This is a genomic window from Roseburia sp. OM03-7AC (assembly GCF_003462625.1).
Lineage (GTDB): Bacteria > Bacillota > Clostridia > Lachnospirales > Lachnospiraceae > Roseburia_C > Roseburia_C amylophila.
This window is the reverse complement of the sequence record NZ_QTZJ01000007.1, coordinates 1-56,653: the sequence shown is the minus strand read 5'-3', so window position 1 is coordinate 56,653 and position 56,653 is coordinate 1. Positions and strand designations below refer to the sequence as shown.

Annotated in this window: 58 protein-coding genes, 1 tRNA gene, 1 other RNA gene and 1 pseudogene (1 of these 61 cut by a window edge); 42 read left to right on the top strand and 19 right to left on the bottom strand. The window is 42.8% G+C overall.

The features are described from left to right. Positions 1-837: the 5' portion of a hypothetical protein gene (locus DXB39_RS12235; RefSeq protein ID WP_117842112.1), read on the bottom strand. It extends 51 nt beyond the left edge of the window; 837 of the gene's 888 nt are visible here — the first part of the coding sequence; it begins with the start codon at positions 835-837; its stop codon lies off the left edge, out of view. Between the two features lie 686 nt (positions 838-1,523). Here DXB39_RS12235 and DXB39_RS12230 point away from each other — a divergent pair. The 4 genes from DXB39_RS12230 to DXB39_RS12215 all read left to right on the top strand — a co-directional run bounded on the left by DXB39_RS12230 (position 1,524) and on the right by DXB39_RS12215 (position 5,458). Then, positions 1,524-2,357, top strand: coding sequence for an HAD family hydrolase (locus tag DXB39_RS12230; RefSeq protein ID WP_117842111.1), 834 nt, complete (start codon positions 1,524-1,526; stop codon positions 2,355-2,357). Continuing rightward, entirely contained in the window at positions 2,354-3,235 is an 882-nt protein-coding gene (locus tag DXB39_RS12225; RefSeq protein ID WP_117842110.1) for a hypothetical protein, read from the top strand. The genes DXB39_RS12230 and DXB39_RS12225 overlap by 4 nt, the downstream gene beginning before the upstream one ends. A 120-nt stretch (positions 3,236-3,355) precedes the next feature. Then, entirely contained in the window at positions 3,356-4,987 is a 1,632-nt protein-coding gene (locus DXB39_RS12220; RefSeq protein WP_117842109.1) for a glycoside hydrolase family 13 protein, read from the top strand. A 138-nt stretch (positions 4,988-5,125) separates the two neighbouring features. Then, complete coding sequence (locus DXB39_RS12215) at positions 5,126-5,458, top strand: cupin domain-containing protein (RefSeq protein WP_117842108.1); 333 nt, start codon at positions 5,126-5,128, stop codon at positions 5,456-5,458. Positions 5,459-5,592: 134 nt separating this feature from the next. Here the strand turns inward: DXB39_RS12215 and DXB39_RS12210 are convergent, their stop codons facing one another. The 3 genes from DXB39_RS12210 to DXB39_RS12200 all read right to left on the bottom strand — a co-directional run bounded on the left by DXB39_RS12210 (position 5,593) and on the right by DXB39_RS12200 (position 7,986). Then, on the bottom strand, positions 5,593-5,844 hold the full coding sequence (locus tag DXB39_RS12210; protein WP_022242724.1) for a zinc-ribbon domain-containing protein: 252 nt from the start codon (positions 5,842-5,844) through the stop codon (positions 5,593-5,595). Then, complete coding sequence (locus DXB39_RS12205; RefSeq protein ID WP_117842107.1) at positions 5,838-6,779, bottom strand: DUF6709 family protein; 942 nt, start codon at positions 6,777-6,779, stop codon at positions 5,838-5,840. The genes DXB39_RS12210 and DXB39_RS12205 overlap by 7 nt, the downstream gene beginning before the upstream one ends. Before the next feature lie 82 nt (positions 6,780-6,861). Next, positions 6,862-7,986 (bottom strand): acyltransferase family protein, encoded by a 1,125-nt coding sequence (locus tag DXB39_RS12200; protein WP_158561577.1) that lies wholly within the window; start codon positions 7,984-7,986, stop codon positions 6,862-6,864. Between the two features lie 193 nt (positions 7,987-8,179). On the opposite strand from DXB39_RS12200, the gene DXB39_RS12195 reads away from it, so the two are divergent. The 3 genes from DXB39_RS12195 to DXB39_RS12185 are packed head-to-tail and all read left to right on the top strand — an operon-like array spanning position 8,180 to position 10,321. Next, on the top strand, positions 8,180-8,596 hold the full coding sequence (locus DXB39_RS12195) for an SseB family protein (protein ID WP_117842105.1): 417 nt from the start codon (positions 8,180-8,182) through the stop codon (positions 8,594-8,596). Between the two features lie 55 nt (positions 8,597-8,651). Beyond that, positions 8,652-9,674, top strand: coding sequence for an alpha-hydroxy-acid oxidizing protein (locus tag DXB39_RS12190; RefSeq protein WP_117842138.1), 1,023 nt, complete (start codon positions 8,652-8,654; stop codon positions 9,672-9,674). A gap of 8 nt (positions 9,675-9,682) precedes the next feature. Continuing rightward, positions 9,683-10,321, top strand: a complete 639-nt coding sequence (locus tag DXB39_RS12185) for a methylated-DNA--[protein]-cysteine S-methyltransferase (protein ID WP_117842137.1) — start codon at positions 9,683-9,685, stop codon at positions 10,319-10,321. A gap of 12 nt (positions 10,322-10,333) precedes the next feature. On the opposite strand, the gene pyrB is transcribed toward DXB39_RS12185, so the two are convergent. The 4 genes from pyrB to DXB39_RS12165 are packed head-to-tail and all read right to left on the bottom strand — an operon-like array spanning position 10,334 to position 14,734. Further along, positions 10,334-11,275 (bottom strand): aspartate carbamoyltransferase, encoded by a 942-nt coding sequence (gene pyrB, locus DXB39_RS12180; RefSeq protein WP_330416544.1) that lies wholly within the window; start codon positions 11,273-11,275, stop codon positions 10,334-10,336. After that, on the bottom strand, positions 11,272-12,573 hold the full coding sequence (locus DXB39_RS12175; protein WP_117842103.1) for an adenylosuccinate synthase: 1,302 nt from the start codon (positions 12,571-12,573) through the stop codon (positions 11,272-11,274). Before DXB39_RS12175 ends, pyrB begins: the two co-directional genes overlap by 4 nt. Positions 12,574-12,633: 60 nt before the next feature. Next, the gene (locus tag DXB39_RS12170) at positions 12,634-13,989 is read right to left on the bottom strand and encodes a threonine/serine ThrE exporter family protein (RefSeq protein ID WP_117842102.1); all 1,356 of its coding nucleotides are present in this window, start codon (positions 13,987-13,989) and stop codon (positions 12,634-12,636) included. Next, the gene (locus DXB39_RS12165; protein WP_117842101.1) at positions 13,982-14,734 is read right to left on the bottom strand and encodes a DUF4866 domain-containing protein; all 753 of its coding nucleotides are present in this window, start codon (positions 14,732-14,734) and stop codon (positions 13,982-13,984) included. Before DXB39_RS12165 ends, DXB39_RS12170 begins: the two co-directional genes overlap by 8 nt. A gap of 193 nt (positions 14,735-14,927) precedes the next feature. Here DXB39_RS12165 and DXB39_RS12160 point away from each other — a divergent pair, with 193 nt between their 5' ends. From DXB39_RS12160 to DXB39_RS12135, 6 genes are all read left to right on the top strand, one after another. Then, positions 14,928-15,818, top strand: a complete 891-nt coding sequence (locus DXB39_RS12160) for a LysR family transcriptional regulator (protein WP_117842100.1) — start codon at positions 14,928-14,930, stop codon at positions 15,816-15,818. A 4-nt stretch (positions 15,819-15,822) separates the two neighbouring features. Continuing rightward, on the top strand, positions 15,823-16,737 hold the full coding sequence (locus DXB39_RS12155) for a LysR family transcriptional regulator (protein WP_117697876.1): 915 nt from the start codon (positions 15,823-15,825) through the stop codon (positions 16,735-16,737). A 145-nt stretch (positions 16,738-16,882) separates the two neighbouring features. Then, positions 16,883-18,001, top strand: a complete 1,119-nt coding sequence (locus tag DXB39_RS12150; RefSeq protein ID WP_117842136.1) for a 5-methyltetrahydropteroyltriglutamate--homocysteine S-methyltransferase — start codon at positions 16,883-16,885, stop codon at positions 17,999-18,001. Between the two features lie 88 nt (positions 18,002-18,089). Then, positions 18,090-19,916 carry a DUF4368 domain-containing protein gene (locus DXB39_RS12145; protein WP_117842099.1) on the top strand — a complete coding sequence of 609 codons (1,827 nt, stop codon included), beginning with the start codon at positions 18,090-18,092 and terminating at the stop codon, positions 19,914-19,916. An 80-nt stretch (positions 19,917-19,996) separates the two neighbouring features. Next, complete coding sequence (locus DXB39_RS12140; protein ID WP_117842098.1) at positions 19,997-20,350, top strand: TnpV protein; 354 nt, start codon at positions 19,997-19,999, stop codon at positions 20,348-20,350. A 16-nt stretch (positions 20,351-20,366) separates the two neighbouring features. Next, positions 20,367-20,666 carry a hypothetical protein gene (locus DXB39_RS12135; RefSeq protein WP_117842097.1) on the top strand — a complete coding sequence of 100 codons (300 nt, stop codon included), beginning with the start codon at positions 20,367-20,369 and terminating at the stop codon, positions 20,664-20,666. 27 nt (positions 20,667-20,693) lie between these two features. Here DXB39_RS12135 and DXB39_RS12130 read toward each other — a convergent pair whose 3' ends face one another. Further along, the gene (locus tag DXB39_RS12130; protein WP_117842096.1) at positions 20,694-21,062 is read right to left on the bottom strand and encodes a helix-turn-helix transcriptional regulator; all 369 of its coding nucleotides are present in this window, start codon (positions 21,060-21,062) and stop codon (positions 20,694-20,696) included. Positions 21,063-21,266: 204 nt separating this feature from the next. On the opposite strand from DXB39_RS12130, the gene DXB39_RS12125 reads away from it, so the two are divergent. The 4 genes from DXB39_RS12125 (at position 21,267) to tnpA (ending at position 24,730) form a co-directional block, all read left to right on the top strand. After that, a complete protein-coding gene (locus DXB39_RS12125; protein WP_117842095.1) occupies positions 21,267-21,932 on the top strand; it encodes a response regulator transcription factor in 666 nt (221 codons plus the stop codon). After that, positions 21,916-23,367, top strand: a complete 1,452-nt coding sequence (locus DXB39_RS12120; RefSeq protein WP_117842094.1) for a sensor histidine kinase — start codon at positions 21,916-21,918, stop codon at positions 23,365-23,367. The genes DXB39_RS12125 and DXB39_RS12120 overlap by 17 nt, the downstream gene beginning before the upstream one ends. A 97-nt stretch (positions 23,368-23,464) precedes the next feature. Further along, positions 23,465-24,004: a hypothetical protein gene (locus DXB39_RS12115; RefSeq protein ID WP_117842093.1), complete on the top strand. Its 540-nt coding sequence runs from the start codon at positions 23,465-23,467 to the stop codon at positions 24,002-24,004. Positions 24,005-24,259: 255 nt separating this feature from the next. Beyond that, a complete protein-coding gene (gene tnpA / locus DXB39_RS12110; protein WP_117842092.1) occupies positions 24,260-24,730 on the top strand; it encodes an IS200/IS605 family transposase in 471 nt (156 codons plus the stop codon). Positions 24,731-24,904: 174 nt separating this feature from the next. On the opposite strand, the gene DXB39_RS12105 is transcribed toward tnpA, so the two are convergent. Both DXB39_RS12105 and DXB39_RS12100 read right to left on the bottom strand, forming a co-directional pair. Then, positions 24,905-25,669 carry a sulfite exporter TauE/SafE family protein gene (locus DXB39_RS12105; RefSeq protein ID WP_117842091.1) on the bottom strand — a complete coding sequence of 255 codons (765 nt, stop codon included), beginning with the start codon at positions 25,667-25,669 and terminating at the stop codon, positions 24,905-24,907. Position 25,670: 1 nt separating this feature from the next. After that, entirely contained in the window at positions 25,671-26,105 is a 435-nt protein-coding gene (locus tag DXB39_RS12100) for a MarR family winged helix-turn-helix transcriptional regulator (protein WP_117842090.1), read from the bottom strand. Between the two features lie 254 nt (positions 26,106-26,359). On the opposite strand from DXB39_RS12100, the gene DXB39_RS12095 reads away from it, so the two are divergent. Next, complete coding sequence (locus tag DXB39_RS12095; RefSeq protein ID WP_117842089.1) at positions 26,360-26,848, top strand: prolyl-tRNA synthetase associated domain-containing protein; 489 nt, start codon at positions 26,360-26,362, stop codon at positions 26,846-26,848. Positions 26,849-27,005: 157 nt separating this feature from the next. Here the strand turns inward: DXB39_RS12095 and DXB39_RS12090 are convergent, their stop codons facing one another. Continuing rightward, the gene (locus tag DXB39_RS12090) at positions 27,006-27,548 is read right to left on the bottom strand and encodes an NADH peroxidase (protein WP_022244330.1); all 543 of its coding nucleotides are present in this window, start codon (positions 27,546-27,548) and stop codon (positions 27,006-27,008) included. Between the two features lie 189 nt (positions 27,549-27,737). Further along, a pseudogene (locus tag DXB39_RS12085) lies at positions 27,738-28,109 on the bottom strand (Fur family transcriptional regulator); the annotation flags it as partial. Between the two features lie 184 nt (positions 28,110-28,293). Between DXB39_RS12085 and DXB39_RS12080 the strand changes: the two are divergent. Continuing rightward, positions 28,294-29,169 (top strand): DUF6128 domain-containing protein, encoded by an 876-nt coding sequence (locus DXB39_RS12080; protein WP_117842087.1) that lies wholly within the window; start codon positions 28,294-28,296, stop codon positions 29,167-29,169. On the opposite strand, the gene DXB39_RS12075 is transcribed toward DXB39_RS12080, so the two are convergent. Next, a complete protein-coding gene (locus tag DXB39_RS12075; protein ID WP_117842086.1) occupies positions 29,078-29,701 on the bottom strand; it encodes a GNAT family N-acetyltransferase in 624 nt (207 codons plus the stop codon). The two genes, DXB39_RS12080 and DXB39_RS12075, sit on opposite strands and share 92 nt — an antisense overlap. A gap of 97 nt (positions 29,702-29,798) precedes the next feature. Here DXB39_RS12075 and tadA point away from each other — a divergent pair, with 97 nt between their 5' ends. The 3 genes from tadA (at position 29,799) to DXB39_RS12060 (ending at position 31,618) form a co-directional block, all read left to right on the top strand. Continuing rightward, positions 29,799-30,284, top strand: coding sequence for a tRNA adenosine(34) deaminase TadA (gene tadA / locus DXB39_RS12070; protein WP_022244326.1), 486 nt, complete (start codon positions 29,799-29,801; stop codon positions 30,282-30,284). 33 nt (positions 30,285-30,317) lie between these two features. After that, positions 30,318-30,579: signal recognition particle sRNA large type (ffs, locus tag DXB39_RS12065), an RNA gene on the top strand. Positions 30,580-30,679: 100 nt separating this feature from the next. Continuing rightward, a complete protein-coding gene (locus DXB39_RS12060; RefSeq protein ID WP_117697869.1) occupies positions 30,680-31,618 on the top strand; it encodes an ROK family glucokinase in 939 nt (312 codons plus the stop codon). A gap of 250 nt (positions 31,619-31,868) precedes the next feature. Here DXB39_RS12060 and DXB39_RS12055 read toward each other — a convergent pair whose 3' ends face one another. Continuing rightward, complete coding sequence (locus DXB39_RS12055; RefSeq protein WP_243006040.1) at positions 31,869-32,591, bottom strand: N-acetylglucosamine-6-phosphate deacetylase; 723 nt, start codon at positions 32,589-32,591, stop codon at positions 31,869-31,871. A gap of 427 nt (positions 32,592-33,018) precedes the next feature. Here DXB39_RS12055 and DXB39_RS12050 point away from each other — a divergent pair, with 427 nt between their 5' ends. The 5 genes from DXB39_RS12050 to DXB39_RS12030 are packed head-to-tail and all read left to right on the top strand — an operon-like array spanning position 33,019 to position 38,092. Then, positions 33,019-34,650, top strand: coding sequence for an N-acetylmuramoyl-L-alanine amidase (locus DXB39_RS12050; protein ID WP_243006039.1), 1,632 nt, complete (start codon positions 33,019-33,021; stop codon positions 34,648-34,650). Between the two features lie 24 nt (positions 34,651-34,674). After that, on the top strand, positions 34,675-35,109 hold the full coding sequence (locus DXB39_RS12045) for an SdpI family protein (protein WP_117842084.1): 435 nt from the start codon (positions 34,675-34,677) through the stop codon (positions 35,107-35,109). After that, a complete protein-coding gene (locus DXB39_RS12040) occupies positions 35,085-36,848 on the top strand; it encodes a sensor domain-containing diguanylate cyclase (RefSeq protein ID WP_117842083.1) in 1,764 nt (587 codons plus the stop codon). The genes DXB39_RS12045 and DXB39_RS12040 overlap by 25 nt, the downstream gene beginning before the upstream one ends. Positions 36,849-36,885: 37 nt before the next feature. Next, positions 36,886-37,245 carry a hypothetical protein gene (locus tag DXB39_RS12035; RefSeq protein WP_242988784.1) on the top strand — a complete coding sequence of 120 codons (360 nt, stop codon included), beginning with the start codon at positions 36,886-36,888 and terminating at the stop codon, positions 37,243-37,245. 13 nt (positions 37,246-37,258) lie between these two features. Continuing rightward, entirely contained in the window at positions 37,259-38,092 is an 834-nt protein-coding gene (locus DXB39_RS12030) for a DUF4300 family protein (protein WP_117842133.1), read from the top strand. A gap of 156 nt (positions 38,093-38,248) precedes the next feature. On the opposite strand, the gene DXB39_RS12025 is transcribed toward DXB39_RS12030, so the two are convergent. Genes DXB39_RS12025 through DXB39_RS15275 form a run of 3 tightly spaced genes read right to left on the bottom strand, consistent with a single transcriptional unit; the run spans position 38,249 to position 40,242 of the window. Beyond that, on the bottom strand, positions 38,249-39,157 hold the full coding sequence (locus DXB39_RS12025) for a TlpA disulfide reductase family protein (protein ID WP_117842082.1): 909 nt from the start codon (positions 39,155-39,157) through the stop codon (positions 38,249-38,251). A 34-nt stretch (positions 39,158-39,191) separates the two neighbouring features. Then, the gene (locus DXB39_RS12020) at positions 39,192-40,106 is read right to left on the bottom strand and encodes a 4Fe-4S binding protein (protein WP_117842081.1); all 915 of its coding nucleotides are present in this window, start codon (positions 40,104-40,106) and stop codon (positions 39,192-39,194) included. Next, complete coding sequence (locus DXB39_RS15275; RefSeq protein ID WP_117842132.1) at positions 40,099-40,242, bottom strand: CD1871A family CXXC motif-containing protein; 144 nt, start codon at positions 40,240-40,242, stop codon at positions 40,099-40,101. The genes DXB39_RS12020 and DXB39_RS15275 overlap by 8 nt, the downstream gene beginning before the upstream one ends. A 98-nt stretch (positions 40,243-40,340) precedes the next feature. Between DXB39_RS15275 and DXB39_RS12010 the strand changes: the two genes are divergently transcribed. The 3 genes from DXB39_RS12010 to DXB39_RS12000 are packed head-to-tail and all read left to right on the top strand — an operon-like array spanning position 40,341 to position 43,173. Further along, the gene (locus DXB39_RS12010) at positions 40,341-41,021 is read left to right on the top strand and encodes a response regulator transcription factor (RefSeq protein WP_022244316.1); all 681 of its coding nucleotides are present in this window, start codon (positions 40,341-40,343) and stop codon (positions 41,019-41,021) included. Beyond that, on the top strand, positions 41,018-42,160 hold the full coding sequence (locus DXB39_RS12005; RefSeq protein ID WP_117842080.1) for a sensor histidine kinase: 1,143 nt from the start codon (positions 41,018-41,020) through the stop codon (positions 42,158-42,160). Before DXB39_RS12010 ends, DXB39_RS12005 begins: the two co-directional genes overlap by 4 nt. A 53-nt stretch (positions 42,161-42,213) precedes the next feature. Continuing rightward, positions 42,214-43,173 carry a cation diffusion facilitator family transporter gene (locus DXB39_RS12000; protein WP_158565996.1) on the top strand — a complete coding sequence of 320 codons (960 nt, stop codon included), beginning with the start codon at positions 42,214-42,216 and terminating at the stop codon, positions 43,171-43,173. A 75-nt stretch (positions 43,174-43,248) separates the two neighbouring features. Here DXB39_RS12000 and DXB39_RS11995 read toward each other — a convergent pair. Then, positions 43,249-43,334 (bottom strand) — tRNA-Ser (locus DXB39_RS11995). Positions 43,335-43,515: 181 nt separating this feature from the next. On the opposite strand from DXB39_RS11995, the gene DXB39_RS11990 reads away from it, so the two are divergent. The 12 genes from DXB39_RS11990 to DXB39_RS11935 all read left to right on the top strand — a co-directional run bounded on the left by DXB39_RS11990 (position 43,516) and on the right by DXB39_RS11935 (position 56,363). Further along, positions 43,516-45,429 (top strand): OPT family oligopeptide transporter, encoded by a 1,914-nt coding sequence (locus tag DXB39_RS11990; RefSeq protein WP_022244313.1) that lies wholly within the window; start codon positions 43,516-43,518, stop codon positions 45,427-45,429. Between the two features lie 87 nt (positions 45,430-45,516). Further along, on the top strand, positions 45,517-45,879 hold the full coding sequence (locus tag DXB39_RS11985; protein ID WP_117842078.1) for a PqqD family protein: 363 nt from the start codon (positions 45,517-45,519) through the stop codon (positions 45,877-45,879). Beyond that, the gene (locus DXB39_RS11980; RefSeq protein ID WP_117842077.1) at positions 45,879-47,321 is read left to right on the top strand and encodes an aminoacyl-histidine dipeptidase; all 1,443 of its coding nucleotides are present in this window, start codon (positions 45,879-45,881) and stop codon (positions 47,319-47,321) included. Before DXB39_RS11985 ends, DXB39_RS11980 begins: the two co-directional genes overlap by 1 nt. 108 nt (positions 47,322-47,429) lie before the next feature. Beyond that, positions 47,430-48,503 carry a 6-phosphofructokinase gene (locus tag DXB39_RS11975; RefSeq protein WP_117697946.1) on the top strand — a complete coding sequence of 358 codons (1,074 nt, stop codon included), beginning with the start codon at positions 47,430-47,432 and terminating at the stop codon, positions 48,501-48,503. A gap of 20 nt (positions 48,504-48,523) precedes the next feature. Further along, positions 48,524-50,086, top strand: a complete 1,563-nt coding sequence (gene dnaX, locus DXB39_RS11970) for a DNA polymerase III subunit gamma/tau (protein ID WP_117697858.1) — start codon at positions 48,524-48,526, stop codon at positions 50,084-50,086. A 21-nt stretch (positions 50,087-50,107) separates the two neighbouring features. Further along, the gene (locus tag DXB39_RS11965; RefSeq protein ID WP_022244308.1) at positions 50,108-50,464 is read left to right on the top strand and encodes a YbaB/EbfC family nucleoid-associated protein; all 357 of its coding nucleotides are present in this window, start codon (positions 50,108-50,110) and stop codon (positions 50,462-50,464) included. Positions 50,465-50,490: 26 nt separating this feature from the next. Next, the gene (gene recR, locus DXB39_RS11960; protein WP_022244307.1) at positions 50,491-51,087 is read left to right on the top strand and encodes a recombination mediator RecR; all 597 of its coding nucleotides are present in this window, start codon (positions 50,491-50,493) and stop codon (positions 51,085-51,087) included. Positions 51,088-51,127: 40 nt separating this feature from the next. Then, a complete protein-coding gene (locus tag DXB39_RS11955; RefSeq protein ID WP_117842076.1) occupies positions 51,128-51,964 on the top strand; it encodes a transketolase in 837 nt (278 codons plus the stop codon). Beyond that, the gene (locus DXB39_RS11950) at positions 51,952-52,899 is read left to right on the top strand and encodes a transketolase family protein (RefSeq protein WP_117697856.1); all 948 of its coding nucleotides are present in this window, start codon (positions 51,952-51,954) and stop codon (positions 52,897-52,899) included. The genes DXB39_RS11955 and DXB39_RS11950 overlap by 13 nt, the downstream gene beginning before the upstream one ends. Positions 52,900-53,052: 153 nt before the next feature. Then, positions 53,053-54,357, top strand: coding sequence for a LysM peptidoglycan-binding domain-containing protein (locus DXB39_RS11945; RefSeq protein WP_117842075.1), 1,305 nt, complete (start codon positions 53,053-53,055; stop codon positions 54,355-54,357). An 81-nt stretch (positions 54,358-54,438) separates the two neighbouring features. Continuing rightward, complete coding sequence (locus tag DXB39_RS11940; protein ID WP_117842074.1) at positions 54,439-55,650, top strand: DUF5711 family protein; 1,212 nt, start codon at positions 54,439-54,441, stop codon at positions 55,648-55,650. Continuing rightward, complete coding sequence (locus DXB39_RS11935) at positions 55,647-56,363, top strand: CvpA family protein (protein ID WP_117842073.1); 717 nt, start codon at positions 55,647-55,649, stop codon at positions 56,361-56,363. The genes DXB39_RS11940 and DXB39_RS11935 overlap by 4 nt, the downstream gene beginning before the upstream one ends. Positions 56,364-56,653 lie beyond the last annotated feature (290 nt).

The following is a 56,653-nucleotide window of genomic DNA, read 5'->3' as shown; positions in this document are numbered from 1 at the left end:
CAGAGGGTTCATATATTTTGTCCACTGAAGTTTCGTCTCGTCAATGTACATATTTTCCTCATCACCAATGCCATAGTTTGGAATGCCGTTATTAGTGCCCTCTAAGAAGTCTTTAAAAGTATCTACATCAAGGTCACCGTTCAGATAATCCATCCAGAAATTGTCATGGGCTGCAAATAAAAGCTTGTCCATTCGTGGAGAAGCCCAGCCTAAGAAATCACAGGCAGCCTCATACTGGGAATCGTCTTCAAATTCAATTTTCCATTCGTAAGTATCAGACCCATTTTTGATGCAGCGGATACCTTTTTCATCCATGGCAACCATATAAAATACATCTTCCGCATCTTCATCAGATTCATTTGTGGCATCTGTCGGAAACGTAACCTTAAGGGTATCGGATAAAAGCATATCGATAAGAGGCTGGGCTGGTGTATCATTTACAATGCTTTTCTTTGCTGTCTCTGCCATTTCCTTATCCTTAACTTCTTCTTCCTCTTCAATAGCTTCCTGTAAAGCTTCTTCCGCTTTATCAAAGGAGTCTAACAGCTTGTCCCATTCCTTCATGCTGAAAGACTGACCACCGATTTGAAAGCTCTCTTCGGTTTCACCATTTTTCATTTTGTTATAAATATTTTCTTTCCATTTTGCAATTTCTTCAGCCGGATTTACCGTAGCTGCAGAATCCTCATCTTCATTCATTTCAGAAAGCTTTTCCTGCACAAGCTGTTGAAAATGAGTCAGCCATTCGTTATCCTCAGTATTGTTATCCGGGTCAGTGGACAGAAAACCGAGGTAGTCCATTGGGGAGTTGTTGTTCCATATTGAGTTAATTGCCATAAGAGCTCCTTTCAGAAGTTGTTGTCTGGTGATTGCAAAAGCATATTTGTAAAAATAATCAGGATATTCGAAGTGCATATTGCTTTCGCTATAAAATACCGTAGTTCTAAGATGCATGTTTTTCTTTTGTTTATTAAGCCGGTCTTTCCAATGTTTGACAAATCACAGGACTGTTCGTCGAAGTGCGGATGCATCTTAAGGACTGTTAGGGGCACTTGGAATTTCGTCTGACAACAGGCAACGCCGGCACAGGGACGTGCCGGCGAGGCGCATATGAACACGGATGTGAATTTGCGCCGGTTGCCAGATGAAAGATTATCCTGCCGAAATTCTTAGTGCCCCTTGCAGGCTTTATCCGCATCCGTACCCGACGAACAGTCCTGCGATTGTGTCAAAGCAACGGAAAGACAGTCTGACAGCAAGAAAAACATGCATCTAAGAACTGCTGGCATTTTACATCAGATAAAGTAATATGCACTTCGAAATCCTGATAAATTTACAATCCATACATTTTTGCAATCATCAGAAAAAAATAAAGACACTTTATCTCAATCAATCCCTTGAAATAAAATGCCATCCATGTAATAACTTTATCGACCAATTGATTTAAATACATTAGAAGAAAATGTTGATTTCTTCAAAAAATACAGGTAGGATAGAAGAAAAGGAGTAGGAGGACGGGCAGTATGGGAAAAATCATTTTTCTGGATGTTGACGGAACCTTGGTGGATTATGAAAATCATTTGCCGGAATCAGCAGTTCTTGCGGTGCGGAAGGCAAGAGAAAACGGACACAGAGTGTATATCTGCACAGGAAGAAGTAAAGCAGAAGTCTATGAGAATATCTGGAAAATCGGACTGGATGGAATGATAGGCGGAAACGGAAGTTATGTGGAAGATCATGGACATGTGGTTATGCACCAGATGATTACGCCGGAGCAGTGCCGCCATATTGTGGACTGGTTAAAGGAGCGCGGACTGGAATTTTATCTGGAAAGTAATGCAGGACTGTTTGCAAGTGCCGGATTTGAAGAGGCTGTAGAACCTGTGATTCAGGAATATTCCAGGCGGAAAGGCAAAGAGGGCGCAGATAAAATAAAGGTACGGGATGCATTTCCGGAAATGATTTTTGATGGAGAGCTGTACCGGGATGATGTAAATAAAGTAAGCTTTATCTTAAATCAGTATCAGGATTATAAAGATGCCGTGACCGAATTTTCGGATTTGCAGGCTGGAACCTGGGGCGGAGCCGGCGAAATTGCATTATTTGGAGATTTGGGTGTAAAAAATATCACCAAGGGCAATGCCATTGCGCATCTGTTAGAATATCTTCATGCAGATGTGGCAGATACCATAGCTTTTGGGGATGCCAAAGTGGATATTCCTATGTTAGAATACTGTGGCTATGGTGTTGCCATGGGAAGCGGTGGAGACGAGATAAAGGCTATGGCAGATTATGTCACCGGGGATGTGGATCAGAATGGATTGTATGATGCATTTGAAAAATTGGGGCTGCTATGAAGAAAAATATTGGTATATTTTTAGTGATGTGTATCATGTTGACTGCATGTAAAAATGATAAGTTTCCTTATGATGATGAACTGGATGATTCGGAAAAGAATGAAATAAGTACAGAGTATGACTCGTTAATTGACAGAAAAATTGCCAATACAAAAGATGAAAAAATAAATATCGGCTATGATGAAGCACTTTCTGAGTATGAAGGGTATCTTGATAATGTAAAATTATTTGAGGAAGGCTATAAAAATCAGGATTACGATGGAGATGGAAAAACAGATCGTATTTTCCAGTATTTCAGAAATGATAATAAGAAAGTATATACGATTTGCTTTGGAAATGGTGACCACCTTGAATTGGGAGTATTTGATGATACATTTCTCGGTCTTGAAGTATGGGGAGCGGATATTACCGGAGACGGGAAAAATGAGATCGTCTTTTGTGGAGAGCATACAGGAAATACATGGATACAGAGTGGAAGTGAAATTGCAATCTGGAGAAAAGATGGCAGTGAGTACACAAGAATGAATCTGCCGGGAAAACAAACCGGAATACAATATTCTGCAGGATATGATATTTATATTGAAAAGACAGAACAGGAAGATATAATTTTAGTTACCTGTCCTGAATTGGGCTTGGAAGAGGAATATGTTCTGCCTGAAAATCAAAGAGAAGAATTTGATAGTTGTTATAAAGACTTAAAAGTTGGAGAAAGGATATTGAGTTCTTCAAAAGCATGGAAAATAGCAGTGGATGGAGATGATATATTTTTATATGAAGCGTTTTTAGACAGACAGACTGCAGCAGTTAAGATAAAAATGCAATGGAAAGAAAATAAATTTGAAGTAATGAATACGGAAATTTTAGAAGAGTATTTATAATGCATAAACAATGGCTGAAATGCAATCGCACAGGGTTGTTTTCTCCTTGGTGTTTTTAGTTGCCCGCATTAGGGAAGCAGCAAGCAGATAAAATAAGTAAAGAAAGTTTAGGAGGACAAAATGAGTAATAACGTAACAGAAAAGAAATGGTGGCAAAGTGCAGTAGTATATCAGATTTACCCAAAAAGTTTTCAGGACAGTAATGGAGATGGAGTCGGTGATTTAAGAGGAATTATGGAGCGGCTGGAGTACCTTGGAAAGCTTGGTATTGATGCAATCTGGTTATCACCGGTCTGCAAATCCCCGCAGGCGGACAATGGCTATGACATTTCTGATTATCAGGATATTGACCCGATGTTCGGCAGTGTGGAAGATATGGAAGCTTTAATTAAAGAAGCAAAGAAATACAACATCCGCATCATTATGGATCTGGTTTTAAATCATACCTCCAATAAACACAGATGGTTTGAGGAAGCAAAGAAGAGTAAGGACAACCCATATCATGATTACTATGTGTGGAGAGATGGGGAAGAAGGCGTAGAGCCAAACGATATGAAAGCCGTTTTCGGTGGAAGTGCATGGGAATGGGTACCGGAAATAAAGCAGTATTATTTCCATCAGTTTTTGCCGGAACAGCCGGATTTGAACTGGGAAAATCCGCAGGTGCGAAAAGAAATATATGACATGATTTTATGGTGGATGGAAAAAGGTGTTGGCGGCTTCCGTCTGGATGTAATCGACCAGATTGCAAAAGAGCCGGATAAGAAAATTACCATAAACGGCCCGAGACTTCATGAGTATTTCCGTGAAATGAGCAAAGAAACTTTCCAGAAGGGAGATTTAATTACCGTAGGAGAAGCCTGGGGTGCAGACCCGGAGCGGGCAAAGCTTTACAGCAATCCGGATGGAAGTGAATTTTCCATGGTATTCCAGTTTGAGCACATCGGACTGGATCAGCAGGAAGGCAAGGATAAATGGGATTTGGCACCGCTGCCATTCTTAAAGTTGAAACAGATTATGAACCGCTGGCAGACAGAGCTTTATAACTGCGGCTGGAACAGCCTTTTCTGGGATAATCACGATTTGCCGCGTATCGTTTCCCGCTGGGGGAATGATAAGGAGTACCGGGTAGAATCTGCAAAAATGCTTGCAATTTTATTACATGGAATGCAGGGAACTCCATACATTTTCGAGGGCGAAGAGCTGGGTATGACAAATGTCCGCTACAATATCGAGGATTACCGGGATGTTGAAATCCAGAATGTATACAAGGAGCGTATCGCAGCAGGCTATGATAAGGAAGATGTTATGAATTCCATTTATGCCAAGGGACGCGATAATGCCAGAACGCCAATGCAGTGGGATGATACGGAAAATGCCGGATTTACAACAGGCACACCTTGGATAAAAGTAAATGATAACTATAAAACCATCAATGCCAAGAGCCAGATAGATGACCCGGATTCCATTTTCAACTGCTACCGGAAGCTGGTAAGCTTTAGAAAAGAGTATCCTGTTTTGGTGGACGGCAGCTTCAAATTACTGTTAGCCGAGGATGAAAATATCTTTGCATATGAGCGTAAAAATGCGGATGAGACACTGCTTGTTGTCTGCAATTTCTACGGCAATACCGTTAAAATGCCTTTGACGGAAGAGACAGAGGATATGGAGCTTCTTATTTCCAACTATAAAGAGACAGAGGATTCTTCCGTGCTTCGTCCGTATGAAGCAAGAATGTACTATAAAAAATAAGAGATTTCCTATTGAAATAAATTCTTTGCATAAATGTTGGAAATCCAACAGTCAGTCACTCCGTTATCTGCTACAATATGGATAAACCCACCGAAAAGGTTTATACAAATCAGATAAAGAAAAGATAAGGAGCACAAAATGGCAGATTTATTAAAAAATATTTCCAAGAAAGAAGTTTTAAATTTAAAAGAAGAAGTAGCATATCAGGATGGACAGATTGTAAGTAAGACACTGGCACAGAATGATGCAGTAAGCATAACCTTATTTTCCTTTGCAAAGGGCGAGGAAATCAGCACACACGCTTCCGGCGGAGATGCCTTTGTAACCTGTCTGGATGGAGTTGGAGAAGTAACCATTGATGGTGAGAAATTCCAACTGACGGAAGGACAGTCCATCGTAATGCCGGCAGGACATCCACATGCCGTATATGGAAAAGAGCAGTTTAAAATGCTTTTAGTCGTAGTATTCTAAGAAGAACTAAGTATTAAAATACCGCCACATACATAAGACAAAGCCATCATCAGATGTGCGTATTGCCTGTGTATGTGGCGGTTTTGTGTTGCCAGATATCCGCAAGAGCTGACGTTATATCGATAAGACATTGTTTAATAATACATCTTTGCAGCCTGTTTCCGTTCCCGGTATTCCTGTGCACTGACCGGTGTAATCATACCGCAGCTTTCGCACATAATGCCACGCTGTTTCTGGTGGCTGAAAATCGGAATATAGAAAAGGGTTGCCTGATTTAACTGTCTGCAAAGGGTATGCATGACATTATGCCGGCAGTTTGGGCAGACAGAAGTGCCAACCGGGCCTTCCCGTTTAAAAACTGTTCTTGTACCGTAGATAATTACCATGTCATAACACCTCCCTGATGAATATTTGCTTTTAACTGATTAAGAACCTGATCAAAATCTTTGCTTTTTCCACTGTGAGCGGCAACCAGAGTACGTTTACCATCTGCAGTTTCCAGTGCAATATAGCTGGTTGTTGTCGGGTCACCATTTAACATGTTACATTTGAAAACGTTCGTAATATCGTCTAAAGGAGTGACATAGAAGCCTTCCTTTGTATTGTTGTAATCCAATATGAAATGATTGGAAACAGCAACGCCAAGCTTTGGTGAAAAAATGCGTGGGCTGTTGGCAAAATCAGAGTAAATCCGCTGCAGACCGCCATTCTGTTCCAAGAGAGCAATCTTTTTCTTAACGGCCTTTTTCTTGTTGCCGCCTGCTGAAAAAATAATAATACCAAGAACTGTAAATACGGCAGCAATCACATAGAGTACAATGCTGTTTTCAACGGCTGTGTGTGTGGTATCCAGATAATGGTCACCAAAGTACTCGTCATAGTTGTAAGTAGTAATGTCCAGTCCGGTATCAGAAAGATAATCCACCAGATAATGAGCTGCCTGAGGAGGCATGCTGGTGCTTTTTCCCCGGATCGTGTGAGCAGGTAAGCTGTCGAGAACAGTGTCATCTACGTCTACACCATAGACCGGAAGGGAAGTTTCTCCCTTGGTAGCAATGATACTCCAGTAACCTTCAGAATCCTCTGCAATATAGAATTCTGTGTGATCTTTTCCATCAGAAGTAAGCTCCGCAAATGGCCCCATTACATAAGTAACTTCCATTGTTGCGTAACCATCGGTCTGTGCGTCAAACGGATCATAAGCAGTAATCCACATCAGAAGACCGAAGGCAAGGAAAACGCCACCTAATACAAAGAAAATAATCAGTGCAGCGATGTTTTTCCCACAGACTTTCAATAAATCCTTTTTAAATTCTTCCATTTTCTTTTTTCTCCCGTGTATTTTTTTAAACCAATTCTATCATGACATAAGAGGAAGAATTGTGCAACAGATATAAGGAAGATTATTCTTTCATCACTAACCATCTGCATTTACTGAGGGCTTTTCCGAGACACAGGTAAATAATATAGAAAAGGATGCCGATGAGGAAAGTGGCAGCTGCCCAGCGCAGATGCTTAAACAGGTAAATATATGGATGCTCATAGAGCAGGGTAATCCAGTCCTGTGTATTCCAGAGACTGTAAGCAAAAGCATTATCATGTAAAAGATAAACCATAAAAGTGGAAGCTCCCACAAAATTAATCATGCGGCTGCATGGAATATGGATGCGCCGGAAGATTTCAAACAGAGAAAGTCCCACAAGAATCGGAATAATGCTATAGTCTGAAAAGGAAGGAATCTTCTGGATAAAAATGTCTTTGCTTTCATTTAAAAAGTAAGTCTGAATATTGGTCTGTGTTACATTATAAGCAGAAATGTAAATAAACAGGAAGGAAACTGCAATAATCAGATAGAGGCAATAAGTTCTGATTTTTCCAAATGGATTGTAAAGGTGGATAAAACCGCCCAAGGCATATAAGAAAATACCGGTCAGCAGTGTCCGGAGTCCGTTAGCCAGGGAATTTGCCATACTTCCGGTCCAGCGGAACTGGATAAATGCAAATAAGACAATCAGAAAGGTAAAATATTTCTGCTTGTCCAGTTTTGCCAGAAACTTGTTTAAAAAGAGGTAAGCGATTACCATAATGAAGAAATAGTAGCCCACAAACCAGGACATACTGTTAAATTTATTGATGTTGACCAGTTTTAAAAAGACACCGTCAGTCATACGGTACCAGAAGGAAGATACCAGTGTCAGGGAAACTGCGGCAAAACCAAGCTGTAACAGCAATTTCTTGGAAATTTTGGCAAGATTAATTCCATTTCCCTTTGAAACCATAAAGTATCCGGAAATCGTAATGAAAATAACATTTCCGATTTTTCCCATTGGAGCAAAGGTGGAAAGAAGCAGGAGCTTCTTATAAAAAACAGGTTCACAGAACAGTCCGTTATTCATACGCAGCATGGAAGCAGTGTCTGTTAACTGTACCTTCACGCAGTGGTCAGAAATATGAAAAATAATAATCATAAACATAGCCAGAATACGCAATAATTCAATGTTGGAACTTCTGGTTTTAGCTGGTGTCATGTTGTCTAATCTCCTAATCCTAAAATGAAATACCATGCCATTATAATACAGATAGCTTTAAGATGCCACTATTTCCAGCAAAAGTGTGTTATAATGAGCAGTGCCAGTCAGGGAAAATCTTTGATTTTCGAGAGGGCACTGCTGGAAATGTGCTAAGCAGTAAAAAATAGCCCCGGCAGAAAGGAATACACATATGGCAAAGGAAAAGATAGATGAGGGACTGATAGGAAATGAAAAAATCGAACAGGCGATTGCCGGCTTGCAGCAGGAGGCAACACCGGAGCAGTTAGCCCATACACTGACGGTAATCCGCCGGCGAATGCAGGAAGGCGGTCAGGTGATTGTGGCAGTGGAACCACCGAAGGGTGGAAGCCAGATGCTGCTACAGGCGATTGAGACAGATGGTAAGACCTGGTGGGCAGCCTTCAGCAGCTTTGAAGAAGAATTAAAAGGCGGCGGAAGTGTGAAATCCACATTTTTAGCGGATATAGAAAAGCTTTTTCAAGGAACATTGCAGGCAGAGGGAATCGAAGGGGTCATTTTAAATCCGTGGAACCGTACCATAATGCTGGATAAGAATCTGATACAGATTGTGCTTGGCAGCAGATAGATATGTGGATAAGGAAACGTCAGAGAAGAAAAAGAGTGGAAAGAAGGAAAGAAAAATGAATTATGCAGAATGTATCGAACAGGCAAGAGGGAGGATTGGAAATTATTGTAAGGCATGTGTAGAATGCAACGGACGCGCCTGCCGGAATCAGATGCCGGGACCCGGTGCAAAGGGAATTGGCGATACTGCCATGCGTAATTATGATAAATGGAAAGAGATTCGTGTGCAGATGGATACCATTGTGGAAAATGCTCCAGTGGATACTTCGCTGAAATTATTTGGAAAAGAGTTTAAATATCCGTTCTTTGCAGGCCCGGTAGGAGCGGTGAATCTGCATTACGGAGACTGTCTCAATGACATTTCCTATAATGATATTCTGGTATCGTCCTGTGTGGAATGCGGCATTGCAGCCTTTACCGGGGATGGTACAGACAGTAATGTCATGGTGGCAGCTACAAAGGCAATTGCCAAAGAACAGGGACTTGGAATCCCAACGGTAAAGCCGTGGAACCTTGAAATCATCAAAGAAAAAATGGCACTGGTGCACGAAGCGAAAGCCTTTGCAGTAGCCATGGATGTAGATGCAGCAGGCTTGCCGTTTCTTAAGAATTTAGAGCCGCCGGCAGGCAGTAAGACCGTGGAAGAACTGCGGGAAGTGGCAGAGCTTGCTGGAGTTCCGTTTATTGTAAAAGGAATTATGACGGTAAAAGGAGCTTTAAAAGCAAAAGAAGCCGGGGCTGCCGGAATTGTGGTATCGAACCACGGTGGCAGGGTATTAGACCAGTGCCCGGCAACAGCAGAAGTCTTAGGCGGGATTGCGGATGCAGTGAAAGGCTCCATGAAAATTCTCGTAGACGGCGGAATCCGCTGTGGAACGGATGTATTTAAGGCAATTGCCTTAGGTGCAGATGCGGTAATTATCGCAAGACCGTTTGTGACAGCGGTTTACGGTGGCGGCAGGGAAGGCGTAGCGTCTTATGTTGCCAGGATAGGAACCGAATTAGAAGATACCATGAAAATGTGTGGCGTACACAGCCTGGCAGAGATTACAAGGGATTGCATATGGACAAAAGCATAGAGTGGAGCATGAAAACAAGAGAAGAAATATTAGCATACGGACTGTCTTTCCCGGACACTTATCAGGAGGCACCGTTCCATGACCAGAACTGGCAGCTGGTGCGCGTAAGGGAAAGCAAAAAGGCATTTCTCTGGACTTATATGCGGGATGGATTCCTCAATCTGAATGTAAAAGCAGACCCACAGTGGAGAGACTTCTGGCGGAGTGCCTATCCTACAGTCATTCCGGGGTATCATCAGAATAAGGAGCACTGGAATACCATAATCGTGGATGGCACAATCCCGGATAAAGATATCTGCCGCATGATAGCAGAAAGTTATGAACTGGTAACGGACAGCCCGACCAGGCGGATTTATGAAGCAGTAAAGAAAATTCCAAAAGGGCAGGTGGCAACCTATGGGCAGGTAGCGGAGCTTGCCGGAAACAAGCGGATGTCAAGAGCTGTAGGAAATGCACTGCATAAGAATAAAGACCCGGAAAACATACCATGTTACCGGGTGGTAAATGCAAAAGGCGGGCTTTCCGGAGCCTTTGCCTTTGGCGGCGAGAATGAACAGGCACGCCGCCTGATGGCAGACGGTATAGAAGTAGTGGACGGAAAAGTAGATTTAAAACGTTTCGGAATGAAAATAGAGAAAACGGATTAAATTACTGGAACATTAGAGAACTTTTTCTCCGGTTAGCGGGTCCGTGATTTCTAACAGGGCTAAAATCAGTGCCATACGGACATATTTTCCGTTCTGTACCTGTTGGAAATAAGCGGCGCGCGGGTCGGAATCCACATCAACAGAGATTTCATCGACTCGTGGAAGCGGATGTAAAACCGGCATATCAGAAGGAGCCAGTTCTAATTTTTCTTTATTTAAAATGTAGGTATCTTTTAACCGGATATAGTCTTCCTCGTTGAAGAAACGCTCTTTTTGGACACGGGTCATATAGAGAATATCCAGCTTTGGAAGTGTTTCCTCTAAGTCAGAGACTTCCCGATAGGTGCTGTGGGAAGGCTTTAAGGTTCTTTCAATCATATAGTCCGGAATGCGGAGTTCTTCCGGAGAAATGAAATAGAATTCGTTACCCGGATAGCGTACCAGACTGTTTACCAGGGAATGAACGGTTCTTCCGAATTTTAAATCACCACAGAAGCCTACCGTCAGGTGGTCAAGCCGTCCCTTGCGCTGGCGTATGGTTAATAAGTCAATCAGGGTCTGGGTTGGGTGATAGTGTCCGCCGTCACCGGCATTAATGACCGGAATGGTTGCATACATAGAGGCGCAGAGCGGTGCTCCTTCTTTTGGATGACGCATGGCAATAATATCTGCGTAGCAGCTTACTACCCGGACGGTATCGGCAACGGTTTCTCCTTTGGTAGCACTGGACTGTTCCGCACCGGCAAATCCCAGTGTCTGACCACCAAGACTTAGCATGGCGGATTCAAAGGACAGTCGGGTTCTGGTGCTTGGCTCATAAAAGAGTGTAGCAAGCTGTTTCCCTTCTGCAAGGTGGGCATAAGCCTCTTTGTGGGTACCAATCCGGTCTGCAAGATCCAGAATACGGGTTGTTTCTTCTTCCGTAAGGTCCAGTGGACTGATTAGGTGTCTCAAAGCCATTCCCCCTTTATCATGTATTCATTTCGTTCTGCACCAGTGGAAATAAACTGGATATCGCAGTCTAAAAGGCGTTCTAATGTTTCAATGTATAATCTGGCATTTTCCGGTAAATCTTCATATTTGCGGCAGGCAGAAATATCCTGTTTCCAGCCCGGAAGCATTGTTACAACCGGAGAGAAGCTATCGATATTTTCGGTAGGGTCGAAGACGGTTGTGGTCTTATGATTTCTTTCATAAGCAGTAATGACAGGGATTTCTGTCAGAGAGCTTAAAACATCAAGCTTCGTTAAGGCAATTTTATCTGCATGCTGGCATTTCAATCCATAGCGGCTGGCAACGGCATCAAAAGGTCCGACTCTACGTGGACGGCCGGTGGCAGCACCGTATTCATTTCCAAATTTACGAAGGATGTTGCACCAGTTTTCGGACATGGCTCTTTCTGCTACGAAAGGTCCGGCTCCCACACAGGTGGAATATGCTTTTAGGACACCCACAACATGGTCTAGGGATTCACCCGGGATACCGGCTCCAATCGGACCATAGGCGGAAATGGTGGAGGAACTTGAAGTGTAAGGGAAAATACCATAATCGATATCACGCATGGCTCCAAGCTGGGCTTCCAAAACCACCTTTTTATGGCTGGCAAGAGCATTTTCCAAGAAGCTTCCGGTATCGCAGATATAAGGTGCAAAAAGGGAAGCCTGTTTTTCACACCAGGACAGCAATGCCGGATAAGACATCGGCTCCTGATGATAACTGCCTGCCAGTTCCAGATTTTTGGATTCCAACATGGTTTTTATCCGAACCTGGACATTTTCTTCTTTTAAATGAAGCAAATCACCAAGACGCAGTGTTTTCTTCCGGTATTTATCGCTGTATGCGTAAGCAATGCCGCGGCGGGTGGAGCCGAAGGCAGCACCGGATTTCTCAAGACGTGTTTCTTCCAGTTCATCCTGAATCCTGTGCCATGGCATGGAGATGGTGGCACGTTTGGAAAGTTTTAAATGTTCTGGGGTAATAGAAATACCGCGGCTTTCGATATCTTCAATTTCATGGGTGAGGTGCTCTAAATCAATGACCATTCCATCCCCTAGTACGCATACCACATTGGGATGCAGAATGCCGGACGGCAGAAGATTTAAGACAAATTTTTCCTGTTTGGTTACAACGGTATGACCGGCATTGTTGCCACCCTGATAACGGACAACGACATCTGCATGTTCTGCAAGCAGATCAATGACACGTCCTTTTCCTTCGTCTCCCCAGTTAATTCCTGTTACGGCTGTAAGCATATCGATTCTTCCTTTCTGTAATCATGTATAAAATAAATAATTTTAAGCGTATAAAATTTATCAGGTGCAGTACCGGAAAGTCCGGTCGGTAAGTATTCTTGCAAAAATAAGTCCCAGCGGCAGGGCGATAATAATCATTATGGCAATGGAGAACCAGGAAACCGCTTCCGTTAAGGACATAATGCCAAAGTTATAGAAGGAGCGGTAAAGATATAGTCCCGGAACCATAATTACAATGGAAGGTACGGTTAAAGAGATTCGCGGATATCCATTGTTTTTCTTAATAAAGGATGCCAGCAGACCGGCGGTCAGTGAACCGATAAAGGCAGCAGCAACGGCTGGAATTCCGGTAAAGTCAACCAGTTCCAGACGTAAGGTATTGGCAACGGAGCCAATCAGTGCAGCAGTAGCTGCCATGGGAATGGAACTGTTAAACATAATAGAGAATCCAAATACGCCGCAGAAGCTTGCAATTAACCGCAGAACCAGCCGTGAAACATCACTGAGATTTACAGAGGTAAAGTCCTGAGGCTGAAGTCTAAGCAGCATTGCCATAATCCAGGCAAACATGGTAGCCACAAGAACAATGATGATGGAATAGGTCAGCCGCTCCAGTCCGGAACGAAGATCCAGTTTCGCAAGGTCAATGCCGCTTGTGATAAATGGAAAGCCTGGGATAATAAACAACATGGAGCAGATGTATCCGGCTTCATGGACTGCCGGAACATGGAAAAAAATTTCGGCAGCCTTTAAGCAGATGGCATACATAAGGCAGGCGGCGGAAATAGAGACCGCAATATTTAAAAACAGCGTAAAATGATGTTTGATTAATTTGGTTCGGATGACATTTCCGATACCGGCTGCAATAAATGCCAGAATCATTTCCACAGGGCCTCCACCCAGAAGAAAAGTAAATGCGCAGCAGGCTAAGGCTGCCGCAAGTCCCAGTTTGGTGGGAGAATAAAGGGCGTGGATTTTTTCGATTTCATCCAGCCGCTTATGGATTTCCTCGCCGGTTAAATGGGCTTCTTCCTTTGGAAAGCTTTCTACGAATTTTTCCATGCGGTAAAGTTTGGAGGTGTTGACGCCGGTATTGGCGATGCTTAAGGACTGGGAGACACAGTCCTTTCCATCAAAGCAGTTAAATTCGATGGACATAAGACCTACATCTACTGTACAGGTAACTCCCAGTTCCTTTGACAGCTTATTCATGGAAGTACGGACACGCCAGGCTCCGGTTCCACAGGATAACATGATTAATCCCACACGTCCGATGACCGAGGCTTTTTCAATCAGTCCCGCCTGGGCAATCAGTACGTTGCTGTCATCACTGGCATAATCATGCCAGGGTATTTCCATATGATTTTTTTCCATAATATCAATATATGAAGTAGTGGAAGATGCACTCTTATTCATAAATAATCGCCTCAGCTTTGGCAATATGCCGTTCCAGATTCTTTAAAAAAATGGAATTTGGAAGGAAAATGCCGATTTCATCATATTTTTCATCATGTTCCATAAGAGAATCCTGTCCGTAGAAGACAAATGCCATTGGAAGCTCTTTCTCTAATTTCAGTACAAGGTCGAAGATTGCAGAGTAGGCTTCCGCTTCAGTCTCCTTCTGCTTTATGGTATCCGGAAGCTCCCGGATGAGAAGCACCCCATGGCTGCGTTCTAAGACAAGCTGTCCAATGGTATCTTCACCGGTATAAGCGTGGCTGTACCGGTATGCCTGGGAAAAATACATATTCTTTGGTTCCCCTAAATCGCGGTAGCTCTCAAGAAAATGCTGATAATCCTTATTGTGAATATCGCCACAATACTTTGGCAGAAGTCTGCCGGTATCATCGGTCATAATTATCGGATTTTCTTTTCCATCTGCGTTGAAACGGTAGGGAATCAGATAGGAATTCCTCAGTAAATCGAATAGGGTATTCTGGCAGATAGCCATAAGAAATGCCGATAAATCTTTATTTTGATAAGCATCAAAAAGAGCTTCTGAAAAATCCTGTGAAGAAAGAGAAGAATCAAATTCATCATTACAGAATAAATAATTGCAAAAAGTTTCCTGAAGCTTTTCGCAGGCCCATGGGTCATGCAAAATCTTTTCAAATAAAACGTCTGCTCTTTCTTCACGAGGGAAAAATGTTGAATTTTTCATAGAAAATATGCGCTTCCTTTCTGCTTTATAGCATTCGTAAAGAGCTGCCGGTGGCAGCTCCTTGTAGGGTTTGGGTGGAGAAATGTAAAGGGGTTGTTTCCCTTAATTTCGGCTTGATTATACTATTGCATTGGGAATAAGTAAAAGCTATAATTGATATAGCAGAAATAATAAATTGATATGGTGAAAATGTATGGATATAAATTTTGAATATTATAAGATTTTTTATTATGTGGCAAAATACAGTAATTTTACCAGGGCTGCCAATGCCCTTGGCAACAGTCAGCCTAATATCACAAGGGCAATGAACGGACTGGAGCAGCAGCTTCACTGTACGCTTTTTGTCAGGACGAACCGTGGGGTACAGCTGACACCGGAAGGGGAGAAGCTGTATACCCATGTGTCGGCAGCCATGTCGCATCTTTGGGCGGCAGAAGAGGAACTGGCAGACAGCAGTGGACTTGCCCATGGAAGCATTTCTATTGGAGCCAGCGAGACTGCCATTAACATATTTCTTTTGGATAAGCTGAAAGATTTCCATATGAAATATCCGGGAATCCGGTTGAAAATTTATAATCATTCAACACCTCAGGCAATTGAGGCAGTAAAGAGCGGACAGATAGATTTTGCAGTAGTGTCTGCACCGGCAGAAGTAGAGCAGCCACTAAAAAAAGTTAATCTGCGGACATTCCGGGAGGTACTGGTGGGTGGAACAACATTTACCGCACTGGGCAGTCAGGAGCTTTCCCTAAAGGATTTAAAGGATTATCCGTTAATCTGTCTGGGAAAAGAAACCATGACATTTCAGTTTTATAATAAGCTGTTTTTGTCTTATGGGCTGGCACTGGAGCCTGATACAGAGACAGCAACCACAGATCAGATACTGCCACTGGTAAAGAGTGAGCTTGGTCTGGCTTTCATCCCGGAACCGATGGCAAGAGAGGCCATTGAAAAACATGAAATCGTACAGATTTCTCTTTCGGAGACGATTCCAAAAAGAAATATCTGTATGGTATACGACAGTCAGCATCCTTTAAATGAGGCGGCGCGTCAGTTAAGAAAAGTCATTTTAGAAAGCAGGTGAGCATATGACACTTCAGCAGTTACGCTATATTACAACCGTGGCAGATACCGGAACCATCACGGAGGCGGCGAAGAAATTATACATTTCCCAGCCCAGCCTTACCAACGCCATCCATGAGCTGGAAAAGGAGATGGGCATTACCATTTTTAATCGGACGAATAAGGGAATCTTTATTTCCAGGGAAGGGGAAGAATTCTTAGGATATGCAAGGCAGGTATTGGAGCAGACCACCATCTTAGAGGATAAATATAAGAAAAACGGTGGCGGAAAAAAGCAGTTTTGCGTATCAACCCAGCATTACTCTTTTGCGGTAAATGCCTTTGTGGAGCTGGTAAAAAAATACGGGCAGGAGGAATATGATTTCAGCCTGCGGGAGACCCAGACCTATAAGTTAATCGAAGATGTAGCGCAAATGAGAAGTGAAATCGGAATCCTTTTCTTAAATGATTTCAATGAAAAAGTGATTATGAAAATATTGAAATCCTCCGATTTGGAATTTCATCTGTTATTTGTGGCAGAACCCCATGTTTTCATCAGCAGGCATCATCCGCTGGCAAAGAAGAAAATCATAACCAATGAAGAACTGGCAGAGTATCCGTATCTTTCCTATGAGCAGGGGGAACACAATTCCTTTTATTTCTCGGAAGAAATTTTCTCCTCTTTTGAGCGGAAGAAAAATATCCGCGTCAGTGACCGGGCAACCTTATTTAATCTTCTGATTGGTTTAAATGGTTATACGGTGTGCAGCGGAATCATTGACCAGAAATTAAATGGCGAAGATATTATCGCAGTGCCGCTGGCAGATGAAGGTGATATGAGAATCGGATATGTGACCCACCGGAAGGGAATGATAAGCCGGCTGGGGGAAACATACCTTGAGGCATTAAAGAAATATATTACAGGAGAACAAAGAATATGAGCCAAAGAAAGTAATTTTCCAATCAAAAATAAGGGCTTACCATAGTTTGAAACTATGGACAACATTTATTTTTATATATTTTTCAGAATGAGGAACTCCAATTATAATGAGGGAAATCAATTCACAGGAAATGGAGAAAATCAGAATGAAGAATTTAACAACACCGTTCCGATACGATTATGTAGGAAGTTTTTTACGTCCGGAAAAATTAAAGAAAGCCCGTGCGGACTTTGAAGCAGGGAAAATTACCAGAGAGCAGTTAAAAGAGGTAGAGGATGCCTGTATTTTAGAACTGGTCGCAAAGATAAAGGAGCTTGGATATCATGTGATTACCGATGGAGAGTTCCGCAGAGCTACCTGGCATCTGGACTTTATGTGGGGATTCGATGGAATCGAGCATAAGAAGACCGTAGATGGAAATACAACCTTTGACGGCGAAGCAGCTATGATAGATGACACTTTCATGGTGGGAAAGATTTCCGTAAAGAATCATCCATTCGTTGATCATTTCAAATTTGTAAAGGCACTGGAAGATGAGAATACCATAGCAAAGCAGACCGTTCCATCTCCAGCCCAGTTCTATGCCTATTTCACCGGCGCAGAGCTTTTAGATACAACCCTTGAAATTTATGGAACAGAAGAAGCTTTTGCAGAGGATGTCATCAGGGCATATGGAGAATTTATCGAGGAAATCTATGCAGCAGGCTGCAGAAATCTTCAGTTCGATGACTGTGTATGGGGTGGACTGGTAAATCCGAAGCTTGCCGTTGCACTGACCGGAAGAAGAGGCGAAGCATTGGAAGAATATAAGAAGGTTATCCTTGCATTAAATAATAAGGTAGTAGAAGAGGCACCGGCTGACCTGACCATCAACACCCATGTATGCCGTGGAAATTATCATTCTACTTTCTTCAGCTCCGGCGCATATGACGGAGTAGCAGATTTGTTATTCAGAGAGGAGAATGTCAATGCTTATTATCTGGAATATGATGATGAGCGTTCCGGTGGTTTCGCACCGCTGGCAAAAATAACCGGCAATAAGAAGGTGGTATTAGGACTTGTTACCACCAAGACACCGAAGCTTGAAGACAAGCAGTCAGTCATTGTAAGAATAAAAGAAGCGTCCAAATATGTTCCGTTGGAAAATCTCTATTTAAGTCCACAGTGTGGATTTGCCTCCTGCGAAATCGGTAACAAGCTTACGGAGGAAGAACAGTGGGCGAAACTGAAGCTTGTTAAGGAAATCGCAGAAGAGGTCTGGTGATATATGCTCTAAGTGACTTCTTAATCATGATTTTGTCATGGTTAGTGAAGCAGTCACTTAGAGCATTTTCATTTCAGGAGGTACAGCCATGAGAAACGAAAAAATCACCCCACTGTACGAGCGTTTGAGCCGCGACGATGAGTTACAGGGCGAGAGCAATTCCATATCCAACCAAAAGCAGATGTTAGAGGATTTTGCCCGCCGGAACGGGCTGCCCAACCCTACGCACTTTACCGATGATGGTATCTCAGGCACCCGTTTTGACCGCCCCGGATTTTTGGCGATGATGGAGGAAGTGGAGGCAGGGCGTGTAGAGGCAATCGTCATCAAGGACATGAGCCGGTTGGGGCGCGACTATCTAAAGGTCGGTCAGGTCATGGAGGTTTTGCGGCAGCGCGGAGTTCGGCTGATTGCGATCAATGACGGTGTGGACAGTCTGAAAGGCGATGACGATTTTACCCCGTTCCGCAACATTATGAATGAATTTTACGCCCGTGATACCAGCCGGAAAATCCGCTCTATGTTTAAGTCAAAAGGCATGAGTGGCAAGCACCTGACCGGCACTGTGATTTACGGCTACTTATGGGACGAAAAACGGGAGCATTGGCTGGTAGATGAGGAAGCTGCCGAAGTGGTACGCCGTATATTCTCCCTCACGCTGGAGGGATATGGGCCTTACCAGATCGCCTGCAAATTATCCACAGACCGGATTGAAATTCCTGTCGTACAGCTTGCCCGCTTCAACGAGGGTGTGAACCGTTCAAAGCCGGTCAAAGACCCCTATGGATGGGGATCATCTACCATCGTGAACATTTTGAAAAAACGAGAGTATTTGGGGCATACCATCAATTTCAAGACCCGCAAGCACTTTAAGGACAAGAAAAGCCACTATGTTTCTGAGGACGAATGGACGATCTTTGAGAATACCCATGAAGCCATTATCGACCAGCAGACCTTTGATCTGGTGCAAAAAATCCGCAGCAATGTACGGCGTTATCCAAACGGCTGGGGCGAAGCGGCTCCCCTCACAGGTTTGCTCTATTGTGCCGATTGCGGCGGCAAGATGTATGTCCACCGCACCAACAATGGCAGGCGGATTTCTCAATATACCTGTTCCAATTATACCAAAGTTCCGTGTGGGACACTATGCCCTACACAACACCGTATCAATGAGAGTGCTGTCCTGACATTGGTTTCTGACACGCTCCGGGCTATCGCTGAATATTCCAGAAATGACCGGACGGAATTTATCCACACCGTTCAGGAAATGCAGGTTGCTCAACAGAGTGCCGATATATCGAAAAAGCGCAGGCGTCTGGCTGCTGCTCAAAAGAGAGCCGGAGAACTGGAAAAACTGATTTGCAAAATCTATGAGGACAACGCCCTCGGCAAGCTGCCGGATGCACGATATAAGGCGCTTGATACACAGTATGCCAAAGAGCAGGATGCACTTGAGATTGAAATTGCAGAGCTGGAAAAGGCTGTTACCGGCTACGAGCAAAGCCAGAAATCAGCGGAGAAATTTATAGCCCTGATTGATAAATACGAGAATTTTGACACGCTGACAAACACCATGCTCAACGAGTTTGTAGAGAAAATCCTTGTCCACGAACGCGCACGAAAAGGCAGTCAGGACACCACGCAGGAAATTGAAATCTACTTCAATTTTTTAGGACGCTATATCCCACCATCCTTACAGCCGGTTCCTTTAACCCCGGAGGAACAGGAAGAATTGCGAAAAAAAGAAGAACGCAAGGACAGGCTCCATCAGAACTATTTGAAACGAAAAGCCAGCGGCGCACAGAAACGGTATGAGGACAAAATCAAGGCGCAGAAAAAAGCGGAAATGGACGCTAAGAAAGCCCTGATCCGGGCTGAGGATATGAAAAAAGGTGTTTTTTCTACTATCGGTTAGCTGCCGAAAGAAGAACCGCGCAAAGGCAGCATAGCAGCCAGCGCAGCAGTCTAATCATCACGAAGCAAAGGAGAATGAAAATGAGTAAGTTGACTTACATTCGTTGTGGAGATTATGATATACCCAACCTAAAACTTTCTGAACAGCCGGAAACTTCTATCGGCAAGTACGGCAGGATGAGAAAATCCTACCTAAAGAAACATCGCCCCATTCTCTACAACCAACTGCTGATGAGCGAGAAGCTGTATCCACACCTGTTAGAGATTGACCGGACAGCGCAGGAGCGCGTGGACACCATGTTGCCTCACATGATGGAAGTTGCGGGTGTCACGGAGGAACTGAAAGCCTGTGACCCTATGCGCTGGGTGGGGCTGATGAACACATTAACGGCACAGATTGAGGAAATTTTAATCAGGGAACTGATTTGCAGATGAATGGGAGGTGCGGGAAATGCTGACCTTTGAAAAGATTTTGAAAGTGTTTCAGGCATATCTGGATGATGATCCACTGTATGAGGTGGTTCAGACCAGCCACGGTTATACATTGATGGCATGGGAACCCCACCGGAATGACTGGTACAGCGCTGAAATACAGAAAACCCCGGAGGATTTACGGAACGCTTTGTTGGGTACATACGCTAACTTTCTGGAAGATAAGATTACCGGAAATGACCGTGACCTGACTGCGACAGAAACCGCAGAAATCCAGCAGAGGTGCCGGGAACTTTGGGAAAAGTGCCGGGAAACTTGATATAGAAACGCCAGAAGGAGGCCGCGATTATGCGTCCTCCTTCTGCTTCGCAGTCTGTTCCATTTTGAGCGCCCCGTCTATGGCACCTTCGATAATCGGCAGGTATTCTTCAGGGCAAAGCTTCAGCTTGTGGCTGACCCGTTGCCGCTGTTCGCTTTCTTCTCGCATGATCTCCGGATTAAAATACCGTTCCACGGGAAGTCCGCAGACCTTAATCAACTGGATCATCACAGGCAGGCTCGGAATCGCACCTTGATTCTCAATGTTGGCAAGATACCGCCATTCAATCCCAACCATTTCTGCCAATGTTTTTCGTGCCAGATGCTTTGCCTCTCGTGCGGCTTTGACATCTGCGCCGAAGGTTTCAAAACCGGGACAATCTTCAACTTTCGCCATATAACATCACCCGGTTACATTGTATAATTCATACTTCGCCCGTGAAATGTTGCTATATGCAGGTTAGTTGAAGTTTATAATTCATATTCGCGCTTGCTTTGCAACACAGAGGTAACTTATAATTACAATAATCTTTCTAAATCTTGAGTTCTCCATAATAGATACATATTTCTTTGCTATAATTGAATGTTAGGAGGTAGACTTATGCAGAAAATTTTAGTTGTTGAAGATGATATTGACATTCAAGATATATTAAAAAACCATTTGACCGATGCAGGATATGAGGTTGTGATTGCTGACGATGGTGTAGACGGAATTGCAAAGTTTGATGATACCATTAGTCTTGTCCTGCTGGACATCATGCTACCCAAGATTGATGGCTATGGTGTATGTGAGGTCATTCGCCAAAAGTCGCAAGTTCCGATTATTATGCTTACTGCGCTCTCGGACGAAGAAAACCAACTAAAGGGGTTCAAACAGCAGATTGATGATTACATTCCCAAACCTTTTTCTCCCAAAATTCTGCTGTGCAAGATTGCAGCGATTCTTCGTCGTGGAACCGCTGAAAACAAAAAGCAATCCCTGCTTACCTATAAAGAGCTGAGTATGGATATTGAAGGATTCCATTTATATCACAGCGGCAGTGAAGTCATTTTAACCAGCAAAGAGTTTGCACTGCTCAGACTTATGTTGGAAAATCAAGGGAAAGTTTTTACCAGACAAATGTTGCTTGACCGGCTTTGGGACGATGACGCGTTTGTGGAAGATCGTATTGTAGATAGCCACATAAAAAATATACGAAAAAAGTTGGATGCCGATTATATAGAAACTATCAGAGGGGTGGGATATAGAATTGATAAGGAAAATTAGAACGAGCCTAACTGCTAAGCTCTTTTTATCTACAACTATTCTTTTGATTGCAGTGTGCTTGATCTCTGTTTTTAGCATGGCGAGATATATTCCTCAAACTTATAGCAATCGTCTTAGTGCAGATTTGCAAAAGCAAGCAAATGATTTAGTGCCAGCATTGGAAAATGCGAATTCCTTAGATGAATGCTACTCGCTTGTTAGACAATTTGTAATACAGACCAATGCAACTGCTTACATTGAAGATGAGAATGGAAATATTTTATATTCAAGTGATGAACTGACAATAACAACAGACCAGGATTCGGTTGCTACAATTCAAGAACACTCTGATAGTGGAATAGTTACAGATGACAATTTACTATCAGAAGCAGGCTATGTGTTTACCTTATTAGGTAGTGAATATACCCTTTATGTCCAGAGTGATTTGGTGTCCATCAATCAAGCAACGGAAGCAATTTGGCAAACCATCCCACTTGTGATATTGGGAATTTTTTTGATGTCTATATTGTTTTCTGTAATTTATTCACGCTACATAACCAAACCAATTATCGAATTAAGCAGTACATCTAAAAAATTGGCTCGCCTTGATTTTGAACCGCACGGAAATTCTAATCGTTTGGATGAGATAGGAATACTATCAGACAGCTTGAATGTTCTGTCGGATAACTTGCAACTTACATTGACAGAACTAAAAAAAAGCAACTCAGAGTTGGAAGTGGAAATATTGAAAGAGCGAGAACTTGAACAAAAGCAGCAGGAATTCTTCTCGGCGGCGTCACATGAACTAAAAACTCCTTTGACAATATTGAAAGGTCATTTGCTGGGTATGCTCAACAAGGTTAAGGGATATGAAAACCATGAGTTGTATATGGAGCGGTCTCTGGCTGTTGTTGAGAAGATGGAAACATTAGTAAAAGAATTGCTATATGTATCTAAAACAGGCGGAAAGCAAAAATCTGAATATAGGACGATTGACTTTGCAGAACTTCTTCGGATACAAATAGCCGATGTATCAGATTTACTATCTGAAAAAGGAATATCTCTTGATGTGGATATTCCTGACAAACTTTTGTGTGAAGTAGATCCAGCACAGATGGAACGAGCCATTCAAAATGTTTTAGTAAATGCAATTCGCTATTCGCCAAATGGTGAAACGATTTGTATATCCTTGTCAAACGAGAAAAATACCGTTTACTGTGAAATTGAAAATACAGGTGTTCATATTCCAGAGGATATGGTTTCTCACTTGTTCGAAGCGTTTTATAGGGCAGATACCTCTCGCAATCGTAATACAGGAGAAACTGGATTAGGTCTTTATATCGTTCGCAAAATCATGGAATTGCACCATGCAAAATATGGTATCAAAAATTCAAGTAGCGGCGTGAAGTTTTGGTTTGAAATTCCGCAAAAAACAAATGTTATCAGCTCCATCTAAACTCCACATTCCTTGCAAACTATATCCAAATCATTTTGTTATATTATAGCTGTCCTTAAAAGGGCAGCTATAATTTTTGAAAGTGAGGTAAAACAAAATGGTAAGAGTAAAGATGATGGGGGCATTGGCCCTAACAGCACTGATGGGATTGGGCGCAATAGGTCCCGTGAATGCGTTTGCAGAAGCTCGTGCACTAAATGCACCAGCGACCAAATCTACACCGCAAGAAACGGTTGCATCCATGACGGATAATTCGGATGGCGTTATGAGTTATAAGGATAAAGCGAGTGGCAAAAACTTTGTCAGTGAGGACAACGGCGCAACCTGGGTGTCTGAAGAAGATTATGAAAGCAGCCATCCCACAATTAACTACGACTGGTGGACCTATGATGAGTACAAAGAATGGCTGGAACTGGAAAAGAAAAATCTTCAAGAAATGGCGGATGAGCACACAATGGTTGAAACCAGCGAAGGTCGTTTCGAGTGGACACAGGAAATGACAGATCAGTGTATTGCTGAATATGAGCAAACCTTAAATGACATCAAAAACGGACTTCTCGTATCTAAATCCGTGGATGGAGATACTGAGTGCATGACAACTTTCAGTCCTAATTGGGTTAGCACTACTGCCGATTAACAGCGTACAAAAGTTGATTTAGACGCTGCCGCACGACGGCAAAAGAAAAAAAGCCGTCGTACAGCAGACACATTTTCACGCGCCCATGAAGCGGCGGCTTTGATTTTCAGAGCCGCCGTTTCTTTGTATCTTATACAAATAAACCACCTGCTATGCAGGTGTGTCCACAGATGCTTTAGCTTACAGTAAAAAACCCCCAATGTTATACTAAGTACAGGTTCGCCAACCGTACTTAAGACAAAGGAGGTATCCTAAATGGATGTTAATAGTTTAGCACATACAAAGTGGAATTGTAAGTATCATATTGTATTTGCACCAAAATACAGAAGAAAGATTGCATATGGAAAGTTGAAACAAGATATAGCAAATATATTAAGTATGCTGTGTAAAAGAAAGAATGTAAAAATTGTTGAGGCTGAAATATGCCCAGACCATGTGCATATGTTGGTTGAATTGCCGCCGAATATAAGTGTATCGAGCTTTATGGGATATTTAAAAGGAAAAAGCACATTAATGATATTTGAAAGGCATGCAAATTTGAAATATAAATATGGAAATCGACATTTCTGGTGTAGAGGATATTATGTGGACACAGTAGGAAAAAATGCAAAGAAGATACAAGAGTATATTCAAAATCAATTAAAAGATGATTTAGAATATGATCAAATGACACTGAAAGAGTATATAGACCCGTTTACGGGTGAGCCGGTAAAAACAAGCAAATAAAAGGAGCCCTTTAGGGCTAAGCAAGTAAATGATGTTGCGGCTGGCGGATCTTTTCGATGGGTCTTTAGACCCCAGTGCCGGTAACAGCCCCTTCTAGGGGCAGAACAAACCACCGGCTAAGCCGGTGATTGTGAATTTGATTAAAAAGTCCTTGACAATTTGTCTCTGGGAAGCTTAAAAAATCATTACCACAATTCCAAGAATTACCAGGATGACACCGGTAACCCGGTTCAGTGTCTTTGGGGTGGCTTTATTGGCAAAGACAGCAGCAATTCTTGCCCAGATTAAGGTAAATACAATGCACAGAACCCAGACGGTGACGTTCGGCAGTCCGCCGATGGCAAAATGGGAAAGGGCACCGGTAAGTGCGGTAAAGGTCATAATAAATACACTGGTGCCAACAGCAGTTTTCAGTTCATATCCAAGTACAGAGGTCAGGATTAAAAGCATCATCATGCCGCCTCCGGCACCAACAAAGCCGCAGATAAAGCCAATCAGCACACCACAGATTATGGACTGGATGGCACGTTTCTTTGTAGAAACGGCAGACATGGATTCTTTCGTGGTCATAACCGGTTTTACGATAAATTTGATTCCTAACAGAAAGGTCATGAAAACGGAAAAGTTACCCATTGTGGCAGAAGGAACAAGGCTTGAAACATAGCTTCCTACTACGGTGAAAAGCAATACGCTGACCATCATAATCAGACCGTTTTTAATATCGAGGTTCTTATGCTTTCCATATGTATAGGCAGAAATGGCACTTGCCAAAACATCGGAAGAAAGCGCAATGCCGACTGCCATATATGGGTCAATGCCTAGAAAATGAATAAGCAGCGGACTGATGACAGCAGCGGCACTCATGCCGGCAAAACCGGTTCCAAGTCCGGCACCCATGCCCGCAAAAAATGTAACAAAAATCGTAGTTAATAAATCCATTTTAGGATACCTCCTTTAAAATCATATCCAGCGTTGTCTCCATCTGTGCCATTCCTTTAAAAAAGGCATTTTTCGTGGCATCATCCAGATCGGCAATCAGCCGGTCGGCAAAATCCTGCTGCAGAGCCTGTCCCTTTTTTATAACAGGGGCAGCTTTTTTCGTACATAGAAGCTGTGTCTTCCGGCGGTCGCCGGCAACCTCTTTGCGGCTGAGATAACCGTCTTTCACCAGCCGGTCTACATTGACGGAGACCAGATTTGCCTTAATCTGGCGCACTTCAACAATATCTCTGGCAGTTGAATATTCCGGATTATTTCCTAAAAACATCAAAATATCAAAAGCAGTCTGCGGCAGATGCAGTGACTGGCACAAAGGCTTACATACGGCAGTGTAGGCAGCAGACATTTTTCTTGCAAATGCAATACCTGTATTCATGTAAGAGTCCTCCTGATGAAAATACTTCAAAATGAAATAGTTCAAAAATGAAATATTTATTTTGATGGTATACTAGCACCGGAAGGAAAAAATGTAAAGTGAACTGGAAAAAATTTTATAAAAAGTTTATGATATAGTGAGCGCAAGCGAGCCATAGGGAGCCTGTTCACTTTTGGCGAACGGCGAATATTGATCATGGGCTGGTTTTGCACATGATATAATGAACGCAAGCGGGAAGAATGCGAGGAAATACAATGAATAAGCAGGAAATTTATGAATACCTGAGTCAACAGCATATCTGGTACGAAGTGACAGAGCATAAAGCTGTTTACAATATGGAAGATTTATCAGATGTGGAAATTCCTTATCCACAGGCAGATGCCAAGAATCTTTTTGTACGTGATAATAAGAAGCAGAATTATTATCTGATTACAGTGCGAGGGAACCAGAGGGTAGATTTAAAGGCATTTCGAAAGGCAAATGGAACGCGTCCGTTAAGTTTTGCCTCGGAAGAAGATTTAATTGAGAAAATGGGACTGCAGGCGGGTTCGGTAACGCCGCTTGGAGTACTCAACGATGAAACATGCAGCGTGAAGGTATTTGTGGATGCTTATTTTCTGGAAAATGATGCATTGATTGGAGTACATCCCAACGAGAATACTGCTACTATATGGATGAAGACAGAGGATTTACTCCGTATCATCCGGGCACATGGAAATGAAGTCCATTGTGTGTCGATGTAGAAAAAAATATCCGGAGAAATAGAGAGTTTTTAGATAATAATAGAGGAACGGAGAGAAGCAAGCCAAGTATTTTTATTCACGTGTTATGGAATGCAAAAAGGATAGACAGTTCATGAACCATCTATCCTTAGAATGCTTATTCTATGCGGTTTTAAGATTAACCAAAGTATCTCTTTAACAGACCTTCGAATGCCTTTCCGTGTCTAGCCTCATCTCTAGCCATCTCATGAACGGTATCATGGATTGCATCAAGGTTAGCAGCTTTAGCACGTTTTGCAAGGTCAAATTTACCAGCAGTAGCACCGTTTTCTGCATCTACACGCATTTCAAGGTTTTTCTTTGTACTGTCGGTTACAACTTCACCAAGCAGTTCTGCAAATTTAGCTGCATGTTCAGCCTCTTCAAAAGCTGCTTTCTCCCAGTAAAGTCCGATTTCCGGATATCCTTCTCTATGTGCAACTCTTGCCATTGCAAGGTACATTCCGACTTCAGAGCATTCTCCTTCGAAGTTTGCTCTTAAATCAGCAATAATATCTTCTGGAGCACCCTGTGCTACACCAACTACATGCTCAGCAGCCCATGTCTTATCACCTGTCTGTTCTTTGAATTTCTCAGCCGGAGCCTTACATACCGGGCAGAATTCCGGAGCACTTTCACCTTCATAAACATAACCACATACTGTACAAACAAATTTTTTCATTTTAAAATCTCCTTTTTTTTATAATTGTATTTATATATCAATAATAGTAATTGTTACTGATGTTAAAATAGCATAATTATTTTTAAATGTCAACTACTTTTTTAGGATTTTCTGATTTTGTTTTTCTTTTTTATTTTCTGCAAAATTGGTTGATTTATCCGGCAGAGAACCGGATTTATCCAATAACTTTTTGCATTCCGGACAAAGTCCGTAGAATCTGGTAATATGTCCCTCAATTAAACCGGAAAATTCTTCTGCAGCAATAACATTAATCAGATCAATGTTTTTCATTTTTAAATCGAGGACGGAATTACAGTTTGTACAGAAGAAGTGGTAATGAGGTTTCGGATTACCATCAAAGCGGTCCGGCCCATTTTCCGTTGAAATCTTTTGAATCTCGCCTAAATCAGCCAGGAGAGAGAGATTGCGGTATACCGTTCCCAGACTGATGTTGGGATATTCCTGCCGGATATCGGAATAAACTGTTTCGGCAGTCGGATGGTCGGTACGTCCCATCAGGTTATTCTTAATACTTTCCCGTTGTCGGCTAAATTTAATCATATATTCTCCTTAATAAATAATAATAATCGTTATTGATTTTAATATAATTCCTAAAAGAAACTTTGTCAAGGAGAAGTGTAGAGTAAAAATCTGCATGTATGATAAGTATAGGCTAAAAATCTGCATGGAATCTTAGAAGACGGAATATGATATAAGGAACAAAAAGATATAGGAAGGAAAGGTTATGCCGCAGTTTAAACGGTTCGTTGCATATCTTTATTATTATGAAAATGATACAAAGGAATATCTTGCCGGATTTGCCAGGGTAGAAATGCGCGGAGACATCTGCAGATTAGAGATACATTTAAAAGGAACAGAATATGCGGGGCAGGAAGGAAAGGTAAGCCTTTTTATCCGTAGGGAAGGAAAAATTCTGGCTTTTCCGGTGGGCAATATGCGGCTGATGTCCCAAAGCTCAGATTATAGTGGAAGGATTTCTGATGGTGAGCTGGGCGATGAAACCTGTCATATACAGGATGTATGTGGAATACTGATTCAGCCGGCAGATGGTAATTTTTATGGCAGCCAGTGGGACAATGGGGAGATACATAAGGAAGAAATAGAAATGCAAGCTGCGGAAGAGCCGTCTCTTCAGACTGAGGAAGTGCCGATGCACCATATTTTCCCAGAACAGATGAGCATGGAAAAGGAAATCCAGGAAAGAAGCACGCAGGAAAAAGACACTGGGGAAAAAGAGGCCTCCATCTGGGAGCACTGGGAGAATCTGAAGCAGAAAATGACGATCCTGCATCCTTTTGAAGGAGAGAATATAACCTGCGTTCATATGGAACTGCAGGATTTACGGGAGCTGCCACAGAAATACTGGTGTCTTGGGAATAACAGCTTTCTGCTGCATGGTTTTTTTAATTACCGGTATCTTTTCTTCGGAGAACAGGTGACGCCGGAAGGACGAGAGCTGTTCTTGGCGGTGCCGGGGGTTTATCAGAAGCCGGAAAAAGTAATGGCGGCTATTTTTGGTTTTCCACAGTTCCGGACGGAAAAGCCGTGTCGGAAGTTAGAGGGGACTTTTGGCTACTGGTATCGCCGGATGGACGAATAAGGGCGAACCGGATATGGTCTTCCCATTTTCCCTGTATCAGGGCATATTCCCTGGCGACACCCTCCTGTTGGAAATCAAGGGATTCTAGCAGACGGATGGAAGCGGTATTTTCCGGCATGACGGCAGCTTCTATCCGGTGCAGATGAAATTCTTCAAACATAAGCTGAATACCAAAAGCAAGGGCTTCGCGGGCGTATCCTCTGTGCCAGTATGCAGGGGAAAAGCGATAGCCGGTCTCACAGGAATAGTAAGTAGAACGGTTGATATTGCGGAAGCAGATGGTGCCTATGATTTCGTCGGGATTTTCCCTGCGGAATATATAGAAGCGGATGAGGCTGTGCTTTAAGGTGAGACTCAGCTCACAGTTCATCAGGGTCTGCTGGTAGGCCACCGTATAGAACTGCTCCGGGTGTATGGTTTCATATGGCTCAAAGACATTCCGGTTCTGCTTATAAAACTGAAGAACTGCAGGGGCATCATCTTCCCCTAACAATTTCAGGATTAAGCGGTCTGTTTCATAGATAAATTTCATGTTATTAACTCCTGCAGCTGGTATAAGAATACCTTTTTGTTACGCTCAAAATATGCTATTATTATAACAGAGAAAAGAGTAAAAGTCAGGAGTAAACATGGAACCGGAGATAAAATATATGAAAGCCGCCCTGCGGGAGGCAAGGAAAGCAGAAAAATTAGAGGAAGTTCCAATTGGCTGCGTCATTGTGCAGAATGATAAAATCATTGCCCGGGGCTATAACCGGCGCAATACCGATAAAAATACACTTTCCCATGCGGAACTGACTGCCATTAAAAAGGCATCAAAGAAGACCGGGGACTGGAGGCTTGAGGACTGCGTGATGTATGTGACCTTAGAACCATGCCAGATGTGTGCGGGAGCCATTGTGCAGTCCCGTATGAAAAAGGTGGTAATCGGAACTATGAATCCCAAGGCTGGATGCGCCGGTTCAGTGATGAATCTTTTGCAGGTGGCAGCATTTAATCATCAGGTAGAGATAGAGCGGGGCGTATTGGAGGAAGAATGTTCAGACATGCTGTCGGAATTTTTCAGACGGTTGCGTGAGAAGAAGAAACAGCAGAAAATGAAGGCAAAACCTTGACAATCCGGCATAAAATAGGCTATAATTTAGATTCCGAGCAGCCGGGGTGGCAGCGGTGCCCTGTACCAGCAATCCGCTATAGCTGGGGTGATATCCTGTCTCGGGTTTGAAATTGTAAAGCAGCCCTGAATAAGTGGCGTTGATGTCTGGGTCTTACGCAACAGGAATCTGTGAACCGGGTCAGGTCAGGAATGAAGCAGCCCTAAGCGGAAGCTCCTGTGTGCCGTAAGGTCGCCTGGACTGAGTTGGCTGTTCAGGTAACGTTTGCAACGAGAATTCAAAACAGGATGCTCGGTTTTTAATGCAAAAAATTAGAAATTATAATATAATAAAGATAAGGGTTCTTCATAAGAAAGCTGGAGAGAAGAAAATTTAATATAATAAAGGAGATAAAGATGAAGAAGTACGGTTTTGGCGTAGATATTGGTGGAACCACCTGTAAGATCGGATTATTTGAGACCAGCGGGAAAATGCTGGATAAGTGGGAAATCCCAACCAACAAGGCAGATAATGGCGGACATATTTTAGATGATGTGGCAGCATCCATTGACGAGAAAATGAAATCAGCATCCATTGCAAAGGAAGATGTGGAAGGAATCGGCGTAGGTGTTCCTGGTCCTGTATTAGAAGATGGCTCTGTTTCCGTATGTGTAAACCTCGGATGGGGACAGGTTCAGGTTGCCGATGAATTAAGCAGTAAGACAGGTCTTCCGGTTAAAGTAGGAAATGATGCGAATGTAGCAGCCCTTGGCGAGATGTGGCAGGGCGGTGGAAAAGGCTACACCGGAGTCGTTATGGTTACGCTTGGAACCGGTGTTGGCGGCGGAATTATTCACAATGGTAAAATTATTCCGGGCGCAAACGGAGCAGGCGGCGAAATTGGACATATTACCGTTAATACAGAGGAAAAAGATACCTGCGGATGTGGCAGACATGGCTGCTTAGAGCAGTACGCATCAGCTACCGGAATCGTCCGCATGGCGAAGAAACTTCTGGCTGAGAAAGATGATGAGTCTTCCTTACGCGGATTTGAACCGCTGACAGCAAAGGATATCTTTGATGAGGCAAAAAAAGGAGATGCTCTGGCATTAGAGGCGGTAGAAATCTTAGGCGAGACACTTGGTATGGCGTTATCTAATATTGCCTGTGTCGTTAATCCACAGGTATTCGTAATCGGTGGCGGCGTATCCAGGGCAGGAGATATTTTAATTGATACCGTAGCAAAACATTTCAAAGAGCATGCATTTGCATCCTGCAAGGACACCAAGTTTGCATTGGCATCCCTTGGAAATGATGCCGGAATGTACGGCTGCGTGCAGATGATATTAGACTAAGAATCAGATGAATCGAGAAACATGCTTTGCAAGATTCTTTCGTAAGTAAGTGAAAAGCCTCCGTCCTGGGACGGAGGCTTTTCTTGATTTATTGCGAGGACCAAAGGGCTCTCTGGAATCTTAAAAAAGACATAAAGTCCAGTAAAAAGAAAGGGAGACTAAATAATTAAAAGATGATTAAATAATCATAATGCGCGTTCTAATTCGTATTTCTTATTCAACAGAAGTACATCAGCCATTGCACCCGGGGTCAGGCTGCCGATGGTTTTCTCCATTCCAATGCTCTTAGCAGGGTTGCACGCATGGCATCGCTGATTAAGATGACGCGGTCATCTCCAAACATGCGGAAAACGCTGCGGATAACGGCTGGATGGATGTGGATGCCATCACAGATAATTTCCACCATTGCATGTGGGGCATCAGCAGCGGCACCCACAATACCCGGGTCACGGTGGTGGAATGCCGGCATGGCGTTGAACAGATGAGTTGCATGGCTGGCACCTGCTGCGAAGGCCTTTGAGGCAATTTCATAAGAAGCAGTAGAGTGTCCAAGAGAAATAGTAACTTCATCATGGAATTTTTCGATAAATTTGTCTGCTCCCGGAAGTTCCGGAGCGATGGTAATTAACTTTATTTTGCCACTGCAAGATTCTAATAAGCGGCAAAATACGTCTATACTAGGGTTGCAGAGGTAACTTTCTTTCTGGGCACCTTTCTTTGCCGGGGAAAGGAAAGGACCTTCCATATGAATACCGGCTACATAGGCATGCTTTCCGTCATCCGGTACACCGGAAACAGTTTCGAAGATTTCCATAAGCTGGTTTTCAGGTAAAGTCATGGATGTTGCACAGAAGGATGTAACGCCGCAGGAATGCAGGTAAGCTGCAATATCGGAAAGTCCGTCTGTATTTGCGTCACAGAAATCATGACCCTTTGCACCATGGATATGCACATCAACCAGTCCCGGAATCACATAATTGCCTTTTGCATCCAGAATTTCCTCGTTTTCGGAAACTGCTTTGTCTACGATTGTATGTGTAGCATCATCGATATATAATCCTTTGCTTTATAAATACGCATAGTACCCCTCCTTAAAAGGCAATTTCTATATTGTTTAGTCTGATTATATAATCGGAAAATGAAAATGCTATAAAATAGACAAAATAGCCGCTCAATAGAAATGTACAGTGGCAAATATATCTTAAATAGAAATCATAACAAGCTAACACATTACCATATCAAATATGATTAAATCATAATTTAACACAGATTAAAACAGGATTAAACCAGTTTATGAAAAAATTTAAGAAATCTTAAATTGACCCACCGCAGGGGCTGCTTTACAATGAAAATAGATTGTAAGCAATTACGGAAAACATAAGAAACAACGGAGAAAAACATTGTCTACAAGAAGAGAAAGAGAACGAAGAAAGAAATTAAGGAGAATAAGAAATGCAATTTCAGCAGCTTTTTGTGTACTGGTATTGCTGTTAGTGCTGGGAATCGTAAACCTTCTGACCGGTGTTTTGGAAAAACATCTTCCTATTATAGATGGGAATGGAGACTATACCATCAGTATACTGGAAAAGCTGTCCGGAGATAAAGAGGAGAAGGAACCGGATAAGAAGGGACTGACGGTGTGCATTGATGCGGGACACGGCGGAAAGGATAATGGTTCTGACTATAAGAACCGCTATGAGAAAGATGATACTCTTGCCCTGGCACTTGCCGTACAGAGTTATTTGCAGGAAAAAGATGTGAATGTCATCATGACACGAAGTGATGATACCTTCTTAAAACTGTCAGAGAGATGTGATATAGCAAATGAAGCGGAAGCAGATTATTATGTATCCCTGCACCGGAATACCGGAGAAGGATATGGAGTAGAGACATGGGTATACAGTGGAGCCAATGAAGAGACCATGGGACTTGCCGGAAATATCCAGCAGGGGTTAGCCGGAGTCGGTGTACAGCGCGACCGTGATGTGAAAAAGGGAACCCAGAAGAGCAGTTCAAAGGATTATTATGTAAACAGCCATTCCCATATGCCGTCCTGTATCGTTGAAATGGGATTTATGAATAATGCCAAAGACAATCAGCTTTTTGATGATAATAAGGAAGCATATGCGGCGGCTATTGGAGATGCCATTATTGCTACTTATAAGACTTACCATGGTGACGGAACAGGTGGAAATACAGAAGCAGATACATCCATCGGAGATACTACAACGGGTGATACAGATACAGATGGAACCTCCGGCAGCACAGAAGACAGTACCGCCACAGAAGATACGAAAAACGTTGGAGAAGTTATTACCAACCAGCAGATTGCCAATGTGGAAGCTTTGGATGGAACCTGTCAGAACTGGGGGCAGGGCGTGAATTTTGATGAAGAGAACCGGCCGATTGGAGCTGTTTCTTATCAGGAAAAATACGGAGACTATCAGACGAATTTTATCGGAGCAGATGAAAAGAAGATTTATCTGACCTTTGACGAAGGCTACGAATATGGCTGTACGCCGCAAATCTTAGATACTTTAAAGGAAAAGGGCGTAAAGGCAACCTTTTTTGTGACAGAGCCATATGCCAAGGCACAGCCGGAGCTGGTACAGAGGATGATTGACGAGGGACATGAGATTGGTAATCACAGCGTGACCCATCCGTCCGAGGGCCTTCCATCCCAGAGCTTGGAGCAGCAGAAAAATGAAGTCATGGAGAACCATCAGTATATTAAGGATAATTTTGGCTATGATATGCACCTGTTCCGGTTCCCGGCAGGTAAATTCAGTGATCAGTCCTTGGCAGTGGTCAATAACTGCAACTACAAGAGTGTGTTCTGGAGCTTTGCATACAAGGACTATGATGTCAATAACCAGCCAGGCGAGTCAGAAGCGTTACAGAAATTAAAAGACCGGATGCATCCGGGAGCAATTTATCTTTTACATGCGGAGTCTGCCACCAATACAGCCATACTTGGAAGATTTATTGATGCAGCGCAGGCAGCAGGCTACGAAGTGGTGGCATTTCAGTAAGACGCAGATACAAGGAGAAGTCCGGTGGAAAAATATGCAATATTAATCTTACCAATTATATTAAGCAGCATAATACTAGTAGCTGGAAGTATTGCATTTTATATGCCCTTGAGGTGGGAGGAACGGCAGAGAGAAAGATATCCTACCTACCGGGGAAAGAAAGCAGAGCAATCAGAGGAGCACTGGTACAGGGCACAGAAACTATATGGAAAATGTCTTTTGGTGTTAGGAAGTATCGACCTTCTGCTGGCATATCCGCTGACCAGGTGTTTTTATTGGTTCGTGGAAGCTTTCTGGCATAGCGAAGATGCAACACTTCCGGCTGTTTTGATATTGTGCGTTCCGAGTTTGGGGTTTATACTCAGTGCATACCTGATAACAGGAAGCAGAATGAAAAGAGAAATAAGATTTTCGGGTAGTTGTGAGGACAGAAAATGCGGATACAAAAGAGAAAAATAATATTGCCAGTCATGGTATTACTGCTTGGGATGACTGCTTTGGGAGCTGTATTATATGGAGTAGGAAATATACAGCAAAACAATAGCAGGAAAATGGCGAATCTGAATGCAATGGTATATTCTGAGCGGATAAAGTCTGATATTATGCAGGAAGTTGGAGTTACAAATGCTTTAAAGCAGCTTCTGGTCAGTGAAAATGGCAGGATTAATAAATTTTCAGAGGTGGCAGAGGATATGATGACGGATTCCATCCAGAGTATCCAGCTTGCACCGGATGGTGTAGTAACAGAGGTATATCCGGAAGAGGGCAATGAAGCCGGAAAAATCGACTTGCTCAATGATGCAGACAGGGGAAAAATTTCCCGTTATGCCAGAGATAACCATATTGAAATTATGCAGGGACCGTTTCAGTTAGAGCAGGGTGGATACGGAATGGCAGTACGAAATCCGATATACCTGAAAAATGAAAACGGAGAAGAAGAATTCTGGGGATTTACCATTGTAATTATCCGTGTACCGGCTGTTTTTTTTGATTCATTAAAAGCACTTTCGGATTTTGACTATGATTATACGTTATCAAAGACCGTTTCCCCATGGGATACAACATATGAAGAAGTATGTAGCTCAGGAGCAATTCTGACGGATCCGGTTACTTATGAATTTGAAGCAGTTGGAAGTCAGTGGAAACTGGAAATCATGCCAAAGGCAGGCTGGTCGCATTATGAGCACTTTTATGGAATGCTGGCTGGCGGACTGTTGATTGTTCTGCTGCTGACGGGACTTGTCTCTATGATTCTGGCTTTGGATGAGCATAAAAATAGATTTAAAAAGCTGGCTGTAACCGATGTATTGACCAGAATCAATAACAGGCATGGATTTGAGGAGCAGGTAAGACAGTATTTGAAAAAGTATCCGGAAGCTTCTTGCGTGGCAGCGCAGTTTGACATTGATGATTTCAAATTTATTAATGACATATATGGACATGAATCCGGAGACAAGGCATTACAGATATTAGCAGAAAGCATGCGGAAATCGTTCCCGGAACATGCAGTGCTTGGACGGAAAGGAGGGGATGAATTCTGCATTTTCTTAGATAATTGCACCGGTGAAGAAGTAAGGGAGAAACTGGAACAGTTTACAAAAAAGAAGCGTTCTTTCTGGTATGAAGGTGAAAAAGTGACATATACTATTTCCCTGGGATATGCAGAGTATCCGTTACAGGGAAAAAACTATTCACGGTTGATGCGCTGTGCAGATGCAGCACTTTATGAAGTAAAGCTTGACGGGAAAAATGGCTGTATTCAGTACCGGGAAGGAATTGGACTTGAAATCAGAAAGCAGCTTGGATTTGCATTGAAGGATGTTTCGGAAAATCTTCCGGGAGCATTTATTATTTATAAAGCAGATAAAGAAAATGATGAAATTCTTTTTGCGAACCATGAGATGATCCGTCTCACCGGATGCAGGAACATGGCAGAACTGCAGGAGTATACAAAAGGAAGCTTCCGTAACCTGATTGAAGAAGAAGAAAGGGAGCAGGTTGAAGAAAGTATCTGGCAGCAGATAGGAGAAGGACATTCCAATGATTATGTACACTTCCATCTGCGGAAAGCAGATGGAACCTCACTGAGGGTGCTTGACCATGGCAGAATTGTGGAAAATGGACGATACGGCAGAGTGTTCTATGTACTGATGGTGGACTGGAATTCTACAAAGCGGCATTACAGAGATGCATTTTAGAGACTGTAAAACATGATAAAAAAGAAAGAGGTATAGGATGATGAAGAAAAAATTAATCGCAATTGTAATGGGAATGGTATTTTGGGCTGGATTATTTGGAGGATGTGGCCAAACAGAGGTGAAGCAGGATAATGCAATCACAAATAGCAGCGAAGAGGGAAAAGAAGAAGGAACAGCAGAAGAAAAAGAATTAACAGGAACCATTGATGAGATAAAGGATTTTATGTTTGTTGTGACAGATGAGAATGATACGCCATATAGTTTTACTTTTGAAGAAAAACCGGAGGGATTGGAAAATGTCAGCAATGGAGATACTGTAACGGTAAAATATACAGGAACAATTTCTGAGGTAGATCCGTTTGAGGGAGAGGTATTATCTGTTGAAAAGGCAAAATAAAATCAAAATAACAATGAGATTGTCAGCAGCAATGGTATTCCTGTCCATGTTGCTGTGTGCCTGTACAGAAGCATCACAGAATCAGGAGCTGCCGGCTGCAACATATATGGGAGGAAAAGACTCCATTGCCGGGATTTGTGAAGAACTGGAATCAGCAGGAGCTTCCCATGTAGATACATTTCGGGAATGGACGACTGATTTCGCGGATACTGCCGGAAAAAATGCCGGACTGGAGGATGGCTGGTCAGATCCTGGAAAAATGAAAGCAGATATTGGAAAATGTATGGATGGCTGGGAACAGAACCATGATTATTCGGATGCTGATTGCAGAATGACAGCGTTTCTTCTGCTGGATGGTGTGCTCCGCGCAGAATCGACAGAAAGCAGCTATGAGGGTACCTACTTAATGTTTGATACAGAAGCAATAGATAATGTGGACAGGTATGAAAGCATAAAAGAGAATAAAAATATGTTCACCACACTCTATGGAGAAAAAAATGTAACAGATGGCAGCCGTCCGGAAAATACATTTTCCGATAGCTGGAAACATTATGGATTTCAAGTGGATAGTGACAGGCTCTCTCTTCTTAGCATAGTAATATATGACCCATACTCGGATGTTGTTTTTGTGGGGCATACCGGTGTTCTGATAAAGTACAGTGACTATTATTTGTTTATAGAAAAGATCGCTTTTGAACAGCCGTATCAGGCAACAAAGGTGCATAATATGGATGAATTGCTCGATATTATGTCACTAAGACCAGAATATTTTGGAGAAGAGGGTGAAGCAGGTCCCTTTGTTTATTGTAATGGAGAATATCTCGGAACATTAAAGAAAAATATTTAAAAAAGTAAATATTTTACAACTTATGTTGAACCGGAGTAAAAGTCAGATAGATGTAATTGGCAAAAAACCGCCGCCTCATCGTTCGAAAAAGAACGATGGGCGGCGGATATCATATAACCAGAATGACTGCAATGGAACTGCAGCCACAGGGGCGTTTTATTTATTGGCACCGTCAGCATCAATTACAGATTGAATCTGTTTCATCAGGGTATCGTAGTTGTCCTGATTATCAATTCCACCGAGCATCGGATCGCCCACAATATTACCATTTCTATCGACTAAAATTGTGGTAGGGAATGCCATAATATCAGAAGCATATTTACCTGCATCTGAAGCAGAGTCAATGGAAAGATTGCGGTATGCTGCCCCCTGGCTTTCCAGAACAGCTGCAGCTTCTTTGATGGCATCCTCGTTTCCATCAAAGGTTTCTGTATTGATTCCAATTACCTCTCCTCCCATGGATTTGATGGTATCATTTAATTCATTAAGTTTTGACAGCTCGGCAACACAAGGCTTACAGCCGGTAAACCAAAAATTAACGACAGTTACTGCATTTCCGGAAAACAGGCTTTCGTCAACAGAATTACCATCATAATCCTGACCGGAGAAATTCCTGAAAGGAGAGGTATCGTCAGAATTATCCTTCTGGGAGGCATTGTCAGATGCTGTATTGTCCTTTTCGATTGCTGCTATCTGTTCCTCGATTTTTCGAATCGTTTCAATATCATCTGTAAGAGTTTTTAATTCATCTTCTGTAAATGAGTCTTTATTTGATTCGACGGTGGCAGCCAGATAGTCGGCGTAATTTCCGCTTGGATCAGCAGTACTTTTATTCATCATGCCAAATACTTTGTTCCATGCATCTTCATGATCAGCAAAGAGCTGATTCTCCTGCTGATATAAATCATCCAGCGTAGTGTTGGAACTGCCGGAAACTTCAGTGCCGGCTTCGGTCTGGGTATCGCGGGAAGCTTCTGTGTTTGAAGTTCCTTTTCCGCTACAAGCTGTAAACAATAATGCTGTACAGAGGGTAAAAATAGAAATAACGGTTCTTTTTGTTTTCATGAATAATTTCTCCTTTGAATAATTGATAATAAAATTAATGGTTACTTTTTTGAATATTGTTGTCTACGGATGCTCTTTTTTCGCATGGCATGCCCATAAACTGATAGTGGATGGCATCTTTAGGGCAGGCTTTTATACATGCTCCGCATCGTATGCATTCCGGATGATCCGGGGTCTTAAGCACATCAACATCCATTTTACAGGCATTGGAACATTGACCGCATCCGACACATTTACTGTTTTCAACCTTAATTTTAAGAAAGCTGACCTTGTTAAACAGTGAGTAGATTGCCCCGAGAGGACAAATCCATTTGCAGAAGGGTCTGTAAAACAAAATACTTAACACAACAACTGTAATTAAAATAAGGCATTTAAAAGAAAATAGCTTTCCCAGTGCAGATCGTATGGCAACATTTCCCAGTGAAAGAGGTATAGCCCCTTCCAGAACGCCTTGAGGACAAATGTATTTGCAGAAGAACGGATCCCCCATCCCAATGGAGTTCGTTACAAACATTGGCAGAAGTATAACGAAAACAATAAGGATAAGATATTTCAGGTATCTTAGTGGTTTCAGCCGGGCTGTAGAAAATTTTTTCCCGGGAATTTTATGGATTAAATCCTGAAACCATCCAAATGGGCACAAAAAACCACATATAAATCGCCCAAGTGTCACACCGAGTAAAATAAAAAATCCTGTTATGTAGTATGAAAATTTAAATCGCGATGAACCGACAACTGCCTGAAAAGCTCCGATAGGACAGGCTCCGGATGCAGCGGGACAGGAATAACAGTTTAATCCGGGTACACATACCGTTTTAGCACTGCCCTGATATATTTTACCCTTGAATAAATTGGGAATATGAATATTAGTAAGCAGCGTGGCAGCTGCCTGTATCCATCCACGTATTTCGGCAGCTCTTTTTGATATTATTTTTTTATTCTTATCCAATTCCGACACACTCCAGACATAATTTTATTGCTTTGCCAAGTACGGCAGCCGCTTCACCTCTGATTGCACCATAGCTGACCATAGTGATACCGGTGATAAGCAAGGCAATTTGAGATATTTTTTGGTACTTCAAGATATTGTTGCTCCTTTCATTTGTTGAATTTATTGACCTGCTGACCTGGGTATTATACAATAGCAGTTGTAAAATTTTTGTTAAGAAACAGGTGAAAGCTTTTGAGATTATTAATAGTTGAAGATGAGAAACAAATATGCGACACAATTGCAAAAAGTCTGTATGATGCCGGTTACGAGGTGGATACCTGCTATGACGGGGAAGAGGCACTGGAATGCATTCTGGCGGAGGATTATGATTTGATTGTTCTGGATCTGAATCTGCCGGGTATGGATGGAATGGACATTTTAAGGGAACTTAGACAGAAAAATGAGGAGACGAAGGTCCTGATATTATCTGCAAGAGGACAGATTGCCGATAAGGTTGAGGGACTGGATGCAGGTGCAAACGATTATATGGAAAAACCGTTTCATTTGCAGGAACTTGAGGCACGTATCAGAAGCCTGACAAGAAGAAAATTTGTGCAGAAGGATATATGCCTGGAAAGTGGTGAAATTAAGTTCAATACGATAAGACGCGAGGCATATGCAAAAGGGAAAATGGTTCCCCTGACAAGAAAAGAAAATGGTATTCTGGAATACCTTCTTCTTAATCTTGGCAGACCGGTCAGCCAGGAGGAACTGATAGAGCATGTCTGGGATGCATCCGTGGATAGCTTTAGCGGCTCCATCAGAGTGCATATGTCGTCACTCAGAAGAAAACTAAAGTCCGTGCTTGGATATGATCCGGTTTTGAACAAGGTGGGAGAGGGGTATAAAATACGAGAGGAGTCCGATAAATGAGAAGAATGTCGCTGCAGTGGAGGCTTACCTGTATCATTACATTATATATTGCGGTTATATGTGGATGCCTGACTATGCTGGTCTATAAAAACGGTGTGTATTATATGGATTCTCTGCAGGAGACTGTTGATGCACAGGGAGATGGGAATGGAAATGAATCAGACGAAATATATATCAGTATTCCGGAAGACAAGTGGGACGAATTTGCAAATGATTTTTCGGTCCAGGTATACAACAATAAGACGGATTACAAAAAAAGCAGCCTGATAATTTCAGCTTTATTGGCACTTCTTGGTGGAGTGGCTACATATTTTATAAGTGGGCGTGCCCTCAGACCGATTAGAGAGTTTTCGGATAAAATCGAAGAAGTACAGGCACAGAATCTGGCAGATTCACGGATAGAAGAGAATCAGGTGAAAGAACTGAACCAGCTTAGTGCTTCATATAACAAAATGCTGGAACGCCTTTCGGATGCCTTTGAGATACAAAGACAATTTACCGCAAATGCAGCACATGAGCTTCGAACCCCGCTGTCTTTAATGCAGGTACAGCTTGATTTATATAATTCCGCCAGACATCCGGGCAATGATACAGATACTTTACAGACGATAAAGATGGTTACGGAACAGAATGACAGGCTCAGCAGGATGGTAAAGACACTTCTTGACATGAGCGAACTTCAGACGGTGGGGAGAGATGAGAAAATTGCAGTTGACGCTCTCATTGATGAAGTGTTGGCAGATTTGGAACCTCTTGCACAGGAAAAAAATATAAAGCTTGCTGGAAAATGCAAGAATACAACAATGGTCGGAAGTGATATTCTTATTTACAGGCTGGTATATAATCTTGTTGAAAATGCAATAAAATATAATCATTCAGGTGGACAGGTTACAGTTACTGCATATCAGAAGGAAAAGCATGTTTATCTGTCAGTAGAGGATACAGGAAGCGGAATCCCGGAGGAACTACGGGAGCGCGTGTTTGAACCATTCTTCCGTGTGGATAAATCCAGAAGCAGGGAACTGGGGGGCGTAGGTCTGGGACTTGCTTTGGTTCATGAAATTGTGAGAGTGCATGATGGCAGTATAACAGTTAAGGCCAGTCCGTCTGGCGGGACGATTTTTGATGTGATTTTTTAAAGAGAATATATATCTGATGTGCTTTTGAACAGCCAGGAATGGGAGGAAAGAAAATGCTGGAACGAAAAATAGTCCGTACAGCCAATGAAGATTTACCGGTAATTAAGGAAATGAATGCAGCCAGTAAAATGAAACTGGAAAAAAGAATGATAAACCTGTCCTTTATTGGAAGCGTACTCTTTGTAGTAGCAGAAGGAGTTATGGCATATATCAGTCATTCCCATGCAATACTGATGGACTGCGTATTTGATGTGACAGATTTAATAATGATAGGACCGTTTCTGGTGCTGGTGCCACTGTTGTACCGGCCGGTAACGGAACGCAGACCATATGGATTTTCCCAGGTAGAATCGTTATTTCTGGTAATCAAGTACAGTGTGCTTTTAGTAGTTACCATCCAGCTTTTAATTGACAGTGTGCAAAGCATTCTGCATGGTGGACATATGGTAAATGCCAGCCAGCTTGCAGGCTTTGAGTTTGGTGTATTTGCCGGCTGCCTTGTCATTTATTTCCTGCTTCATTATTTCAGTAAACGGTATGCATCCGTAGTGGTAAAAGCGGAAATGTATAACTGGAAACTGGATGTAGTCAGCAGTTTTGGCGTATCCGCCGCATTCTTCGGACAGTTCCTGCTGCAGAAGACACCGTACGAATGGCTGGCACCGTACATAGACCCGGTAGTAGCAATTGTGATGGCATTAATCTTAATTGTAGAACCGGTGAAAATGATATTGCATGGACTCAGGGAGCTGGTGCTCTTTGCACCGGAGCAGGAAGTGATGGACCAGATACGTTCCATTGCAGAACAATATATGCAGACCTGTTCCTATACGATAGAATTTTTGGATGTCATCCAGACCGGACGAAAAACCTGGGTGGAAATATACATAGACAGCCCCAACGATATTATTACAATGCAGTCCCTCACCAGAATCAGAAATGGAATCCGGGAAGAATTAAAGAAAAACTTTGACCAGATTTATGTAGAACTGATACCGGATTTGCCGGAATAAAAATAATACCGGACACAGGTGCCGGAGTGTATAAAAAAGTGCCGATGGAATATTCCACCGGCACTTTTTATGAAACGGAGATGGCGGGATTCGAACCCGCGTGCCCCGGAGGGCTAACGCATTTCGAGTGCGCCCCGTTATGACCACTTCGATACATCTCCAGATAAAAAAGAGTGCATACACTTTGTTGGATTCGTGTGGTAAAGTGTTTTGCACAATAACATATATATCATACAATATTTTCCTGCCGGATGCAAGCAGATTTCATTGACAGACCAGGCAAATGCCCGTATAATATTATTTATATTGGTTATAGTGACCATAAGTAGGAGGATTAGACAAATGAATAATGAAAAAGAGTTCAAGCCGTATATTCCGGCAGACAAAGTTTTGCCGGAACTTACGCCAGTCTCTATTATTCTGGGTATCCTGCTGGCCGTAGTTTTCGGTGGAGCAAATGCATACTTAGGACTTAGAGTAGGAATGACAGTGTCGGCATCCATACCGGCAGCGGTAATTTCCATGGGAATTATCCGCGTAATTTTAAGAAGGGACTCCATTCTGGAGAATAACATGGTACAGACCATCGGTTCTGCCGGAGAGTCTCTTGCAGCAGGAGCAATCTTTACACTCCCGGCTCTGTTCATGTGGGCAGAGGAAGGTGGTACAAGCATGCCATCTTTAGTGGAAATCGCATTGATTGCATTAATCGGTGGTGTCATCGGAGTTATGTTCATGATTCCGCTTCGTAGTGCATTAATCGTACAGGAGCATGGAAAGCTTCCTTATCCGGAAGGAAAAGCCTGTGCAGAAGTACTGGTAGCCGGAGAAGAAGGCGGAGCAAAAGCAAGTACCGTATTTGCCGGTCTGGGAATTGCAGCAGCATACAAATTCATCACAGATGGTTTGAAAGTATTCCCGAGTGAAGTGACTTATGAAATCAAATCTTACAAGGGTTCTGGAGTCGGAATGGATGTACTTCCGGCACTTCTTGGAGTTGGTTATATCTGTGGAGCCAGAGTATCTTCCTACATTTTTGCGGGTGGAGTAATCGGCTGGTTCGTACTGATGCCGTTAATCGCACTCTTTGGTGCAGACCTTACCATTTTCCCGGCAAGCGTTCCGGTATCTGAACTTGGCGCATCAGGAATCTGGTCAAACTATATCCGTTACATTGGAGCAGGAGCAGTTGCAGCAGGCGGAATCATCAGCCTGGTAAAGAATCTGCCACTTATCGCAAAGACCTTCCGTCAGGCATTAAAGAGCTACGGAAGCAAAGGAAATGGTGACAACAGCCGCCTCAATAAAGATATTCCAATGAATATCGTAATTCTTACGATTGGAATCATGGCTATTATTATGTGGCTGGTTCCGGCAGTTCCGGTAAGCCTTCTTGGAGCAATTATTATCATAATCTTCGGATTCTTCTTTGCAACCGTATCATCCAGAATGGTTGGTATTGTAGGAAGTTCCAATAACCCGGTATCCGGAATGGCAATTGCAACACTGCTTATCACAACGATGATTTTAAAAGCAACCGGAACCATCGGAATGACTGGAATGGTAGCTTCTATTGCAATCGGTTCTGTCATCTGTATCATCGCAGCAATCGCCGGAGATACATCACAGGATTTAAAGACCGGTTATCTGGTAGGAGCAACACCTTGGAAACAGCAGGTTGGTGAAATCATCGGTGTAGCAGCATCTGCTATTGCAATCGGTGGAGTATTATATCTGTTAAATGCAGCATGGAGCTATGGTTCCTCAGCAATCCCTGCACCGCAGGCAACCTTGATGAAGATGGTAGTAGAAGGAGTTATGGGCGGAAACCTTCCTTGGGTACTGGTATTTGCAGGCGTTGGTATTGCAGTAGTAGTAGAAATCCTTGGAATTCCGGTATTGCCATTTGCAGTAGGTCTTTACCTTCCGATTTACTTAAGCACACCAATGATCGTTGGTGGATTAATCCGCTTATACTTCGATAAGAAGAAGGGTGAATCCGAAGAAGAGAAGAAACGCAAAGTGGAAAATGGAGTGCTTTACTCATCCGGTCTGATTGCCGGAGAGGGACTGGTAGGAATTCTCCTTGCAGTCTGTGCAGTCATTCCATTCAAGGGAGAGACCTTTGCAGATGCATTTAACTTATCTGCAATATTCGGTTTCAGCTTAGGAAACATTGGCGGACTGGTATTCTTTGCATTACTTGCCGTAACTTTAATCCTTTTCATCCGTGGAAAGAAGAAAAAAGAAAATTAAAAACAGAATAAAGTAGTTCTTACATCTGCCGTCTTGCGAAAAGGCGGCAGATGTTTTATACTGCTAGCGAAGATAACAGGAGGCAATATGGCAAAGAAAAAAGACAATTATTTAGATTATATCCCACGTCCGAATACATTATTTGAATGTAATAAGAACAAAGATGGCAAAATAGAAATAAAAATGCATAACAAAGGTGTGTTTAACAAAATCGCACAGGTGTTATTTAAGAAACCGAAATACAGCTATATCGAGCTGGATGAATTCGGCAGCTTCGTGTGGGAGCAGATGGATGGAAAGAAAACCATCTATGAGATTGGTGCACTGGTAAAAGAAAGATTCGGTGACAAGGCAGAACCTCTTTATGAGAGACTCTCCCAGTATATCAAGATTCTGCATAACAACCATTTTATCGTATATGAGAATAAATTAAGAAAGAAGGAATCATAATGAGCGCATTAGCAGGCTTAGAACCAAAAGAGGTATTTCATTATTTTGAAGAAATCAGCAATATTCCCCGCCCATCCTATAAAGAGGAGAAAATCAGCAATTATCTGGTAAACTTCGCAAAGGAACGGAACTTAGAATATTATCAGGATGAAGTAAAAAATGTCATTATCATCAAAGAGGCAGCACCGGGCTATGAAGATGTTGCACCGCTGATGATTCAGGGACATATGGATATGGTGTGCGAGAAAGAACCGGGCAGCACCATCGATTTTGAAAATGACGGACTGACACTGGAAGTAAATGGAGATTATATCAGTGCAAAGGGAACAACCCTTGGTGGCGACGATGGAATTGCAGTTGCATACGCATTGGCAATCTTAGATTCAGACAGTATTGCGCATCCACGTATCGAATTTATCTGTACCGTATCTGAAGAGGTTGGCATGGAAGGTGCCGTAGCGCTGGATGTTTCCCACTTGAAAGCCAAGAAGCTTCTGAACCTGGATTCTGAAAATGAAGGAATCATGCTGGTAAGCTGTGCCGGTGGATGCAGCACCGTATGTGAGCTTCCGGCGGAATGGGAAAAGAGCGCAGGAAATCTTGTTTCTATTCATGTGGCAGGCTTAAAGGGCGGACATTCCGGCGTGGAAATTGACAAAGGAAGAGCCAACTCCAACATTTTACTGGGAAGAATTCTTTTGGAATTAAAAGATGAATATCATTATCAGATAGCAGCATTATCCGGCGGAAATAAGCAGAATGCCATTCCAAGAGAAAGTGCAGCAGAGCTTATGGTACAGGAAGATGCCACACAGCTTGTCCATAAAATAGAAGAAATTGCAGAGAAAATCACCCATGAATTTTCCACCAGTGACCCGGATATCCAGATATCCGTAGCAGTAGAAGAAAACTGTGAGAAGGAAGTATTAACAGAAGCTGCGGCAAGAAAAGCAGTGCTTTTAATCAACCTGCTTCCAAATGGAATTCTTCGTATGAGTGATGACATCAAGGGACTGGTAGAAACTTCTTTAAACCTTGGTGTCCTGACTCTGGAAAAAGACAAGCTGACTCTGCAGTATGCCGTAAGAAGTGCAGTGGGAACCGCAAAAGAATATCTTTTGAAACGTATTGCTGCGCTGGTAGAAGAGTTTGGCGGAAGAGTCACCAATACCGGTAATTATCCTGCGTGGGAATACCGCAGGGATTCTGTACTCCGGGATGATATGGTCCGCATTTTCAAGGAAATGTATGGAAAAGAGCCGACCGTAGAAGCAATTCATGCCGGACTTGAGTGTGGCATTTTAGCAGGTAAGATTGACGGACTGGATGCTGTCTCCATCGGACCGGATATGATTGCCATTCATACCACAGAGGAGAAATTAAGCATTTCTTCCACAAAGAGAGTATGGGATTATATCTTAAAAGTAATTGCCTGTAAATAAATTGCTTAAGCGGGCATTATAGCTTGTACCCTAAAAAAAAATATATTATAATATATTTTGGATGTGTGGGCGTATGCACAACAATAAGCAAAGAAAGGGATGCAGCAAATGAAAAGAATAGGTATGTTGACCAGCGGCGGAGACTGTCAGGCATTAAATGCAGCAATGCGCAGCGTGGTAAAAGGATTAAGTCATAATGTGGATGAGTTGGAAATCTACGGTTTTTATAATGGTTACAAGGGATTGATTTATGGCGATTACCGTCTGCTTACATCAAAGGATTTTTCAGGAATCCTTACCAAGGGCGGAACTATCTTAGGTTCTTCCAGACAGCCATTTAAACTGATGCGTGTGCCGGATGAGAACGGGCTGGATAAGGTGGAAGCAATGAAGCAGACCTATCATAAACTGAAACTGGATTGTCTGGTAATCCTTGGCGGAAACGGAACACAGAAGACTGCCAATCTCCTTCGGGAAGAGGGATTAAATGTCATCCATCTGCCGAAGACCATCGACAATGATATCTATGGAACAGACATTACCTTTGGTTTCTATAGTGCAATCAATGTAGCATGTGCAGCTATTGATTGTATACACACAACAGCAGCATCCCATAATCGTGTCTTTATCGTAGAAGTCATGGGACATAAAGTGGGCTGGCTGACCCTGTACGCAGGTGTTGCCAGTGGAGCAGATATCATATTACTGCCGGAAATCCCATATGATATTGATAAAGTCATCGAAGCAATAGATAAGAGAACCAGGGATGGAAAAGGCTTTACCATTCTTGCGGTAGCAGAGGGTGCTATTTCCAAGGAAGATGCAGCACTTTCTAAGAAAGAATACAAAGAGAAGTTAAAGAATTATAAATATCCGTCTGTATCCTATGAGATTGCAGACCAGATTGAGAAACGCAGTGGCACCGAAGTACGTGTAACCGTACCGGGCCATACCCAGCGCGGTGGCAGTCCATGCCCATATGACCGTGCACTCTGTACACGACTTGGTGCAGCAGCAGCCCAGGCAATCATTGATGAAGATTACGGATACATGATTGCGATGATTAATGATAAGACAAAGCGTGTTCCACTGAAGGATGTGGCTGGCAAGTTAAAGACGGTTGACCCGGGCTGCCAGATGATTAAAGAGGCAAAGACCATTGGAATCAGCTTTGGAGATTAAGAGAAGCGAGGATGGAATAGATGTCATACATGGCACTTTACCGTAAGTTCCGCCCACAGGAATTCGCGGATGTCAAAGGACAGGAGCATATAGTAACAACCTTAAAGAACCAGATAAAGGCAGACCGTATCGGCCATGCATATCTGTTCTGTGGAACGAGAGGAACCGGTAAGACAACCATCGCAAAAATATTTGCCAAGGCAGTCAACTGCGAACATCCCGTAGATGGAAGCCCTTGTGGAGAATGTGCAAGCTGTAAAGCAATTGCGGCAGGAAGTTCCATGAATGTTATCGAAATTGATGCGGCATCCAATAACGGTGTAGATAATATCCGTGAAATCCGGGAAGAGGTAGCATACCGCCCGACAGAAGGAAAATACAAAGTTTATATCATAGACGAGGTGCACATGCTCTCCATCGGAGCCTTTAACGCTTTGTTGAAGACCCTGGAAGAGCCGCCTTCCTATGTCATTTTTATACTGGCAACTACGGAAGCCCATAAGATACCGATTACGATTCTTTCGAGATGTCAGCGGTATGATTTCCGGAGGATTTCCATTGAGACCATATCAGACCGCCTGATGGAACTGATGGAAAAGGAAAATGTGGAAGTGGAAGAACGGGCAATCCGCTATATTGCCAAAGCGGCAGACGGATCCATGCGGGATGCCTTAAGCCTTTTAGACCAGTGCATCGCCTTTTATCTGGGACAGAAGCTGACCTATGACCATGTGTTAGAGGTGCTGGGTGCAGTAGATACGGAAGTCTTTTCTAAATTACTGCGGAAAGTGCTGGCAGAAGATGTGGCAGGAGCCATTTCGCAGTTAGAAGAGCTGGTCATCGAGGGAAGAGATTTAGGACAGTTTGTCAATGACTTTACCTGGTATTTAAGAAACCTGCTTTTGTTAAAAGGCTCAGACGATATGGAAGAAGTCTTAGATATGTCTTCTGAGAACATGGCACTTTTAAAAGAAGAAGCCCGGTTGGTAGAAGCAGATGTACTGATGCGGTATATCCGGATTTTCTCCGAGCTGTCCAATCAGGTAAAATATTCTTCCCAGAAACGAATCTTAATTGAAATCGCAATAATTAAATTATGTAAACCTGCAATGGAGACCAACATGGATTCCATTACAGACCGGTTAGCAAAGTTAGAAAAGAAGATGGAGCAGGGAATTCCCATGGCAGCACCGGTGAATACCGCGACACAGCCGGCCGAGGCAGCAGCACCGGTCAGCCGTCCGCCAATGCCAAAAGCAATCCCGGAAGATGTGGAACAGATTGTAAAGAACTGGAATTCCATTCTACCGAAGATGAGCGGCGTGGTGCGCACCTATCTTAAGTCGGCACATTTAAGTCTTGGCGGAGATGACCGTCTGATGATTGTATTGGATGACCCGGTTGCAGCAGGCTACGTGGAAGAGGAAGACCACAGAAATGAAATCCGACAGGTGATTTCTGATTATATAGAAAAAGAAGTGGAGATTCAGATTCAGCAGAATCAGTCGAATCGTCCGTTTGAAGAATCCTATGTGGATTTGTCACAGATAATCAATATGGATATAACCATTGAAGATGAATAAAATACAGGAGGAAATGGAAACATGGCAAAAAGAGGCGGAGGATTTCCGGGCGGAATGCCGGGAAATATGGGAAACCTTATGAAACAGGCACAGAAGATGCAGCGCCAGATGGAAGAGGCATCCAAGGAGTTAGAGGAGAAAGAAGTAACAGCCGCAGCAGGTGGCGGTGCAGTTGAGGTTACAGTCTCCGGTAAGAAAGAAGTAACCAAAGTAAAGATTGATCCGGAAGCAGTTGACCCGGATGATGTAGAAATGTTAGAAGACATGATTATGGCAGCAACCAATGAGGCACTGCGCCAGATTGAAGAATATTCCCAGCAGTCCATGTCCAAGATTACCGGTGGCATGGGTGGACTTGGCGGCGGATTCCCATTCTAATCAGCTGAAGGAGAAGAGGAAGCAGAATGGACTATTACAGCAGTCAGATAAGCCGTCTGATAGAACAACTTTCCGGCTTGCCGGGAATTGGACCAAAGTCGGCGCAGAGACTGGCATTTCATATTTTGAATATGCCGGAAGAAAATGTGGAAAAATTAAGTCGTTCCATATTAGATGCAAGACAGAATATACACTACTGCAAAGAGTGCCTGACCCTGACCGATGATGAACTCTGCCCGATATGCAAAAATCCCCAGCGGGATCACAGCGTAATCATGGTAGTAGAGGACACCAGGGATCTGGCAGCTTATGAGAAAACTGGAAAATATGAAGGAGTATATCATGTACTTCATGGGGCAATATCTCCGATGCTTGGAATCGGACCGAATGACATTAAGCTCAAGGAGCTGATACATCGGCTGGAGGGTGATGTAAGAGAAGTCATTATTGCCACCAATTCAAGTTTAGAGGGAGAGACAACAGCAATGTATATCAGCAAGCTGGTGAAACCGACCGGAATCAAGGTCTCAAGAATTGCCAGCGGCGTCCCTGTGGGAGGGGATTTGGAATACATTGACGAGGTAACATTACTTCGCGCGTTAGAGGGACGTGTGGAGTTGTAATGGATACAAACAAGCTTATTCATGAGAAAGGTTAAGTAAAATGACGAATGCAGAGTTGGAAAAAAAGGCAAATGAAGTAAGACAAAGTATTGTTACGGCATTGCACAGTGCAAAATCCGGACATCCAGGCGGATCACTTTCCGCAGCAGATATTATGACATATCTGTATTTTGAAGAGATGAATGTGGATCCGAAGAATCCGAAGATGGCAGACCGCGACAGATTTGTGCTGTCGAAAGGACATGTAGCTCCGGCATTATATTCTGTACTGGCACACAAAGGATATTTTCCGGTAGAAGATCTTGTGACACTGCGTCATACAGGTTCTTATTTACAGGGACATCCGGATATGAAACATATTCCGGGTGTTGATATGTCTGCAGGTTCCTTAGGACAGGGACTGTCCTGCGCAGTAGGAATGGCACAGGCTGGTAAGATGGATGATAAGGATTACCGGGTGTATGCAATGTGTGGTGATGGTGAGATTCAGGAAGGACAAATCTGGGAAGCTGCCATGTGGGCAGGCGCACATCACTTAGACAACCTGACTGTAATCGTAGATAACAATAACCTTCAGATAGATGGAACGGTAGAAGAAGTATGTTCTCCATACCCGATTGATAAGAAATTTGAAGCATTCAATTTCCATGTAATCAATATCAATGGAAATGATATGGAAGAAATCCGTAATGCCTTTGCAGAAGCAAAGAAAGTAAAAGGCATGCCGGTTGCAATCATTGCAAAGACCACCAAAGGAAAAGGAGTTTCCTTTATGGAAAATCAGGTGGGCTGGCATGGAAAAGCTCCAAATGACGAGCAGTACGAACAGGCAATGGAAGAATTGAAGAAAGCAGGTGAAGCATTATGTCAGAAGTAAAGAAGATTGCAACAAGAGAAAGCTACGGTAATGCTTTAGTAGAACTGGGCAGGGAACACACAGACCTTGTAGTATTAGATGCCGATTTGGCAGGTGCAACCAAGACGGAAATCTTCAAGAAAGCATTTCCGGAACGTTTCTTGGACTGTGGAATTGCAGAAGCAAATATGGCTGGAATCGCAGCAGGACTTTCTACCTGCGGTAAAGTTCCATTCATGAGCTCCTTTGCAATGTTTGCAGCAGGACGTGCTTATGAGCAGGTGCGTAACGCAATCGGATATCCACACCTGAATGTAAAAATCGGTGCAACCCATGCAGGAATCTCTGTAGGAGAAGACGGTGCAACCCACCAGTGCTTAGAAGACCTTGCACTGATGCGTGAAATTCCTGGAATGGTAGTGATCAATCCGAGTGATGATATTGAAGCAAAAGCTGCAGTAAAAGCGGCATATGAACATGTAGGACCGGTTTACCTCCGATTTGGCAGACTTGCAATTCCTGTATTTAACGATAACGAAGATTACAAATTCGAAATCGGAAAAGGAATCGTCTTAAAAGAAGGAAAAGATGTTACCATTTTTGCAACCGGACTGGAAGTAAGCGAGACATTAGCAGCAGAGAAAATGTTGGCAGCAGATGGCATTGATGCAGAGATTATCAACATCCATACCATTAAGCCAATCGATGCAGAATTAGTTGCTGCATCAGCCACAAAGACAGGCAAAGTCGTAACCGTAGAAGAGCATTCCATCATCGGTGGACTTGGAAGTGCTGTATGTGAAGTCCTTTGCGAGAAAGCACCGGCCAAAGTGCTCCGCATTGGCGTAAATGATACCTTTGGCGAGTCAGGCCCGGCACCGGAACTGATTGCAAAATACGGACTGGATGCAGAAAGTATCTACAAAAAGGTAAAAGCCTTTGTAAAAGAAAACTAAAAAAGACAAAAAGGAAAGCTGTCACTGAAAAAGTGGCAGCTTTTTTCGTAAAAACCTGTCAGAAACTTCATTTTTCGCCATCCATGATATGGCAAAAAATCCGCCGCCTCTGTGTTATGGTTGTCCCAGGACAAGAGGAAAGGGGCGGCAGAAGTGATAGAGATTATACAACGGAAGGAAATAGAAAATTCAGCAACAGGAAATGCACCGGCAGGAAATACCGCAACAGGAAATATAGTGACAGAAAATAGAAGAACGAACGAGAAGGTGGAGGATACGGCAACGTTTCCACGAAATTTCCGCCAGATTGGGACGCCAGAGGGTGAAAAACACATTTTCATAGAAGATTATGTATACACCTATCTGCATCCGGCATTTCTCGGAATGAATGAACGGCGGGTATGCATTCTGGTGGGCAGAACCGAAACCCATGGCAAAAACACGAATATCTATGTAAATGGAGCATTTGAATTGCTGGAAATTGCATATTGTGGGACAGCTCCGGTTTTTCAGGAGAAAATCCGGACAGAAATATGCACCTTAATTAAACGCTATTTTGATGGAAGCACCCTGCTGGGCTGGTTTTATGATGAGAAGGGGACAGCACCCTGCCTGACACCGGAACTGGAACGGATACTGAAAAATTTCTTTGGTGGAAACAATAGACTTCTGCTGCTGTCGGATTCCCTGGAAAAAGAAGAAACGTTATACATATATGAAGATGGAGCCGTTCATAAAAAAGAAGGCTATTATATCTATTATGAACGCAACCAGGCGATGCAGGAGTATATGATAGTATCGCGGAAAGACACACCGCAGGAAGTGAAACCGGAGGAAGTCCGGGATGAGGCATTAAAAAACTACCGGGAGCTGGTCTTAAACAGACCAAAAAAGAATTTTCAACTGCCGGCATTTCATTCACTGGTTTATGGAAGTGGTCTTCTTGTGGTCATTGCAATCATAGTTGTAGGCATCAGCATGTTCAATAATTATGAGAAAATGAAGAAACTAGAAACTGCGGTCAGTGTCATGGAACAGAAAAATGATTCATCAGGAACAGACCCTGCACCGGATACGGAAACCCAGACAAAGCTGGTCATCGAGGACCTTGCGGGACAGGTAGAACCAACGGAAAAAGAGAATGCAGAAAACTTACAGGTTGCGGACAACACGGCAGCACCGGATAACATGGCAGCACCGGACAGCACGGCAGCACAGGATAGCACGGCAGCACCGGATAATACATCTGACCAGGCAGCATCAGCAAGTACACAGCCCCAGTCCGAGGCGGAAATTATATTGCAGCAGGGCTATTATATTGTGCAGCCGGGAGACAGCATGATTTCCATCAGTAAAAAGATATATCAGGATGCTTCCCATGTGGCAGATTTGTGTGCGGCAAATGGGATTGAAAATGTCGATAATATAAAGGTTGGCGAAAAATTAATACTTCCATAAGAAAAAAATAATGCCGAAACATGGAATATAGGCTATAATCAATAGAAGAGTGAAGAGAACAGCAGGAGTTAAGAAACAGAAATGGCAGATAAAACACAGTTTCGTACCATCGAAACAGACGAAGAAGAACTGAGTACCAAAATACGGAAACATCGTTTGAAAATAATAAAAATCATATTGTTGTTGCTGGCACTGGCAGCTGTTGCAGCATTGGGGATTTTCTTTTTTCAGAAATTGCGGAAATATAATAGTTACACGGTAGAAAAAAGCGTGGAACGTCAGGACACTGCTGGAAGCCAGTTTCTTGCATATGGAAATGGTTTTATCAAATATAGTAACGATGGGGCAATTTATACCGACGCCAATGATGAAGTGTACTGGAACCAGACCTATGAGATGAAAGAACCAATGGCAGATGTCTGTGAGGATTATGTGGCATTGGCAGATAGGGGCGGAACTGAAATCTATATCATGAATCAGGCGGGAATGCAGGGAAAAATTGAGACACCGATGAACATCTCCAGAATAAGCGTAGCCAACCAGGGCGTTGTGGCAGTATGGATGGAGAGTGACGGAGAGAATTACATCCGTATGTATGACCAAAATGGCAAAAATCTGGTGTCCGGCGCATTCTATACAGAAAAAAGCGGTTATCCGCTGGATATTTCCCTTTGCAATGATGGAAAGAAATTAGCAGTGTCCATGCTCACGGTCAATAATGGAGAAGTATGCAGCACAATCAAATTCTACAATTTTGGCTCAGTAGGACAAAATGAGATTGATTATATGGTAGGAAGCTTCGACTATCCGGATGTGATAATACCTCAGATAGAATTTACCGATAACAACCGTCTGGTGGCATTTGGCGATTCCAAAATTATTTTGTTCAGAGGTACCCAGAAACCGGAGCCGGATGATGAAATTGCGCTGAACCAGGAAATAAAGAGTGTATTTACCAGTGAAAATTATATTGGCATCATTTACAATAATGATGTGCAGGCAGAATCCAATACCGAAAGCACAGAAGAAAGCCGCCATATGGAAATTTATAATACCGGTGGCAAACATGTATTAAGCAAGGATTTTACCATGGATTATGAAAATGTGGACTTCCTTGGAAATGGAGAAATCTGTATCCGGAACGCCACAGAGTGTCAGATTTACAATACATATGGTGTAAAGAAATTTTCCTATACATTTGATACACCGCTGTATGATGTAATTTCAGACGGCAGCCAGAATGGTTATATATTTATAATGGAAGGAACAACAGAGAAGGTAAGACTGAAGTGAATTGGTTATTGATATGTGTGATTGGAATCCTGGTAGTATGTGCCCTGGAGGGATACTTCCGTGGATTTATAAAAATAGTATTCTCCCTGCTTGCAATGATTATCACCCTTGCAGTGGTGTCGGTTGCAGCTCCAAGGATTACAACCTATATAGAAGAAAACACAGAGCTGGATGAGAGAATCACGGAGAAATGCTTAGAGCATGTGGAAAAAAATGCGCAGGACCGGCTGGACCTGGAAGCACAGGAGAAGTCCGAAGAGACCAGACAGCAGTTAGAAGAAAATGGTATCAGTGGCGGAGAACTGGATGCCCTTATGGACAAAGCGGCAGAAGCGGGAAGTGATGCGGTCCATCAGGCATTGGCAGATAGCGGAGTTTATCAGGCAATGGCACAAAAAATCACGCATTTTATCATCAGTCTGATTGCCTGCATAGTGACATATGTGGTGGTATATCTGGTTCTTCATATTATTTTGAATGTGCTGGATCTGGTGGTGAAGCTTCCGGTTCTGAAAGGAATCAACAGGTTCATGGGAATGTTGGCAGGCGGTGTGAAAGGATTTCTTATAGTCTGGGTGGCATTTTATCTGATACATATTATGGCAGCCACAGAATGGGGCACGCGGCTGGTGACATATATCGGAGAAAATGAGTTCCTCGCATTTCTCTATCAGCATAATCTTCTGGTACAGATATTTACCGGAATTTTCTAAAATGTATAAAAAATTTAAAATGACATAAAAATATCAGCAAATAGATATTGTAGGATGAAAAAACAGAATCCACAATATCTATTGCTTTTTGTTAGAAACCACAAACCGCCTGAAAAAAGTGTGTAAAAAAACCGAAAAAAGGGTGTTGACATCCCGAAAATGACGTGCTATTATAAAACTCCACCGCGCAGAAAACACCTGCTGCGGCGGGAGATAAGAATTAAAAAAATGAAAAAAGTTGTTGACAAAAGCTGACAGACATGATATTCTGTAAAAGTTGCAGGTCAGCA

What these genes read in the sequence shown, in the direction of transcription:
- DXB39_RS12025 (WP_117842082.1), bottom strand. Translation starts at nt 39,157, where the DNA reads ATGAAAACAAAAAGAACCGTTATTTCTATTTTTACCCTCTGTACAGCA.
- DXB39_RS12155 (WP_117697876.1), top strand. Translation starts at nt 15,823, where the DNA reads ATGACACTTCAGCAGTTACGCTATATTACAACCGTGGCAGATACCGGA.
- DXB39_RS12100 (WP_117842090.1), bottom strand. Translation starts at nt 26,105, where the DNA reads ATGAATACAGGTATTGCATTTGCAAGAAAAATGTCTGCTGCCTACACT.
- DXB39_RS11975 (WP_117697946.1), top strand. Translation starts at nt 47,430, where the DNA reads ATGAAAAGAATAGGTATGTTGACCAGCGGCGGAGACTGTCAGGCATTA.
- DXB39_RS12095 (WP_117842089.1), top strand. Translation starts at nt 26,360, where the DNA reads ATGAATAAGCAGGAAATTTATGAATACCTGAGTCAACAGCATATCTGG.
- DXB39_RS11990 (WP_022244313.1), top strand. Translation starts at nt 43,516, where the DNA reads ATGAATAATGAAAAAGAGTTCAAGCCGTATATTCCGGCAGACAAAGTT.
- tadA (WP_022244326.1), top strand. Translation starts at nt 29,799, where the DNA reads ATGGAACCGGAGATAAAATATATGAAAGCCGCCCTGCGGGAGGCAAGG.
- DXB39_RS12030 (WP_117842133.1), top strand. Translation starts at nt 37,259, where the DNA reads ATGAGATTGTCAGCAGCAATGGTATTCCTGTCCATGTTGCTGTGTGCC.
- DXB39_RS11980 (WP_117842077.1), top strand. Translation starts at nt 45,879, where the DNA reads ATGAGCGCATTAGCAGGCTTAGAACCAAAAGAGGTATTTCATTATTTT.
- DXB39_RS12135 (WP_117842097.1), top strand. Translation starts at nt 20,367, where the DNA reads ATGCTGACCTTTGAAAAGATTTTGAAAGTGTTTCAGGCATATCTGGAT.
- DXB39_RS12215 (WP_117842108.1), top strand. Translation starts at nt 5,126, where the DNA reads ATGGCAGATTTATTAAAAAATATTTCCAAGAAAGAAGTTTTAAATTTA.
- DXB39_RS12205 (WP_117842107.1), bottom strand. Translation starts at nt 6,779, where the DNA reads ATGGAAGAATTTAAAAAGGATTTATTGAAAGTCTGTGGGAAAAACATC.
- DXB39_RS12130 (WP_117842096.1), bottom strand. Translation starts at nt 21,062, where the DNA reads ATGGCGAAAGTTGAAGATTGTCCCGGTTTTGAAACCTTCGGCGCAGAT.
- DXB39_RS12200 (WP_158561577.1), bottom strand. Translation starts at nt 7,986, where the DNA reads ATGACACCAGCTAAAACCAGAAGTTCCAACATTGAATTATTGCGTATT.
- DXB39_RS11950 (WP_117697856.1), top strand. Translation starts at nt 51,952, where the DNA reads ATGTCAGAAGTAAAGAAGATTGCAACAAGAGAAAGCTACGGTAATGCT.
- DXB39_RS12005 (WP_117842080.1), top strand. Translation starts at nt 41,018, where the DNA reads ATGAGAAGAATGTCGCTGCAGTGGAGGCTTACCTGTATCATTACATTA.
- DXB39_RS12195 (WP_117842105.1), top strand. Translation starts at nt 8,180, where the DNA reads ATGGCAAAGGAAAAGATAGATGAGGGACTGATAGGAAATGAAAAAATC.
- DXB39_RS12225 (WP_117842110.1), top strand. Translation starts at nt 2,354, where the DNA reads ATGAAGAAAAATATTGGTATATTTTTAGTGATGTGTATCATGTTGACT.
- DXB39_RS12220 (WP_117842109.1), top strand. Translation starts at nt 3,356, where the DNA reads ATGAGTAATAACGTAACAGAAAAGAAATGGTGGCAAAGTGCAGTAGTA.
- DXB39_RS12125 (WP_117842095.1), top strand. Translation starts at nt 21,267, where the DNA reads ATGCAGAAAATTTTAGTTGTTGAAGATGATATTGACATTCAAGATATA.
- DXB39_RS12090 (WP_022244330.1), bottom strand. Translation starts at nt 27,548, where the DNA reads ATGAAAAAATTTGTTTGTACAGTATGTGGTTATGTTTATGAAGGTGAA.
- DXB39_RS12185 (WP_117842137.1), top strand. Translation starts at nt 9,683, where the DNA reads ATGAAAACAAGAGAAGAAATATTAGCATACGGACTGTCTTTCCCGGAC.
- DXB39_RS12160 (WP_117842100.1), top strand. Translation starts at nt 14,928, where the DNA reads ATGGATATAAATTTTGAATATTATAAGATTTTTTATTATGTGGCAAAA.
- DXB39_RS12170 (WP_117842102.1), bottom strand. Translation starts at nt 13,989, where the DNA reads ATGAATAAGAGTGCATCTTCCACTACTTCATATATTGATATTATGGAA.
- DXB39_RS11940 (WP_117842074.1), top strand. Translation starts at nt 54,439, where the DNA reads ATGGCAGATAAAACACAGTTTCGTACCATCGAAACAGACGAAGAAGAA.
- DXB39_RS12150 (WP_117842136.1), top strand. Translation starts at nt 16,883, where the DNA reads ATGAAGAATTTAACAACACCGTTCCGATACGATTATGTAGGAAGTTTT.
- DXB39_RS11985 (WP_117842078.1), top strand. Translation starts at nt 45,517, where the DNA reads ATGGCAAAGAAAAAAGACAATTATTTAGATTATATCCCACGTCCGAAT.
- DXB39_RS12190 (WP_117842138.1), top strand. Translation starts at nt 8,652, where the DNA reads ATGAATTATGCAGAATGTATCGAACAGGCAAGAGGGAGGATTGGAAAT.
- DXB39_RS12040 (WP_117842083.1), top strand. Translation starts at nt 35,085, where the DNA reads ATGCGGATACAAAAGAGAAAAATAATATTGCCAGTCATGGTATTACTG.
- DXB39_RS11955 (WP_117842076.1), top strand. Translation starts at nt 51,128, where the DNA reads ATGACGAATGCAGAGTTGGAAAAAAAGGCAAATGAAGTAAGACAAAGT.
- DXB39_RS12165 (WP_117842101.1), bottom strand. Translation starts at nt 14,734, where the DNA reads ATGAAAAATTCAACATTTTTCCCTCGTGAAGAAAGAGCAGACGTTTTA.
- DXB39_RS12035 (WP_242988784.1), top strand. Translation starts at nt 36,886, where the DNA reads ATGATGAAGAAAAAATTAATCGCAATTGTAATGGGAATGGTATTTTGG.
- tnpA (WP_117842092.1), top strand. Translation starts at nt 24,260, where the DNA reads ATGGATGTTAATAGTTTAGCACATACAAAGTGGAATTGTAAGTATCAT.
- DXB39_RS12105 (WP_117842091.1), bottom strand. Translation starts at nt 25,669, where the DNA reads ATGGATTTATTAACTACGATTTTTGTTACATTTTTTGCGGGCATGGGT.
- DXB39_RS11965 (WP_022244308.1), top strand. Translation starts at nt 50,108, where the DNA reads ATGGCAAAAAGAGGCGGAGGATTTCCGGGCGGAATGCCGGGAAATATG.
- DXB39_RS12000 (WP_158565996.1), top strand. Translation starts at nt 42,214, where the DNA reads ATGCTGGAACGAAAAATAGTCCGTACAGCCAATGAAGATTTACCGGTA.
- DXB39_RS12115 (WP_117842093.1), top strand. Translation starts at nt 23,465, where the DNA reads ATGGTAAGAGTAAAGATGATGGGGGCATTGGCCCTAACAGCACTGATG.
- DXB39_RS12080 (WP_117842087.1), top strand. Translation starts at nt 28,294, where the DNA reads ATGCCGCAGTTTAAACGGTTCGTTGCATATCTTTATTATTATGAAAAT.
- recR (WP_022244307.1), top strand. Translation starts at nt 50,491, where the DNA reads ATGGACTATTACAGCAGTCAGATAAGCCGTCTGATAGAACAACTTTCC.
- DXB39_RS12210 (WP_022242724.1), bottom strand. Translation starts at nt 5,844, where the DNA reads ATGGTAATTATCTACGGTACAAGAACAGTTTTTAAACGGGAAGGCCCG.
- DXB39_RS12175 (WP_117842103.1), bottom strand. Translation starts at nt 12,573, where the DNA reads ATGCTTACAGCCGTAACAGGAATTAACTGGGGAGACGAAGGAAAAGGA.
- DXB39_RS12230 (WP_117842111.1), top strand. Translation starts at nt 1,524, where the DNA reads ATGGGAAAAATCATTTTTCTGGATGTTGACGGAACCTTGGTGGATTAT.
- DXB39_RS12075 (WP_117842086.1), bottom strand. Translation starts at nt 29,701, where the DNA reads ATGAAATTTATCTATGAAACAGACCGCTTAATCCTGAAATTGTTAGGG.
- dnaX (WP_117697858.1), top strand. Translation starts at nt 48,524, where the DNA reads ATGTCATACATGGCACTTTACCGTAAGTTCCGCCCACAGGAATTCGCG.
- DXB39_RS12060 (WP_117697869.1), top strand. Translation starts at nt 30,680, where the DNA reads ATGAAGAAGTACGGTTTTGGCGTAGATATTGGTGGAACCACCTGTAAG.
- DXB39_RS12140 (WP_117842098.1), top strand. Translation starts at nt 19,997, where the DNA reads ATGAGTAAGTTGACTTACATTCGTTGTGGAGATTATGATATACCCAAC.
- DXB39_RS12145 (WP_117842099.1), top strand. Translation starts at nt 18,090, where the DNA reads ATGAGAAACGAAAAAATCACCCCACTGTACGAGCGTTTGAGCCGCGAC.